Origin of the sequence: Streptomyces albiaxialis (genome assembly GCF_039530985.1) — a bacterium.
GTDB lineage: Bacteria > Actinomycetota > Actinomycetes > Streptomycetales > Streptomycetaceae > Streptomyces > Streptomyces albiaxialis.
The window spans coordinates 555767-609882 of the sequence record NZ_BAAAPE010000001.1; the positions used below are offsets into that span (position 1 = coordinate 555767).

Annotated in this window: 53 protein-coding genes, 1 tRNA gene, 1 pseudogene and 1 riboswitch (1 of these 56 cut by a window edge); of the genes and pseudogenes, 24 read left to right on the top strand and 31 right to left on the bottom strand. The window is 73.1% G+C overall.

Annotated elements, in window-relative coordinates; all coding sequences use genetic code 11:
- Window positions 1-49: 49 nt before the first annotated feature.
- The 3 genes from ABD343_RS02540 to thrC form a co-directional block, all read right to left on the bottom strand.
- Window positions 50-253, bottom strand: coding sequence for a cold-shock protein (locus tag ABD343_RS02540; protein WP_016472377.1), 204 nt, complete (start codon window positions 251-253; stop codon window positions 50-52).
- 407 nt (window positions 254-660) lie between these two features.
- Window positions 661-936, bottom strand: coding sequence for a MoaD/ThiS family protein (locus ABD343_RS02545; protein WP_344523452.1), 276 nt, complete (start codon window positions 934-936; stop codon window positions 661-663).
- A 44-nt stretch (window positions 937-980) separates the two neighbouring features.
- The gene (gene thrC, locus ABD343_RS02550; protein ID WP_344523454.1) at window positions 981-2288 is read right to left on the bottom strand and encodes a threonine synthase; all 1308 of its coding nucleotides are present in this window, start codon (window positions 2286-2288) and stop codon (window positions 981-983) included.
- 17 nt (window positions 2289-2305) lie between these two features.
- A riboswitch (SAM riboswitch) is annotated at window positions 2306-2448 on the bottom strand.
- Window positions 2449-2603: 155 nt separating this feature from the next.
- On the opposite strand from thrC, the gene ABD343_RS02555 reads away from it, so the two are divergent.
- A complete protein-coding gene (locus ABD343_RS02555) occupies window positions 2604-3548 on the top strand; it encodes a glucosyl-3-phosphoglycerate synthase (protein WP_344523456.1) in 945 nt (314 codons plus the stop codon).
- Between the two features lie 29 nt (window positions 3549-3577).
- Complete coding sequence (locus ABD343_RS02560; protein ID WP_344523458.1) at window positions 3578-5038, top strand: alpha,alpha-trehalose-phosphate synthase (UDP-forming); 1461 nt, start codon at window positions 3578-3580, stop codon at window positions 5036-5038.
- On the opposite strand, the gene otsB is transcribed toward ABD343_RS02560, so the two are convergent.
- Window positions 5027-5875, bottom strand: coding sequence for a trehalose-phosphatase (gene otsB / locus ABD343_RS02565; RefSeq protein ID WP_344523460.1), 849 nt, complete (start codon window positions 5873-5875; stop codon window positions 5027-5029). The genes ABD343_RS02560 and otsB overlap by 12 nt on opposite strands.
- A 92-nt stretch (window positions 5876-5967) precedes the next feature.
- Window positions 5968-7170 carry a YbfB/YjiJ family MFS transporter gene (locus ABD343_RS02570; protein ID WP_344523462.1) on the bottom strand — a complete coding sequence of 401 codons (1203 nt, stop codon included), beginning with the start codon at window positions 7168-7170 and terminating at the stop codon, window positions 5968-5970.
- A 97-nt stretch (window positions 7171-7267) separates the two neighbouring features.
- Here ABD343_RS02570 and ABD343_RS02575 point away from each other — a divergent pair, with 97 nt between their 5' ends.
- Window positions 7268-8299 carry a GlxA family transcriptional regulator gene (locus tag ABD343_RS02575; RefSeq protein ID WP_425578095.1) on the top strand — a complete coding sequence of 344 codons (1032 nt, stop codon included), beginning with the start codon at window positions 7268-7270 and terminating at the stop codon, window positions 8297-8299.
- On the opposite strand, the gene ABD343_RS02580 is transcribed toward ABD343_RS02575, so the two are convergent.
- Window positions 8250-8492 (bottom strand): DUF3263 domain-containing protein, encoded by a 243-nt coding sequence (locus tag ABD343_RS02580; RefSeq protein ID WP_344523466.1) that lies wholly within the window; start codon window positions 8490-8492, stop codon window positions 8250-8252. The genes ABD343_RS02575 and ABD343_RS02580 overlap by 50 nt on opposite strands.
- Before the next feature lie 19 nt (window positions 8493-8511).
- Window positions 8512-9789 (bottom strand): extracellular solute-binding protein, encoded by a 1278-nt coding sequence (locus tag ABD343_RS02585; RefSeq protein WP_344524355.1) that lies wholly within the window; start codon window positions 9787-9789, stop codon window positions 8512-8514.
- A 278-nt stretch (window positions 9790-10067) separates the two neighbouring features.
- Here ABD343_RS02585 and ABD343_RS02590 point away from each other — a divergent pair, with 278 nt between their 5' ends.
- From ABD343_RS02590 to ABD343_RS02600, 3 genes are all read left to right on the top strand, one after another.
- Window positions 10068-11066 carry an ROK family protein gene (locus tag ABD343_RS02590; protein WP_344523468.1) on the top strand — a complete coding sequence of 333 codons (999 nt, stop codon included), beginning with the start codon at window positions 10068-10070 and terminating at the stop codon, window positions 11064-11066.
- Window positions 11063-12214: an N-acetylglucosamine-6-phosphate deacetylase gene (gene nagA / locus ABD343_RS02595; RefSeq protein WP_344523470.1), complete on the top strand. Its 1152-nt coding sequence runs from the start codon at window positions 11063-11065 to the stop codon at window positions 12212-12214. The genes ABD343_RS02590 and nagA overlap by 4 nt, the downstream gene beginning before the upstream one ends.
- Window positions 12215-12480: 266 nt before the next feature.
- Window positions 12481-13422, top strand: coding sequence for a 1-phosphofructokinase family hexose kinase (locus ABD343_RS02600; protein WP_344524357.1), 942 nt, complete (start codon window positions 12481-12483; stop codon window positions 13420-13422).
- A gap of 24 nt (window positions 13423-13446) precedes the next feature.
- On the opposite strand, the gene ABD343_RS02605 is transcribed toward ABD343_RS02600, so the two are convergent.
- Together ABD343_RS02605 and ABD343_RS02610 are read right to left on the bottom strand one after the other, a co-directional pair.
- Window positions 13447-14412: a carbohydrate-binding protein gene (locus ABD343_RS02605; protein ID WP_344523472.1), complete on the bottom strand. Its 966-nt coding sequence runs from the start codon at window positions 14410-14412 to the stop codon at window positions 13447-13449.
- A 167-nt stretch (window positions 14413-14579) separates the two neighbouring features.
- On the bottom strand, window positions 14580-16571 hold the full coding sequence (locus tag ABD343_RS02610; protein WP_344523474.1) for a sensor domain-containing diguanylate cyclase: 1992 nt from the start codon (window positions 16569-16571) through the stop codon (window positions 14580-14582).
- A gap of 386 nt (window positions 16572-16957) precedes the next feature.
- Here ABD343_RS02610 and ABD343_RS02615 point away from each other — a divergent pair, with 386 nt between their 5' ends.
- Window positions 16958-17500 carry a flavin reductase family protein gene (locus ABD343_RS02615; protein ID WP_344524359.1) on the top strand — a complete coding sequence of 181 codons (543 nt, stop codon included), beginning with the start codon at window positions 16958-16960 and terminating at the stop codon, window positions 17498-17500.
- On the opposite strand, the gene ABD343_RS02620 is transcribed toward ABD343_RS02615, so the two are convergent.
- Complete coding sequence (locus tag ABD343_RS02620; protein ID WP_344523476.1) at window positions 17482-18246, bottom strand: type 1 glutamine amidotransferase; 765 nt, start codon at window positions 18244-18246, stop codon at window positions 17482-17484. The genes ABD343_RS02615 and ABD343_RS02620 overlap by 19 nt on opposite strands.
- A 155-nt stretch (window positions 18247-18401) precedes the next feature.
- Window positions 18402-18830 (bottom strand): alternative ribosome rescue aminoacyl-tRNA hydrolase ArfB, encoded by a 429-nt coding sequence (gene arfB, locus ABD343_RS02625; RefSeq protein WP_344523478.1) that lies wholly within the window; start codon window positions 18828-18830, stop codon window positions 18402-18404.
- A gap of 206 nt (window positions 18831-19036) precedes the next feature.
- Here arfB and ABD343_RS02630 point away from each other — a divergent pair, with 206 nt between their 5' ends.
- The 3 genes from ABD343_RS02630 (at window position 19037) to ABD343_RS02640 (ending at window position 20630) form a co-directional block, all read left to right on the top strand.
- Entirely contained in the window at window positions 19037-19612 is a 576-nt protein-coding gene (locus ABD343_RS02630; protein WP_344523480.1) for a TerD family protein, read from the top strand.
- Between the two features lie 110 nt (window positions 19613-19722).
- Window positions 19723-20220: a hypothetical protein gene (locus ABD343_RS02635; RefSeq protein ID WP_344523482.1), complete on the top strand. Its 498-nt coding sequence runs from the start codon at window positions 19723-19725 to the stop codon at window positions 20218-20220.
- Between the two features lie 131 nt (window positions 20221-20351).
- Complete coding sequence (locus ABD343_RS02640; protein ID WP_344523484.1) at window positions 20352-20630, top strand: DUF2630 family protein; 279 nt, start codon at window positions 20352-20354, stop codon at window positions 20628-20630.
- A 38-nt stretch (window positions 20631-20668) separates the two neighbouring features.
- Here ABD343_RS02640 and ABD343_RS02645 read toward each other — a convergent pair.
- Window positions 20669-21892, bottom strand: a pseudogene (locus tag ABD343_RS02645) (glycoside hydrolase family 27 protein); the annotation flags it as partial.
- Window positions 21893-22004: 112 nt separating this feature from the next.
- Complete coding sequence (locus tag ABD343_RS02650) at window positions 22005-22715, bottom strand: pentapeptide repeat-containing protein (protein ID WP_344523486.1); 711 nt, start codon at window positions 22713-22715, stop codon at window positions 22005-22007.
- 130 nt (window positions 22716-22845) lie between these two features.
- Between ABD343_RS02650 and ABD343_RS02655 the strand changes: the two genes are divergently transcribed.
- The 3 genes from ABD343_RS02655 to ABD343_RS02665 all read left to right on the top strand — a co-directional run bounded on the left by ABD343_RS02655 (window position 22846) and on the right by ABD343_RS02665 (window position 25311).
- Entirely contained in the window at window positions 22846-23835 is a 990-nt protein-coding gene (locus ABD343_RS02655) for a zinc-binding dehydrogenase (protein WP_344523488.1), read from the top strand.
- Window positions 23836-23903: 68 nt separating this feature from the next.
- Window positions 23904-24680, top strand: coding sequence for an endolytic transglycosylase MltG (gene mltG, locus ABD343_RS02660; protein WP_344523490.1), 777 nt, complete (start codon window positions 23904-23906; stop codon window positions 24678-24680).
- A gap of 61 nt (window positions 24681-24741) precedes the next feature.
- Window positions 24742-25311, top strand: a complete 570-nt coding sequence (locus ABD343_RS02665) for a TIGR03086 family metal-binding protein (protein WP_344523492.1) — start codon at window positions 24742-24744, stop codon at window positions 25309-25311.
- Between the two features lie 118 nt (window positions 25312-25429).
- Here ABD343_RS02665 and ABD343_RS02670 read toward each other — a convergent pair whose 3' ends face one another.
- Both ABD343_RS02670 and ABD343_RS02675 read right to left on the bottom strand, forming a co-directional pair.
- Entirely contained in the window at window positions 25430-25633 is a 204-nt protein-coding gene (locus ABD343_RS02670) for a hypothetical protein (protein ID WP_344523494.1), read from the bottom strand.
- 368 nt (window positions 25634-26001) lie between these two features.
- Window positions 26002-26075 (bottom strand) — tRNA-Thr (locus ABD343_RS02675).
- Between the two features lie 214 nt (window positions 26076-26289).
- On the opposite strand from ABD343_RS02675, the gene ABD343_RS02680 reads away from it, so the two are divergent.
- The 3 genes from ABD343_RS02680 to ABD343_RS02690 all read left to right on the top strand — a co-directional run bounded on the left by ABD343_RS02680 (window position 26290) and on the right by ABD343_RS02690 (window position 28815).
- Window positions 26290-27411 (top strand): ABC transporter ATP-binding protein, encoded by a 1122-nt coding sequence (locus ABD343_RS02680; RefSeq protein WP_344523496.1) that lies wholly within the window; start codon window positions 26290-26292, stop codon window positions 27409-27411.
- A 184-nt stretch (window positions 27412-27595) separates the two neighbouring features.
- On the top strand, window positions 27596-28012 hold the full coding sequence (locus tag ABD343_RS02685) for a hypothetical protein (RefSeq protein WP_344523498.1): 417 nt from the start codon (window positions 27596-27598) through the stop codon (window positions 28010-28012).
- An 83-nt stretch (window positions 28013-28095) separates the two neighbouring features.
- Window positions 28096-28815, top strand: a complete 720-nt coding sequence (locus ABD343_RS02690; protein ID WP_344523500.1) for a nucleotidyltransferase family protein — start codon at window positions 28096-28098, stop codon at window positions 28813-28815.
- Between the two features lie 107 nt (window positions 28816-28922).
- On the opposite strand, the gene ABD343_RS02695 is transcribed toward ABD343_RS02690, so the two are convergent.
- The 7 genes from ABD343_RS02695 to ABD343_RS02725 form a co-directional block, all read right to left on the bottom strand.
- Window positions 28923-30734, bottom strand: coding sequence for a DoxX family protein (locus ABD343_RS02695; RefSeq protein ID WP_344523502.1), 1812 nt, complete (start codon window positions 30732-30734; stop codon window positions 28923-28925).
- Between the two features lie 105 nt (window positions 30735-30839).
- The gene (gene rlmB, locus ABD343_RS02700) at window positions 30840-31787 is read right to left on the bottom strand and encodes a 23S rRNA (guanosine(2251)-2'-O)-methyltransferase RlmB (protein ID WP_344523504.1); all 948 of its coding nucleotides are present in this window, start codon (window positions 31785-31787) and stop codon (window positions 30840-30842) included.
- Window positions 31788-31875: 88 nt separating this feature from the next.
- The gene (gene cysS, locus ABD343_RS02705) at window positions 31876-33279 is read right to left on the bottom strand and encodes a cysteine--tRNA ligase (RefSeq protein ID WP_344523506.1); all 1404 of its coding nucleotides are present in this window, start codon (window positions 33277-33279) and stop codon (window positions 31876-31878) included.
- Between the two features lie 79 nt (window positions 33280-33358).
- Complete coding sequence (locus ABD343_RS02710; protein WP_344523508.1) at window positions 33359-33760, bottom strand: PPOX class F420-dependent oxidoreductase; 402 nt, start codon at window positions 33758-33760, stop codon at window positions 33359-33361.
- Window positions 33761-33803: 43 nt separating this feature from the next.
- The gene (gene ispF, locus ABD343_RS02715; RefSeq protein WP_344523510.1) at window positions 33804-34337 is read right to left on the bottom strand and encodes a 2-C-methyl-D-erythritol 2,4-cyclodiphosphate synthase; all 534 of its coding nucleotides are present in this window, start codon (window positions 34335-34337) and stop codon (window positions 33804-33806) included.
- Window positions 34327-35106, bottom strand: a complete 780-nt coding sequence (gene ispD / locus ABD343_RS02720; RefSeq protein WP_344523512.1) for a 2-C-methyl-D-erythritol 4-phosphate cytidylyltransferase — start codon at window positions 35104-35106, stop codon at window positions 34327-34329. The genes ispF and ispD overlap by 11 nt, the downstream gene beginning before the upstream one ends.
- 233 nt (window positions 35107-35339) lie before the next feature.
- Window positions 35340-35822: a CarD family transcriptional regulator gene (locus ABD343_RS02725; protein ID WP_016472332.1), complete on the bottom strand. Its 483-nt coding sequence runs from the start codon at window positions 35820-35822 to the stop codon at window positions 35340-35342.
- 581 nt (window positions 35823-36403) lie between these two features.
- Here ABD343_RS02725 and ABD343_RS02730 point away from each other — a divergent pair.
- A complete protein-coding gene (locus ABD343_RS02730) occupies window positions 36404-37138 on the top strand; it encodes a DUF461 domain-containing protein (RefSeq protein ID WP_344523513.1) in 735 nt (244 codons plus the stop codon).
- A gap of 123 nt (window positions 37139-37261) precedes the next feature.
- Here the strand turns inward: ABD343_RS02730 and phoP are convergent, their stop codons facing one another.
- Both phoP and phoR read right to left on the bottom strand, forming a co-directional pair.
- Window positions 37262-37942, bottom strand: a complete 681-nt coding sequence (gene phoP, locus ABD343_RS02735; protein ID WP_344523514.1) for a two-component system response regulator PhoP — start codon at window positions 37940-37942, stop codon at window positions 37262-37264.
- Window positions 37939-39246: a two-component system sensor histidine kinase PhoR gene (phoR, locus tag ABD343_RS02740; RefSeq protein ID WP_344523516.1), complete on the bottom strand. Its 1308-nt coding sequence runs from the start codon at window positions 39244-39246 to the stop codon at window positions 37939-37941. Before phoR ends, phoP begins: the two co-directional genes overlap by 4 nt.
- 269 nt (window positions 39247-39515) lie before the next feature.
- On the opposite strand from phoR, the gene phoU reads away from it, so the two are divergent.
- Together phoU and ABD343_RS02750 are read left to right on the top strand one after the other, a co-directional pair.
- On the top strand, window positions 39516-40214 hold the full coding sequence (gene phoU / locus ABD343_RS02745) for a phosphate signaling complex protein PhoU (RefSeq protein ID WP_344523518.1): 699 nt from the start codon (window positions 39516-39518) through the stop codon (window positions 40212-40214).
- 133 nt (window positions 40215-40347) lie between these two features.
- Window positions 40348-40533 (top strand): hypothetical protein, encoded by a 186-nt coding sequence (locus ABD343_RS02750; RefSeq protein ID WP_344523520.1) that lies wholly within the window; start codon window positions 40348-40350, stop codon window positions 40531-40533.
- Between the two features lie 157 nt (window positions 40534-40690).
- On the opposite strand, the gene ABD343_RS02755 is transcribed toward ABD343_RS02750, so the two are convergent.
- Window positions 40691-41965, bottom strand: a complete 1275-nt coding sequence (locus ABD343_RS02755) for a sensor histidine kinase (protein ID WP_344523522.1) — start codon at window positions 41963-41965, stop codon at window positions 40691-40693.
- 87 nt (window positions 41966-42052) lie between these two features.
- Between ABD343_RS02755 and ABD343_RS02760 the strand changes: the two genes are divergently transcribed.
- Complete coding sequence (locus ABD343_RS02760) at window positions 42053-42508, top strand: nuclear transport factor 2 family protein (RefSeq protein ID WP_344523524.1); 456 nt, start codon at window positions 42053-42055, stop codon at window positions 42506-42508.
- 128 nt (window positions 42509-42636) lie between these two features.
- Window positions 42637-42885, top strand: coding sequence for an SCO4226 family nickel-binding protein (locus ABD343_RS02765; RefSeq protein WP_344523526.1), 249 nt, complete (start codon window positions 42637-42639; stop codon window positions 42883-42885).
- A gap of 99 nt (window positions 42886-42984) precedes the next feature.
- Here ABD343_RS02765 and ABD343_RS02770 read toward each other — a convergent pair whose 3' ends face one another.
- Entirely contained in the window at window positions 42985-43743 is a 759-nt protein-coding gene (locus tag ABD343_RS02770; protein ID WP_344523528.1) for a phosphoglyceromutase, read from the bottom strand.
- Window positions 43744-43846: 103 nt separating this feature from the next.
- Here ABD343_RS02770 and ABD343_RS02775 point away from each other — a divergent pair, with 103 nt between their 5' ends.
- Complete coding sequence (locus tag ABD343_RS02775; RefSeq protein ID WP_344523530.1) at window positions 43847-45238, top strand: MFS transporter; 1392 nt, start codon at window positions 43847-43849, stop codon at window positions 45236-45238.
- Here the strand turns inward: ABD343_RS02775 and ABD343_RS02780 are convergent.
- Both ABD343_RS02780 and ABD343_RS02785 read right to left on the bottom strand, forming a co-directional pair.
- Window positions 45200-46957, bottom strand: a complete 1758-nt coding sequence (locus ABD343_RS02780) for a helix-turn-helix domain-containing protein (RefSeq protein WP_344523532.1) — start codon at window positions 46955-46957, stop codon at window positions 45200-45202. The genes ABD343_RS02775 and ABD343_RS02780 overlap by 39 nt on opposite strands.
- 10 nt (window positions 46958-46967) lie before the next feature.
- A complete protein-coding gene (locus tag ABD343_RS02785; protein WP_344523534.1) occupies window positions 46968-47837 on the bottom strand; it encodes a 3-hydroxybutyrate dehydrogenase in 870 nt (289 codons plus the stop codon).
- A 215-nt stretch (window positions 47838-48052) separates the two neighbouring features.
- Between ABD343_RS02785 and ABD343_RS02790 the strand changes: the two genes are divergently transcribed.
- Complete coding sequence (locus ABD343_RS02790) at window positions 48053-49045, top strand: extracellular catalytic domain type 1 short-chain-length polyhydroxyalkanoate depolymerase (protein ID WP_344523536.1); 993 nt, start codon at window positions 48053-48055, stop codon at window positions 49043-49045.
- A gap of 112 nt (window positions 49046-49157) precedes the next feature.
- On the top strand, window positions 49158-50477 hold the full coding sequence (locus ABD343_RS02795) for an MDR family MFS transporter (protein WP_344523538.1): 1320 nt from the start codon (window positions 49158-49160) through the stop codon (window positions 50475-50477).
- Here ABD343_RS02795 and ABD343_RS02800 read toward each other — a convergent pair.
- From ABD343_RS02800 to mshA, 3 genes are all read right to left on the bottom strand, one after another.
- Window positions 50437-52056, bottom strand: a complete 1620-nt coding sequence (locus ABD343_RS02800) for a hypothetical protein (RefSeq protein ID WP_344523540.1) — start codon at window positions 52054-52056, stop codon at window positions 50437-50439. The two genes, ABD343_RS02795 and ABD343_RS02800, sit on opposite strands and share 41 nt — an antisense overlap.
- 319 nt (window positions 52057-52375) lie before the next feature.
- Complete coding sequence (locus ABD343_RS02805; RefSeq protein ID WP_344524361.1) at window positions 52376-52900, bottom strand: type III secretion system chaperone family protein; 525 nt, start codon at window positions 52898-52900, stop codon at window positions 52376-52378.
- Window positions 52893-54116, bottom strand: the 3' portion of a protein-coding gene (gene mshA / locus ABD343_RS02810; protein WP_344523542.1) for a D-inositol-3-phosphate glycosyltransferase. Its footprint extends 144 nt past the window's final position; 1224 of the gene's 1368 nt are visible here — the last part of the coding sequence; the start codon falls outside the window, past its right edge — the gene reads right to left on this strand; it ends in the stop codon at window positions 52893-52895. The genes ABD343_RS02805 and mshA overlap by 8 nt, the downstream gene beginning before the upstream one ends.

Below are 54116 nucleotides of genomic sequence, written 5' to 3' on the forward strand. Positions count from 1 at the left end.
CCGTCCGGGGTGCGGCCCCTCCTCTCAGTTCGCGCAGTCCGGTCGGCGCTCAGCCGGTCACGCGGACCATGTCCGCCTGCGGCCCCTTCTGACCCTGCGAGATCTCGAACTCGACCCGCTGCCCTTCATCCAGGGTGCGGTAACCGTCCATCTGAATCGCGCTGTAGTGGACGAACACGTCCGCACCACCGTCGACCGCGATGAAGCCGTACCCCTTCTCCGCGTTGAACCACTTGACGGTGCCCTGAGCCATTCCTAACTCCCCTATTACTGGCCCTTGCACGAGCCCGCACCTCGCGAACCCGGGTCAGACCTCACCCCCAAACCGGGACCAATCCGGAGGGGGCGTGCGCCGGAACGCGTCGACCGCCGCTGAATGTATCTGCACGGACGCCCTCCGCAACAGGTCAATCGGACGAGAATTCTGGGCACGGCCGATCGGATAAATCTCCTCAACCGCGGGGAAAGCAGGGCAAGTCGGGCCGGGCATAGGGGACCTACACGACAATTAGCACCCCGATTTCGGGCACAACTTGTCGCGTTCTCATATGCGTTCGGCAAACGCGCGGGAGGGACTCCCGTCACTCTACCGCCTTCCGAAACGCGGAATCGCCCACTCCGCCTGTCGGCGAAGGGGCGATTCCGTGTGGATTCGATCTTTCAGCCGCCGGCGACCGCCGGAATGATCGAAATGCCCGCGCCGTCCGGCGTCGGCGTCTCCAGGCCCTGCTCGAAGCGCACGTCGTCGTCGTTCACGTACACGTTCACGAAGCGGCGGAGCTTGCCCGTGTCGTCGAGCACGCGGGCGCCGATACCGGCGTGGTTCTTCTCCAGGTCGGCCAGGACCTCGCTGAGGGTCGCGCCCTCGGCGCTCACCTCGGCCTGCCCGCCGGTGTAGGTGCGGAGGATGGTGGGGATGCGGACGTTCACGCTCATGCTTCTTCTTCCTCTCTGGGGGCGGGGCCCGGACGCTCGGGCGCTCAGGCGAGCCCGGCGTCGCGGAACGCGTCGAGGCTGGGGCGGATGACGGCCGTGGGCCGCGAGGTCGGCGCCACGGCGTCCAGCGTCTTGAGCCCGTCGCCCGTGTTCAGCACGACCGTGGTGAGCGAGGGGTCGATCGCGCCGGACTCGATCAGCTTGCGGGTGACGCCCAGCGTGACCCCGCCCGCGGTCTCCGCGAAGACGCCCTCGGTGCGGGCCAGCAGCTTCATCGCGTCGACGATCTGCTCGTCGTTCACATCGTCCACCGCGCCGCCGGTGCGGCGGCAGATGTCGATGACGTACGGCCCGTCCGCCGGGTCGCCGATGGCGAGGGACTTGGCGATGGTGTCCGGCTTCTTGACGGGGCGGACCGCGTCGGTCCCGTCCTTGTACGCGCGCGAGACCGGCGAGCAGCCCTCGGCCTGCGCGGCGAAGATCTGGAACGGCTTGTCCTCGACCAGGCCCAGCCTCACCAGCTCGCGCAGCCCCTTGTCGATCTTCACGAGCTGGCAGCCCGAGGCGACCGGGATCACGATCTGGTCGGGCAGCTCCCAGCCGAGCTGCTCGCAGATCTCGTACGCCAGGGTCTTGGACCCCTCCGCGTAGAACGGACGCAGATTGACGTTGGTGAAGCCCCAGCCCTCGCCGAGCGGGTCGCCGATCAGCTCGGAGCAGAAGCGGTTCACGTCGTCGTAGGTGCCGTCGATGGCGACCAGCTCGCCCCCGTAGACCGCGGCCATGACGACCTTGGACTGCTCCAGGCCGTCCGGGATGAAGACGCAGGAGCGCAGGCCCGCGCGGGCCGCGGCGGCGCCGACGGCACCGGCCAGATTGCCGGTGGAGGAGCAGGAGAGCGTGGTGAAGCCGAAGGCGCGGGCGGCCTCCAGCGCGATGGCGACCGGGCGGTCCTTGAAGGAGTGCGTCGGATTGCCGGAGTCGTCCTTCACGTACAGCCCGCCGGTGACGCCCAGCTCGGCCGCGAGGCGGTCGGCCTGGACGAGCGGGGTGAGGCCCGGGTTCAGGTTCGGCTTCGCCGCCACGTCGGAGGGGACGGGGAGCAGCGGGGCGTACCGCCACATGTTCGCCGGGCCCGCCGCGATACGGGCGCGGAGCGCCTCGGGGTCGCCGCCCGGCAGCTCGTAGGCCACCTCCAGCGGCCCGAAACACTCCAGGCACACGAAGCTGGGGCCGAGCGGGGTGCGGGTGCCGCACTCACGGCAGGAGAGCGCGACGGCGGGACCGAGATCGTACGCGGAGGTGGTGGCGGCGGAGGTGCCGGTGGTGCTTTCCACTGCTTGCACAGCCATGGAGGCGAGGCCCTTTCTCCTCATCTTCCCCGTGGCGGATCTCGTCACGGGCCGGAATTGGCACCGTCCCCACGCGGGGCCTCGCCGGACGAATGGCGTGGCTCGCGGGATGGTTGCCGGGGCTTCAACGGGCCGTTCCCTCTGCCCCTCTGGATGAGCTGCTATGGCGCTGGCCCGCAGGCCAGGCATTTGTCACATCTCACGTGCGAACCCCGGCATGCGAGGTTCACGCGCGTTGTTCAAGACTGTAACCGACACCTCTGACACTTGAGATAGTCGTCCGAACCGCGAGATGGATCACAGGAAGGCGCGCCCGTGCTCGACGAAGTGGGCCACTGGCTGCGGCGCCGCTCTTGGAACGCCGCCGACCGGCCGCTCGACCAGCTCCTCGCCGCCAAGCGCCGCACCGGCACCACGGTCAGCGTGGTCCTGCCCGCGCTGGACGAGGAGGAGACGGTCGGCCGCATCGTCTCCGTCATCCGCCGCGACCTGTCCGCGCTCGTCGACGAGCTGGTGGTGATGGACTCCGGCTCGACCGACCGTACCGCCGAGGTCGCCGCGGCGGCGGGCGCCAAGGTGATCCACCGCGACGAGGTGCTGCCCCGGCTGCCGCCCAGCCCCGGCAAGGGCGAGGTCCTGTGGCGCTCGCTGCTGGCCACGCACGGCGACGTCGTCTGCTTCGTCGACGCCGACCTGCGCGAGTTCTCCGCGTCCTTCGTCTCCGGCATCGTCGGCCCGCTGCTCACCGACCCGGACGTCGCGTTCGTGAAGGCCATGTACGACCGCCCGCTGGACGGTCTCCCGGCGGGCGGGGGCCGGGTGACGGAGCTGGTGGCCCGCCCGCTGCTGAACCTGCACTGGCCGCGCCTGGCCGGCGTCGTCCAGCCGCTGGGCGGGGAGTACGCGGCGCGGCGCTCGCTGCTGGAGCGCCTGCCCTTCCCCGTGGGGTACGGGGTGGAGCTGGCCCTGCTCATCGACGCGCTGGAGACCGCGGGCCTCGACGCGCTCGCCCAGGTCGACGTCGGCGTGCGCCACCACCGCCACCAGGACGGCCAGGCCCTGGGCCGCATGGCCGCGGCGATCTACGCGACGGCGGAGCGGCGGCTGCCCCGGGGCAGCGGCCGGGGCCTGACCCCGCTCATCCAGTTCGACCGGGACGCCTCCGGCGCGTTCGTGCCGAGGGACCACGTCCTGGTGACCGAGGAGCGCCCGCCGATGCGCACCGTTCCGGAGTACGCGCCGCGCGGCACATACGTTTGAGCGCGAGGGCCGACGGCTAAGCTCCGCGCATGGCCGCTGGCGCATCTTCCCAGGTACTTGTGGCGTCCAACCGGGGCCCCGTCGCGTATGCCCTCGGGGCCGACGGCGGGCTCACCCCCCGGCGCGGCGGCGGCGGACTCGTCTCCGGTCTCTCGGCGATCGGGCCCGGCGCGGGGGCCGTATGGGTCTGCGCGGCGCTCGGCGAGGGCGACCGGGAGGCGGCCCGGCGGGCCGGGCAGCGGCTGACCCCCGAGGACACGGGCGGCCAGGCCGTACGGATGCTGGACATCGCACCCGAGGTCTTCGAGGCCGCGTACCACGGGGTGGCCAACTCGGTGCTGTGGTTCGTCCACCACATGCTGTACGAGACGCCGCTGGAGCCCTCCTTCGACGCGGAGTTCGCCCGGGAGTGGGCGGACTACGAGGCGTACAACACCGCGTTCGCCGACGCGCTCGCCGAGGAGGCGGGGCACGGCGCGGCGGTGCTGGTGCAGGACTACCACCTCACGCTCGTCCCCCGGCTGCTCCGCGAGCGGCGGCCCGACCTGCGCATCGGCCACTTCTCGCACACGCCCTGGGCGCCGCCGGACTACTACAGGATGCTGCCCGACGACGTGGCCGGGGAGGTGCTGCGCGGGATCCTCGGCGCCGACCGGGCGGCGTTCCTGACCCTGCGCTGGGCGGAGGCGTTCGCGGACTGCTGCGCGCGGGTGCTGGGCGCGGAGGTGCGGCGGGAGCCCTTCCGCGTGATCCACGAGGAAGGTACGACCGCGATCGGCGTGCACGGGCTCGGGGCCGACGCGGACTTCCTGCGCGAGCGCGCGCACCGCGCGGACGTGGCCGGGCGGATGGAGCAGTTGCGCGAGCAGATCGGGCACGGCCCGGACGGAGCGGCCCGCAGGACGGTCGTCCGGGTGGACCGCACCGAGCTGTCGAAGAACATCGTGCGCGGCCTGCACGCGTACCGGCGGCTGCTCGCCGACCGGCCCGAGTGGCGCGAGCGCGTCGTGCACCTCGCGTTCGCCTACCCCTCGCGCCAGGACCTGAGGGTCTACCGCGCCTACACGGAGGAGGTCGCGCGCGTCGCGGAGGGGATCAACGAGGAGTTCGGCGTCCCGGGCTGGACGCCCGTCCTCCTGCACGTCGAGGACGACTTCGCGCGCTCCCTCGCGGCGTACCGCCTCGCGGACGTCGCGCTGGTCAATCCGATCCGCGACGGGATGAACCTCGTCGCGAAGGAGGTCCCCGTCGTCTCCGACGAGGGCTGCGCCCTGGTCCTCTCGCGCGAGGCGGGCGCGTACGAGGAGCTGCGCGAGGACGCGTTCGAGGTCAACCCGTACGACGTGCGGGGCACGGCCGAGGCGCTGCACGCGGGGCTCACGCTGGAGCGGTCCGCGCGCGCCGAGCGCACGAAGCGGCTCGCGACGGCGGCCACCGCGCTGCCGCCCGCCCAGTGGTTCCTGGACCAGCTCGACGCGCTACGCGCCTGACAGCTCCTCCGCCAGCTCCTCCAGGAAGGCGACGACGCCCTCGGGGCCCGGCACCAGCACATCCGCCCGGGCGGCCAGTTCGGGCACCGACTCGCCCGTGCCGGTGGCCGAGCTGCACACCAGCAGGCCGGGCACGCCCTCGCCCCGCAGCTCCTCGACCGCCCCGTAGGCGGCCAGGTCGCCCAGGTCGTCGCCCGCGTACGCGACGGCCCGCGCCGTCTTCTCCCGTACGAACTCCCTGAGCGCGGCGCCCTTGTCGGCGCCCGGCGGGCGGAGTTCGAGCACCATGCGGCCGGGCTCGACGATCAGCCCGTGGCGGGCGGCGAGCGCGGCGAGGGGCTCGCGGAGGAGGGCGAGGGCGCCGTCGGGGTCGGCCGTGCGCCGGGTGTGGACGGCGAGGGCCCGGCCCTTGTCCTCGGTCCAGGTGCCCTCGGGCGCGCCCAGCTCCGCGAGGAGCGGCGGGAGTCCGGCCCGTACGGCCGCGACGCCGGGCGGCGGGGGCGCGGCGTGCACCTCGCCGGTGGCGGCGTCCCAGCGCTCGGCGCCGTACGCGCCGAGCACGGTGAGGTGTCCGAGCCCCTCGACGGCGGCGAACCCGCCGTACGCGACGGCCTCCTCGGCGGGGCGCCCGGTGATCACGGCGACGGCCCGCAGCCGCGGCGCGAGCCGCGCGAGCGCGGGCACGGCCCCCGGGTGGGCCCGCGCCTTCGCCGGGTCCGGCACGATGGGCGCCAGCGTCCCGTCGAAGTCGAGCGCGAGCACCGCGTGTTCGGGGACGCGGAGCAACGCGTCCAGCCCTTCTCTCCCGGCACCCGTCAGAGGCTCAGCGAATGGCATGCCTGAAGCCTAGAGGGACGACCGTGAAGGGGCAGGCCCCTGAGCTCGGGCGGTCTGCGGCCGTGCCCCGCTCGCGCAGTTCCCCGCGCCCCTCACGGGGCACGTCCGACGGGGCACACCTCGGCTTCTCTCTCCCGGGTGGAGCGCTCGGTTCGGGGGCGTACCGCCAGGGAGAGGGTGCCCAGAGCCGCCGTCACGGCGAGGGCGAGGCGCAGGCCGTACGTGTCGGCGGCGAGCCCGAGCACGGCGGGCCCCGCCAGCGTGCCCAGGCCGAGGAAGAAGACCGTGGCGCTGAAGCCCGTCGAGGGCTGGTCGGGAAAGACACGGTGGCTCCATACCGCCAGCAGGCCGGAGCCCGCCATGAAGCACGGCCCGTACAGCACCGCGGAGAGGAGCAGCGCGGGCGGCGAGCCCGGCGCTGCCGCCAGCAGCGCGGTCGCCACGGCCATCCCCGCGAACAACACGGTGTGCACGCGGCGCAGCCCGAACCGCCCGATGGCGCCACCCGTCAGCACGCCCGCGACCCCCGCGAGCCCCATCGCCGTCCAGAACACCGGGACGGCGGCCACGCTCCCCCCGGCGCTCGCCTCCACCGCCTCCACCGCGAACGCCCAGTAGACGGCCCCGACGAGCCCGTACAGCACCGCCGTCAGATGCACCGGCACGGCGCCGGGCCGCAGGAACCAGCGCGGGCCCGGCCATGAGCGGACGGGGGCGGTCCGCGCGGCGCCGTGCGGACCGCTCGGCAGGACGCGGGCGTTCCAGAGCGTGGCGGCCAGGGCCGCCGCCCCGAAGAGCGTCCACACCGGCCGCCAGCCCGTGCCGTGCCCGATCAGCGCGAGCGGGCCGGAGACGGCGACGGCGCACGCCGTACCGGTGGCGATGGCGCCCGCCACGGCCTGCTGACGCGCACGCGGCACCAGCCGGTCGACGGCGTCCGAGTACGGCGCCCAGGCCCAGCCGGGGCTGCTCCCGGCCAGCACCAGCCCGCCGACCAGCCAGGCCGTGCTGTCCGCCGACGCGACGACCAGGCTGCCCGTCGCCGCGCACAGGCCGCCGGTCACCACCAGCGGCCGGGGGCCGAGCCGGGCGACGAGGGCGCCGACCACGAGCAGCGCGGCGAGGTAACCGGCGTAGCTCGCGCTGCCGATCAGCCCTACGTCCGTGACGGACAGCCCGAAGTCGGCGCGGAACTCGGGGAGGAAGAGCCCGTAGCCGTAGCGGGCGAAGCCGAAGGAGACCCCGATGGCGGCCATCCCGGCGCCGGTGAGCTGGAACGTCCTCGTACGTCGCATGGGCCCACCCTGTGCGCGGGGCGCCCCGCGCACCATTGGCGTAAAAGACAGGGCCCCGTAGATTTACGCCATGAGCCCCGCCATGAGCAGCCCCGCCATGAGCCCCGCGCCCCCGGACCGTGTCCGCGTCACCGTCCCCGTCCTGGAGCACACGGCCCTCTTCGAACTGGCCGTCCCCTGCGCCGTCTTCGAGGAGCCGCGTTACGCGCTCACGCTCTGCGGCACGGCCCCGGACGGCGGCGGCCACCTCGCGCGGGGCCTCCGGCTGGAGACGGAGCGCGGGCTGGAGGCGGTCGCCGAGGCGGACCTGGTCGTGGTCCCGGCCTGCGTCATGGGCGACCACGTCTCGCGGCCCGAGCTGCTGGAGGCCCTGCGCGCGGCGTACGCGCGGGGCGCGCGGATCGCCTCCCTGTGCTCGGGGGCGTTCGTCCTGGCGGAGGCGGGTCTGCTGGACGGGCGTACGGCGGCGACGCACTGGATGTACGCGGACGAGCTGCGTCGCCGGTTCCCCTCGGTCCGGGTCGACGAACACTCCCTCTACGTCGACGACGGCCAGGTCCTCACCAGCGCGGGCACCGCCGCCGCGATCGACCTGTGCCTGCACCTCGTCCGGCGCGACTTCGGCGCCGCCGCTGCCGCCGAGGTGGCCCGCCGCCTGGTGGTGGCCCCGCACCGGGAGGGCGACCAGGCGCAGTACGTGCCGGCGCCGCCGGTTCCCGTCCGGTCCGAGGACGCGCTGGCGCCCGTCCTCGACTGGGCGCTGGCGCGGCTGCACGAGCCGCTCGCGATCGGGGACCTGGCGGCGCGGGCGGGCATGAGCACCCGTTCCTTCGGCCGTCACTTCGCGGGGGAGACGGGCACGACTCCGCTGAAGTGGCTCAACCGGCAGCGCCTCGCGCGCGCCCGCGAGCTGCTGGAGTCCACCGAGCTGCCCGTGGAGTCGGTGGCGGCGCGCAGCGGTCTGGGCACGGCCGACGGGCTGCGCCAGCACTTCCGCCGGGAGCTGGGCACCACCCCGGCGGCCTACCGCCGTACGTTCCGCGCCCCCGAGGCCCGGGCGAGGTCTGCCGCGTCCGGGCCTAGCGCGTCCGGTCCCGGCGTTCCTGGCGGCGGCGGCGCAGGCGGTTGACGGTGACCGGGTCGTGGGCGAGGGCGCGGGGGTCGTCGAGGAGGGCGTTGAGGAGCTGGTAATACCTCGTCGGCGAGATACCCAGCCGTTCCCGTATGGCCCGCTCCTTGGTGCCGGGCGCGGACCAGCCCACCCGTTCCAGCGCGAGTATCGCCTCGTCCTGGTCGGACAGCCCCTGCCCCTGCTCGCTCATGCTCTCCAACGTACCGGGCCTACTCCGAGCGCTCCTCCGACTCCGCGGAGCGCTGGATGGCCCCGAGGACGGCGGCGGGGTCGCCGCCGGGCTCGACGGCCTTGCCGATGTTCTTCTTGATGTCGGCGCTGGTCCCGGCCCAGGAGACCTTGCCCGCGGGGTAGAACTCGGCGTCCGGGAGCTGGTCCAGGAAGCGCCACAGCTCCTTGTGCCTGCGGTCGCCCCGCATCCGCTCGGTGGCCGAGGTGGTGACCGGCATCAGGTCGTAGCGGTCGGCGAAGGCGTAGTGGTTCTTCTCGCGGTAGACGTAGTCGAGGAACTTGCGGCACTCCAGCCGGTGGCCGTTCTGCTTGAAGGCCATCATCCAGTCGGCGACGCCGAGCGTGGCCTCGGAGGGTCCGCCCTTGCCGGGGATACGGCCGGTGCCGTACGAGATCTTGCCGCGGTCGGCCTGCTGCATCAGCGTGGGGTGGCCGTTGAGCATGCCGACGTCGCCCTCGCTGAAGGCGTCGAAGAGGGTCTGCCGGTCGATGCGTCCTGGCTTGCCGCCGGTGAGGCCGGGCTTGACCAGGTTGTCGCGGATCCAGGCGAAGGTGTCGATGTTCGCCGCGGAGTTGATCGTGTAGTTGCCGACGGTGTCGGTGTAGCCGCCGCCCCCGCCGAGCATCCAGATCAGCGTCTCGGCCGGTGCCTCCTCGCGCCCGAGCGGCAGCCCGTACGGGTACTTCACGCCCGCGTCCTTGAGCTTCCGCGCGGCGGCCTTGAGGGCCTTCCAGCTCTGCGGCGGGTCGTCGGGGTCGAGCCCGGCCTTCGCGAAGAGGTCCTTGTTGTAGAAGAGCAGCCGGGTGCTGGAGACGAACGGCAGCCCGTACTGGACGCGCCGCACCTCGCCCGCCTCGGCGAGGCCGGTGAGGAAGTCGGCCTGGACGGGGATCGAGAGCAGCTCGTTGGCCTTGTAGAGCTTGCCCTCCGCCGCGTAGTCGGCGTACGCGCCGATCTGGGCGAGGTCCGGCGCCTCGCCCGCCTTGACCATCTCGGCGACCTTCCGGTCCACCTCCGACCAGCTATGGACGGCGACGTCGACGCGGACGCCGGGGTGCTTCTCGGTGAAGGACGCCGCGAGGTCCTTCCAGTACTTCTCGGAGCTGTTCTCCCCGGAGTCCCCGTAGTCGGCGGCGACGAGCTTGAGGGTCACCTCGTCGGAGCCGGGACCTGAGTCGCATCCTGCCGCCGTCATCCCGACGGCACCGGCCGCGCCCGTGGCGGCGGCCAGGCTCAGGAATCGCCGTCGTTCCATCATTCCGATACCCCTCAAACCCCTGCCGTGGCCTGGTGTCTCCCTGCCACGGGTCGTGCTGATCGTGCTGAGCGCCCGTAAATGTTCGATGTACGTTCACTTGCGCACTGTTGCGCGGTGTCGCGCGCCGAGTCTCTCTTGTGTGCCCTCATAGGTCTACACCAGTGTGCGCATCGCCACGGAATCCGTCATTCCTCCCCCGCACACGGGCACACCGCGGGAAAGATCCCCTGAAGTGGACTAGACCTATTCTGTCCTCTCGCGGGACACTGCTACGTGTGAGTACCTCTGACTACGCCGCCGTCCCGTACGCCGCTGTCCCGTACGTGGTCGCCCTGGACGTGGGCGGCACCGGAATGAAGGCCGCCCTGATCGGCGCGGACAACGAGTTGCTACACGAGGCGCGCCGCCCCACCGAACGCGAGCGCGGCCCGGAGGCGGTGGTCGAGGGCGTCCTCGCCTTCGCGGCCGAGCTGCGCGCCCTCGGCGTCGAGCGGTACGGGACGGAGCCCCTGGCCGCGGGCGTCGCCGTGCCCGGCACCATCGACGAGGCGAACGGCATCGCCGTCTTCTCCGCCAACCTCGGCTGGCGCGACGTGCCGTTCCGCGCGCTGCTGCGCGAGCGGTTCGCCGACGGCCGCCCCGCCGGCATGCCCCCGCTGCCCGTCGCCCTCGGGCACGACGTCCGTACGGGCGGCCTCGCCGAGGGCCGGATCGGCGCGGGCGAGGGCGTCGACCGCTACCTCTTCGTGCCGCTCGGCACCGGCATCGCCGGGGCCATCGGCATCGACGGCAAGGTCGAGCCCGGCGCGCACGGCGCCGCGGGCGAGATCGGCCACATCGTCGTACGCCCCGACGGGCCGCCCTGCGGCTGCGGGCAGCGCGGCTGCCTGGAGCGGCTGGCCTCCGCCTCCGCCGTCGGCCTCGCCTGGGCCGAGGCGTGCGGCGACCCGCAGGCCACGGCCGCCGACGCGGCGAAGGCCGTCGAGTCGGGGGACCCGCGCGCGCTCGCCGTCTGGCGCGACGCCGTCGACGCGCTCGCCACCGGCCTCGTCACGGGACTCACCCTGCTGGACCCCCGCACACTGATCATCGGCGGTGGCCTGGCCGAGGCAGGCGACACCCTCTTCGTTCCGCTCCGGGAGGCGGTCCGCGAGAAGGTCACGTTCCAGCCCCTCCCGGCCATCGTGCCCGCGGCCCTCGGGGACGCCGCGGGCTGCCTGGGCGCGGGTCTCCTCGCCTGGGATCTTCACTCCGCGGAGGTTGCGAGCCGATGACCAAGCGAACGGTGCTGACCGGGGCACGTGTGGTGCTGCCGGAAGGCGTGCGGGAGGACGGCAGACTCGTCGTCGAGGGCGCCACCCTCGCCGAGGACGCCGTCGGCGCCGGCGCGCCGGACACGAGCCTCGACCTGTCGGGCCACTGGATCGTGCCCGGCTTCGTGGACATGCACATCCACGGCGGCGGCGGGGCCTCCTTCTCCGCGGGCACGGCCGAGGAGGCCATGACCGCCATCCGCACCCACCGCGAGCACGGCACGACCACCCTGGTCGCCTCCACCGTCACCGGCGACCTCGACGACCTGTGCCGCCAGGCGGCGGCGCTCGGCGAACTGGCCGAGCAGGGCGAGCTGGCGGGCGTCCACTTCGAGGGCCCGTTCATCTCCTGCGAGCGGCGCGGCGCGCACGACCCCGCGCTACTGCGGGACCCCGACCCGGCGGACGTGCGCAAGCTGCTCGACGCGGCGCGCGGCACCGCGAAGATGATGACGCTGGCGCCCGAGCGCCCCGGCGGCCTGGAGTCCGTACGGCTGCTCGCCGAGAGCGGCGTCATCGCGGCCGTCGGCCACACCGACACGGACTACGACGGCACGCTGGAGGCCATCGAGGCGGGCGCCACGGTCGCCACGCACCTCTTCAACGCGATGCCGCCGCTCGGCCACCGCGCGCCGGGCCCGATCCCCGCCCTGCTGGAGGACGAGCGGGTCACCGTCGAGCTGATCAACGACGGCACCCATCTGCACCCCTCCGTGCTGGAGCTGGCGTTCGGCAGCGCGGGCGCGGGGCGCGTCGCGCTGATCACCGACGCGATGGGCGCCGCGGGCATGGAGGACGGCCGCTACCCGCTCGGACCGCTGGAGGTCGAGGTCAAGGACGGCGTGGCCCGCCTCATCGAGGGCGGCTCCATCGCGGGCTCGACCCTCACGCTCGACTCCGCGTTCCGCCGCTCCGTCGTCGTCGACGGAATTCCGGTCCCGGACGTCGTCCGGGCCATCTCCGCCAACCCGGCCCGCCTCCTCGGCGTCGACGACAAGGTGGGCTCCCTGGAGCCGGGCAAGTACGCGGACCTCGTCGTCCTGGACGAGGACTTCGCCCTGGCGGGCGTCATGCGGAGGGGTGAGTGGGTGGTCAGACCCCCGCTCTGACGTTCCGATTGCGCGCGCAGTTCCCCGCGCTCCTGACGGGTGCTCCGAGGAGTGCCCTCAAGGGGCGCGGGGAACTGCGCGACCAGCCACGGCGCAAGCCGCAGACTGCGACGCTCGGCGCGGGGCAGCCCCTGAGCAGCCCCGATGCCGGGCACGGGCAAGTCGGGGCACGGACTAGAAGCGGCGCCGCACCCCTGGCATGATCGCTCACGCGTTCGCGCAAGAGCGCACACAAGGTCGTCGCGGAGAAGGCGGTGCGCAGCACGATGTTCCTGACGGTCACGCTCAATGCCGCGCTCGACCTGACGTACCGCGTCCGGCGGCTGGAGCCCCACGCGTCGCACCGGATACGCGAGGTCACCGAGCGCCCCGGCGGCAAGGGCCTCAACGTGGCCCGCGTGCTGGCCGCGCTCGGGCACGGGGCGACCGTCACCGGGTTCGTCGGCGGCGGCACGGGCGAGGAGCTGCGCGGCCACCTCGCCGGGGAGCCCGGGGTGCGGGACGCGCTCGTCCCCGTCTCCGGCACCACCCGCCGCACGGTCGGCGTCGTCGACGAGACGACCGGCGACACCACGCAGTTCAACGAGCCGGGGCCGCACGTCTCGCCCGCCGAGTGGACCGCCTTCCTCGGCGCCTACCGCGAGCTGCTGCGCGAGGACGTCCGCGCCGTCGCGCTCTGCGGCAGCCTGCCGCCCGGCGTGCCCGTGGGCGCGTACGCGGCGCTCGTGCGCGAGGCCCGCGCCGCCGGGGTGCCCGCGCTGCTCGACACCAGCGGCGAGCCGCTGCGCCGGGGCCTCGCCGCGCGCCCCGAGCTGATCAAGCCGAACGCCCAGGAGCTGGCCGACATCACCGGCACCACCGATCCGCTGCGCGCGGCCCGCGGGGCCCAGCGGCGCGGCGCCCGTTCGGTGGCGGCCTCGCTCGGCGCCGACGGGATGCTGCTGGTCACCCCCGACGGCCTCTGGCACGCCGACCCGGTCGAGCGGCTGGCGGGCAACCCCACGGGCGCGGGCGACTCCGCCGTGGCCGCGCTGCTGTCGGGGCTCGCCGAGGGGCTGGCGTGGCGGGACATGCTGGCCCGCGCCGTCGCGCTGTCGGCCGCGACCGTACGGGCGCCCGCCGCGGGCGAGTTCGACGCCGACACGTACGCGCGGCTGCTCCCCCTCGTCCGGATCAGCGAGCCGGAGGAGCCGGACGTCCCGGCATGAGCGGGGACGGGGGAAGGGCGGGTCTCAGCTCTTGACCCAGCCCTCCTTGAGCCAGAACTGGTCGAGGTTGAAGTTGCACTTGTTGCCGTCGCCGCAGGAGATCTGGACGCGGTTCTTGCCCTTCTTCAGGTCGACCCACGCGAAGGTCTTGGTCCAGCCCGCCTCCCAGTCGCCCTTCTTGGCGCCCGAGAAGTTCTTCATGCTGACGGGCCGGGGGATCTTCTCCCCGTTGATCGTCAGCGTCGAGTTGGCGTCCTCGCCCGGGACCCCGTAGCGCACGAAGACCGTGTACTTGCCGGGCTTCGGGATGTTCTTCATCGTCCAGGTGACCGAGGCGCCGGGCTGGTTCATGCCGCCGACGTACGTGCCGCCCTTGCCCTGCGCCTTGGCGACGTCCTTGGCGGGCGCGGCCCCGCCCGCGAGCGTCGCGCCCGCCGCGTCCTTGCGGGGCGGCAGCCCGGCGGGCGGCGCGGGCTTGTCCCTGGCCTTGTCCTTGGCGTCGTCCTGACCGCCCTTGTCCTTCTGCTCCTGGCCGCCGGGCTTCTCCTGGGCCTGCGCGGCCTTGCCGTCGTCGTTGAAGACGATGGCCGCGCCGATGCCCGCGACGACCGCCGCGACGACCGCGATGGCGCCGATCAGCAGGCCGTTCCTGTTCCGCCTGACGCCGCGCCCCGGGCCGCCGGGTCCCGCGCCCTGGCCGCCCTGCCGCGCCGCCGCACGCCCGCCGGGCATGGTCTCGGGTGCCGCGTAGTGCGCGTTGGGCTGCTGCTGCGGGGGGACCGTCGGGGGCTGTGCCGGCGGCTGGTACGTCTGCGCCTGCGCGCCTCCGTACTGCCGCTCGCCGACCGCGCGGACCTGGTTGTACGAACGACGCGGGACGCCGGGCTGCTGGGCCGTCGTGCCCGCGCTGCCCTCCTGCCGGTACAGGTAGGCGAACGGGTCCTCGTCGCCCTCCGGCGCCGCACCCGTGCCGTTGTTCTCGGCGGTCATCCCCTTCACTCCCTACTGCGTCAGGTATCCGGCGAGCCTACCTCCCCCGGACTACCCGGACGCCTGCCCCAGAATGATCCACAAACCATCCACACGTGGCCGCAGGGGCCCAACGCGGCACTCATCGCGAGTTCACCTGGAGGCTAACCGTCCCGGGGCCGCCGTCCTCACCCCGCCCGCCGCTGCCCCTTGGACCGGGAGCGCTTCTCGACGTACATCCGCTGGTCGGCGGATTGCAGGATCTCCTCGGCCGTCATGCCGCAGGCCGCCCAGCCGATGCCGAAGCTCGCGCCGACCCGCACCGAGCGGTTGTCGACGCGGATCGGCGGAATGATCGCGTTCCGCAGCCGGACGGCGAGGTCCTGGGCCTCGGAGGGGCCGAGCCCGTCGGCGAGGACCACGAACTCGTCGCCGCCCATCCGCGCCACCGTGTCGTTGTCCCGCACGCCGCCGGAGAGGCGGCGGGCGACCTCGACGAGGACCGCGTCGCCGCTGTGGTGCCCGAACCGGTCGTTGATCGACTTGAAGCCGTCCAGGTCGCAGAAGAGGACGGCGAGCCCCTTCTCCCCGGGCCCGTCGCCCTCCGGCGGCCTGGCGTGCACATGGTGCGGGTCCGGCCTGCCGCCGGGCCCGCCCGGCGCCCCGGGGATGCCGGGGCCGCCCACGGTGAACGGCAGCGCTCCGGGCCGGGCGGGGCCGCCGAACTCCTCGGGCACCTCGACCCGGGGCGGGGAGCCGTCCGGGGCGAAACCGTCCGCGGCGTATCCGTCGTACCCCTCATAGCCCTCGTACCCCTCGTACGCGCCCTGGGGCGCGTGGGTGCCGTACGCGCCGGGGGCGCCAGGGGTGCCGGGGGCGCCGTGCGCGTGGGCGTTCGGGTCCTGGGGCTGCCAGGTGCCCTCGTAGTTCTCCGAGCCGTCGTACGGCACCTCGGGCCCGTACCCCCGGGCGGCCTCGAAGGCGCCGAGGCCGGGCGTGCGGTCGTGGGTGCCCCAGCCGTGCCGGGGGTCGGCGGCGCCCAGCTCGTGATTGCCCGCGGCCTCCAGGCGCGCGACGTCCGAGACGGCGGGGCCGCCGCGGCCCGGCTGGGCGCACAGCCGGCTGTTGAGCCGGGCGCGCAGCTCGGCGCTGTTGGGCAGGCCGGTGAGCGAGTCGTGGCTGGCGCGGTGCGCGAGCTGCAGCTCGTGCCGCTTGCGCTCCTCGATGTCCTCGACGTGGGTCAGCAGATACCGCGGCCCGTCCGCCGCGTCGGCCACGACCGAGTTGCGCAGCGACACCCAGACGTACGAGCCGTCGCGCCGCGCGAGGCGCAGCTCGGCCCGGCCGCCCTCGGCGGAGGTCCGCAGCAGGGTGCCGATGTCCTCGGGGTGGACCAGGTCGGAGAAGGAGTAGCGCCGCATGGCCGTGGCGGGGCGGCCCAGCAGGCGGCACAGCGCGTCGTTGATCCGCAGCAGCCGCCCGTGCTGGTCGCCGCCCATCTCGGCGACGGCCATGCCGCTCGGCGCGTACTCGAACGCCTGCCGGAAGCTCTCCTCGCTCGCGCGCAGCGCCTGCTGCTCGCGCTCCAGCCGGACCAGGGCCCGCTGCATGTTCGAGCGCAGGCGCGCGTTGCTGATCGCGATGGCGGCCTGCGACGCGTACATCTGCAAGGCCTCGCAGCCCCAGGCGCCGGGCCTGCGGCCGTTGCGCGGCTTGTCGACGGACAGGACGCCGAGCAGCTCGCCGTCCGAGGCGTAGAGCGGGGCGAAGAGGCGGTCCATGGGGTGCCAGCCGTCGTTGTGCTGCGGCACGATGCCCGTCGCGTGCCACTGCGGGACGTCGTCGTCGTCCAGCACCCAGCCCTCGGTGTACGGGATGAAGCGGAGCGAGCCCCACTGCTCGCCCATCGTCAGCCGGCGCTCCCAGGAGGCGCGGGAGCCGACGCGGCCCGCCATCATCGCCTCGGCCGCCGGGCTGCCCGCGACGGCGGCGACGACGAGATCGCCGTCGGCCCGCACCAGGTTCACCGCCGCGATCTCGAAGCCCAGCCCCTCGACCACGCCGTCCGCCACGGTCTGGAGCGTGTCGGCCAGGCTACGGGCAGTATTGAGCTGCGCCACGACATGGTGCAACATACGCAGACTGGCGAGGCGGACATAGGGCTCCGACTCGGTTTCCATCGCCCTCCCCCTGAGCCTTGTACGTCATCTCCAGGTGCTCGCGGGACTTCCTGACGTCGCGGTCCGACTGCCACGGCCACTGAATCACAGCGAGCTGTTCACCCGGTACACAGGGTCAACAATTAATGCCCTCTGTGACTCAAGTCACAACAGTGTGCTACTGGTTGACTGCGCCGCGCGGTCGACAATCGAGACCGGAAGCGGAGAATCCGGTCGTAACGCCCTCGTCTCCCCGCCCGATTCCCATCCGATTTGCGCCCGTTTCGCGCCGGTTTCGCCCGCAGAACGGCCGCTGGTCCTAGGCCCGGTCTGGTCCCCGGGCCCGATGCGGGGCCCGCGCGGAGATCGTTAGCGTGAGTCACGTGTCCCACCCAGTGCAGCAGCAGATGACGGCCCACGTACCCCACCAGATGCCCCATGCTGGAGGAGTGAGCGACGAGGAGTTCCGGGCCGCCATGGCACGGCTGGCGGCGGGGGTGGTGCTCGTCACCGCCCACGACCCCGACGAGGGCGCGCGGGGCGAGGACGTCGGCATGACCGCCACGGCCTTCATGTCCGTCTCCCTCGACCCGCCCCTGGTGATGGTGAGTCTCCGCGACGAGTCCCGCATGGACGAGCTGCTCGGCCGCCAGGACCACTGGGCCGTCTCCCTGCTGACCGAGGGACAACGACAAGCCGCCGGTCGCTTCGCTATGAAGGGGCGGCTCAGCGACCGGCTCCTCTTCCAGGACCTGCCGCACTCGCGCGGCACGGTCTCGGGCGCCCCCCTGGTCGACGGCGCGCTCGCCGCCGTCGAGTGCCGGACGGAGCAGCGGGTGCGCGCCGGTGACCACACCCTGGTCATCGGCCGCGTCCTCGCCACCACCCTCACCGGGGGCGAGGGCGGCCCCCTCCTCTACTACCAGGGGCGTTACCGCAACCTGGGCTGACCGCCGCCCGCGGCGCGCTCCCGTACGAGCGTGCGGAAGTGCCCCAGCGAGCGCTCGGCCAGGGGCCGCAGCGCCGGGGCGACGGTACGGGCGTCCCGCCGGAGCACCGCGACCGCGTCGGGCCCCAGGGCCCCGGTCGCCTCGGCGGCGAAGGAGGGCTCGGCGAGCCAGTCCTCCTGCAGCTCCGGCGTGACCTCCAGGTGGAACTGCAGCCCCCACGCGACGGGCCCGGCGCGGAACGCCTGGCACGCCGTCGACTCCGTACGGGCCAGCACCCGCGTCCCCTCGTCGGGGACGACGCGGTCGCCGTGCCAGTGCAGCACCCCGGGGGCGTCGGCCAGCGGCCCGACGACCGGGTCGTCGCGGTCCACGTCCCGCAGCGGCGCCCAGCCGATCTCGGGCCCCTGGCCCAGCTCGGCACCGGGGCGCACGGCGAGCCCCCGCGCGCGGGCCAGGAGCTGCGCGCCCAGGCACACCCCCAGGGTCGGCACGCCCTCCCGCAGCGCCTCGGCCAGCAGCGCGCGCTCCCGCTCCAGCGCGGGGTACGCGGCGAGGTCGTCGGCGTTCATGGGGCCGCCCATCACGACGAGGCCCGCGAGCCCGGAGACGGGCGGCAGATCGGCGGGGTCCTCCTCCAGCAGGTTCCGTACGACGATCTCGGGGCCGCCGTCCTGGAGCGCGTCCAGGATCATTCCGGGCTTCTCGACGTCGACGTGCTGGAGGATCAGGACGGTGCGCGCGGGCATGGGGCGGTTCTCCGGGAGGTGCGGGAGGAGTGAGGGCCGAACAATTATGCGAGGTGGGGCGGGGTGCACCCCGCGCGGGGCGGGCCCCTGCCGGGCCGGGCCGGGCTATAGGACGGCGCCCGGCCGCGTCGGTCCGGCGGCCTCAGTCCGGCCCGTCAGTCCCAGCCGCCGCCCGAGCGGCCGCGCTTCACGTCTCCCCGGCGCTTCTTCTCGCGCAGCCGGCGCTCGTTGATCGCGCGCGGCATCCTCTTCTTGCGGCGGGGCGGCGGGGGCGGAGCCGTCGCCTCCGCGAGCAGGGCCGCCATCCGCACGGCGGCCGTCTCCCGGTTCCGCCACTGGGAACGGTGCTCGCTCGCCCGTACGACGAGGACGCCGTCCGTCAGGCGTCCCGCGAGCCGCTCCAGGGCGCGCGCCTTCCACACCTCGGGCAGCGCCTCGGTCTTCGCGAGGTCGAAGCGCAGCTCCGCCTGGCTGTCGCTGGTGTTCACATGCTGGCCGCCCGGGCCCGAGGAACGAGAAAAACGCCACACCAGTTCGGCCTCCGGCAGGGAGACCGCACCGCGAATGACATAGGGACCGGACATGCGTCCATGGTCGCGGCCCGCTCCGCCCGCGTCATCCCCTTTTCCGGGCCTCCGAGCGGGTGTCGCGACAGGGAAACGTAAAGAAGGCAAAGAAACCTGGAACCTGCCCATCCCCCGGCTGCGTTGTGGAAGGTGTGAGGTCGCGGGCTCGCGAACCTCGCGCCCACGACCACCGACCTCAAGATCACGACAGAAGGGCTCCTCCCATGGCTGTAAGCCTGTCCAAGGGCGGCAACGTCTCGCTCACCAAGGAGGCACCGGGCCTGACCGCCGTCACGGTCGGCCTCGGCTGGGACGTCCGCACCACCACCGGCACGGACTTCGACCTCGACGCGAGCGCCATCGCGGTGACCGCCGAGGGCAAGGTCTATTCGGACCAGCACTTCATCTTCTTCAACAACAAGGCGACGCCGGACCAGTCCATCGTCCACACCGGTGACAACGTCACGGGTGAGGGCGAGGGCGACGACGAGCAGATCAAGGTCAATCTCGCGGCCCTGCCCGCCGAGATCGACAAGATCGTCTTCCCGGTCTCGATCTACGACGCGGAGTCCCGCAGCCAGAACTTCGGCCAGGTGCGCAACGCGTTCATCCGCATCGTGAACCAGGCGGGCGAGGCCGAGATCGCGCGTTACGACCTGTCGGAGGACGCCGCCACCGAGACCGCCATGGTCTTCGGCGAGCTGTACCGGAACGGGGCGGAGTGGAAGTTCCGCGCCGTCGGCCAGGGGTACGCCTCGGGCCTCGTCGGCATCGCCCAGGACTTCGGCGTCAACGTCTGAGGTCCGGTTCCGCTTCTGCGGGCGGCGTCCGCGCCGTGACCGAGGCGGGGTGGTGCTCTTGGGGGAGCACCACCCCGCTCGCGCGTCCAGGCGCGTGACACCATCGGCCCGTGCTCGACATCGGCTACTCGCTCTCCCGCCGCTTCCCCGACCCGCCCCAGACGGACTACCGCACGGCGGACGTCCGGGCGCTGCGCCACGACCTGTTCTGCGGGGACGTCTATCTCGCCGACACCGAGGCCGACCGCGAGCTGTCCACAGCATGGGGATGGGTGCCCGTCCTCGACTTCGCATGGGCGCTGTGCGACATCGCCGAGGAGCTGGACCGCGACCCCCTCGGCGCCCGCTCCCCCGGCCCGCACCGGGCCGAGCTGGACTTCACCGAGTCGGCGGAGCGGCTGCGCTTCACGCGCCGGTTCGGCTGGGTGGACATCACCGCCGACTGGACCGCGGCCGATGAGGGGCCGCTCGCCTTCTCCCACACGGAGCTGCGCCGGGAGGCCCGCGACTTCCTCCGCGACCTGCTCGCGGACCTCACCGACCTGCACGAGGGCCTCGACGCCAATCCGGCGGTCTGGGACCTGATGGCCCGCTTCCCGCGCGTATAGCCGTACGTACGGCCGCGCAGCCGTACGTACGGCCGCATAGCCGCGCGTACGGGCCGGACGCCTTCCGGCGTGCGGGTCCGCGCCCGCCTTCCTACGCTGGAGGGCGAACCGCACGAAGGTGGTGGGACCCCATGGGCCAGCCCCCCGACGAGCAGCGCGAGCGGCGTGCCGAGGGCGAGATCCTCGCGCGCGTGAAGCAGCTCGTGGCCGACGAGCACCGGCTGCGCGAGCAGCTCGCCCAGGGCAGCGTGACCGGCGAGGAGGAGCGCGAGGCCCTGTCCGGGCTGGAGCGCGAGCTGGACCAGTGCTGGGACCTGCTCCGCCAGCGCCGCGCCAAGCACGAGGCTGGTGGGAACCCCGCCGAGGCCTCCGTACGCCCTTCCTCGGAGGTCGAGGGCTACCTGTCCTGAGCCCCGCCCTGGTCCCCGCTCCCGTCCCCGTCTCCGGGGGCGGACACCCGGACCAGGACCGTCCCGTGGGCCGGGACCTGGGCCGATATCTCGCCCTCCGACGTCCCGTCCTCGTGCTTCCACAGGTCACGGACCTCGTACGAGCCCGCGTCCGGGAGGCCGACGGCCTTCGCGGTGGTGGAGACGGTCTGCTCCTCGCCCGTCTCGTTGAAGAGCGCGACGGCGCGGCTGCCGTCCTTCATCTCCTTGCTGACGACCCAGCGGCCGCCCTCCTCCGAGACGACGGACCCCTGCTTGCCGAGCGGGTCCTGGTCGACGGCGATGACCTCCTCGTTCCCGAGGATCTCCAGCGTCTCGTCGCCCGCCTTGCGCAGGTCGGAGCCGATGAGCAGCGGCGCGGCCATGATCGCCCACATCGAGAAGTGCGTGCGGTACTCGGTGTCCGTCATGCCGCCGTTGCCGACCTCCAGCATGTCCGGGTCGTTCCAGCGGCCCGGGCCCGCGTACGGCGCGAGCGGCAGGTTCTGCTTCATGATGCCGAGCATGCTGTCCCAGTTGTCGGCGATGTCGCCGGTGGTGCGCCACAGGTGCCCGACGTCCCCGGCCCACTCCCAGGGCTTGTTCTCGCCCCACTCGCAGATGCTGTAGACGATGGGGCGGCCGGTCTTCTCCAGGGCCTCGCGCATCGTCTCGTAGCGCTGCCGGGCGGGGACGCCCTGGTTGTTGCAGTTGTCGTACTTGAGGTAGTCGACGCCCCAGTCCGCGAACTGCTGGGCGTCGCTCTCCTCGTGGCCGAGCGCGCCGGGCATCCCCGGCTCGGTGTTGCACGTCCATGTCCCGGCGCTCGTGTAGATGCCGAGCTTGAGGCCCTTGGAGTGGACGTAGTCGGCGACGGCCGCGATCCCGTTCGGGAAGCGCTCCTTGTTCGGGACGAGCTTGCCCTCGGCGTCGCGGCCGGGCTCGGCCCAGCAGTCGTCGAGGTTCACGTACTCGTAGCCCTTGTCCTTCAGGCCCTTCTCGACGAACAGGTCGGCGATGCCCTTGACCATGTCCTCGTTGAACTCGGGGCCGCAGTGCGTGGAGTTCCAGTTGTTGAACCCCATGGGCGGGGTCTTGGCGAGACCGTCACCGGGGGTGGGGGCGGGTGCGGGTGCAGGGGCCACGGCCGTTGCCGGGTCCGGTGCCGGTGCCGCGTGCGCGGGGGCCGTCAGCCCGAGGGCGCACAACAGGGTGACGGTGAACGTGCCCAAGGCTCTCTTCATCCGTTCCTCCAACCTCGCTCGTACGCGCATTGGACATGAACGCAACAAGTCCCCCGCGAGGTCACCGTACGACTGTGTTCGCACGTGTGGAACCCTGCTGACAATTGTTGGCTTACGTGCGCCTACGCACCGGCTGCTCCACCCGCACCCCGATCTGCGCCGCGAACGCGGGCGCCAGGTCCATGAGCTGGGCCGGACTGATCACCGCGCCCGCCAGCCGGTCCACGCCCGTCGCGATGTCCAGCTCCGTGACGCCGCGCAGGTCCACGTCCTTGAGCGTGACCCGCCCGAACTCCGCCCGCCGCAGCACGCAGTCGACGAACGTCACCCGCTCCAGCGCCGCCCCGCCGAAGTCCGGCTCGACGAGCACGCATCCCTCGAACGTGACGTCCGTGAGCCTCGACTGACGCAGGTTCAGGAAGTCGGCCTTCCCGCCCCGCACCAGCACCCGGTTCAGCCGGGCCCCGTGCAACTGCGTGCCGCCCAGCCGCGCGTCCCGCAGCTCCACGTCCCGCAGCTCGGCCCCCGCCAGCCGCGTGCCGACACCCCACACGCCGTCCAGCACCGAGTCGATCACCCGGGCCTTCTCCAGCCCCGCCCCGTCGAGCCCGCACCGGAGGATCCCGCAGTCGAGGAACGTCGCCCCTGAGGCCTCCGCGCCGCCCAGGTCGAGATCCTCGAAGCCCACCCCGTCGTAATCCCCGTCGGGCTCCAGCCCTCCGCCGTCCCGCCCCTCGTACGGCCGCAACTCGGGCAGCCGGACCTCCGGCCGCCTCGCTTCCCGTACGCCCGCCGCTCGCCCTGCGCCACTCGCCTTCGCCATGCGTCCATGCTGCCCGGCGCCACTGACAATCCCGGGGCCGTCCCGCGGCCGGAAAAGCCTTGACTTGAACGTAACTTCAAGTAGCAGACTCGCGAGCGTCGCCGCCCGCGCCGATCACGAGGAGCCCCCCATGCACGCCGCCCGACTGCACGCCTTCGGCCCCGCCGGGAACCTCACGTACGAGGAGGTCCCCGACCCCGCGCCCGGCCCCGGCCAGGTCCGGATCGCCGTGGAGGCCGCCGGCGTCCACCTCATCGACGCCACCCTCCGCGCGGGGCGGCGGCTCGGCCCCCTCCCGCTCCCCGAGCTGCCGACGATCCCCGGCCGCGAGGTCGCGGGCACCGTCGACGCGCTCGGCGAGGGCACCGACCCGGGCTGGCTCGGCCGCCGCGTCACCGTCCACCTGGGCCAGGCCCCGGGCGGCTACGCGGAGCTGGCCGTCGCCGACGCCGCCGCGCTCCACCCCGTACCGGACGCGCTCTCCGCGCCCGCCGCCGTCGCCATGATCGGCACGGGCCGTACGGTCATGGGCGTCCTCCGCCAGGCCCGTATCGCGCCCGAGGACACGGTCCTGGTCCTCGCCGCCGCGGGCGGCATGGGCGCGCTCCTGGCGCAGTACGCCAAACACCGCGGCGCCTTCGTCGTCGGCGCCGCGGGCGGCGAGGCCAAGACCGCCCTCGTCCGCGAGCTCGACGTCGACCTCGCCGTCGACTACGCCCGCGAGGGCTGGGCGGAGCGCGTACGGGCCGAGCTGGGCGGCGACCGTCCCGTCACCCAGCTCTTCGACAGCCCCGGCGGCGCCCTGGCCCGTACGGCGCTCGACCTGCTCGCGCCCGGCGGCGTCCACCACGCCTACGGCGGCTCGTCGTCCCTGGTCTCCGACGACACGACCCCCGCCCTCACCGACGAGGAGCTGAGCGCCCGCGGCATCACCGTCCAGGCCCTGCCCGCGGCCGCGGTCCAGGAGCACAAGCGCGCGCTGGAGGAGGAGTCCCTGGCGCTCGCGGCGAAGGGCATTCTGGTGCCGCTCGTCAGCACGTTCCGCCTCGCGGACACGGCGGAGGCCCACGCGGCACTGGAGTCCCGGGCGACGACGGGCAAGGTGGTCCTCGTCCCCTGAGCCGCCCGTAACCGGAACTCGGGGTCCCGGCCCACGCGGGGCCACCCCGAGGGCCTACGGTTCCCTCTATGACCACGAGGCGGAAGCGTTGGCCCATCGGCGTGGCCCTGCTGTGCGTACTGGCCCTGGCCGCGGGAGCGGCCGTATTCCTGCTGCTCAGGCAGCACGAGGAGGACACGGCGACCCTGGAGATCCCGGAGGGCTGGCGCGCGTACCAGGTGTACGCGGCCGTCGACCAGGCGCTCGACGTCCCCAAGGGAACGACCCGCAAGGCCGCCGAGCGCGCCGCGCGCAAGGGCACCCTGCGACTGCCGCCCGAGGCCAAGCAGAACCCGGAGGGCTACCTCGCCGCCGGCACGTACGCGCTCAAGGACCGCACCCCCACGAGCCTGCTCGCCACCATGGTCCGTACGTACGACAAGCGCCTGGCACGTGACGGCATCGACGACTACGGGACGCTCACGACCGCCAGCATCGTGCAGGCCGAGGCCGACAACCCGACGGACATGGGCAAGGTCGCCCGCGTCGTCGCCAACCGCCGCGCCCAGGGCATGCCCCTCCAGATGGACTCCACCATCAACTACGCCCTGAAGCGCTCCACCCTCGACACCACCCACGAGGACACCCGCCTCGACTCCCCGTACAACACGTACCGCCACAAGGGCCTCCCCCCGACCCCCATCAACACCCCCGGCCTCCACGCCCGCCGCGCCGCGGCGAAGCCGCCCCAGGGCGACTGGCTGTACTTCGTCACCGTCGCCCCCGGCGACACCCGCTTCACGGCGGACTACGAGCAGCACAAGAAGTGGGTCGAGGAGTTCAACGAGAACCAGCGGCAGCAGTAGGTGCAGGGGTAGGGGCAGGGCTGACGCGAACAAACAGCCGGTCTGAGGCAGGCTGGAAGACATGACACACGAAGTCATCAGGGCCTTCGACGCGGCCTTCTCCCTCTTCGACCGTACGGTCCACCAGGTGCGCGACGACCAGTGGACCGCGATGACCGCCTGCGCGGACTGGAACGCCCGCGACCTGGTGAACCACCTGGTCAGCGAGCACCTCTGGGCCCCGCACCTGCTCCGTAAGGAAACCCTCGCCGAGGTCGGCACCCGTTACGACGGCGACGTCACCGGCGACGACCCGACGCGCGCGTGGGAGGAGGCGAGCGCGGCCTCCCACGAGGCGTTCCACGCCCCGCACGCCCTGGAGGGCGAGGTCCACGTGACGGGCGGGACCATCCCCGCCACGGACTACGCCTGGCAGATGACGACGGACCTCGCCGTCCACGCCTGGGACCTCAGCCACGCCACGGGCACCAAGGTCCACCTCCAGGACTCCCTCGCCGACCCCCTCTACGAAAAGGCCCGCGCCTTCGTCTCCCCCACGGGCCAGCCGGGCCTCTTCGACGCCCCGGTCACACCCCCGCCGGACGCCGACGCCCACGCCCGCCTCCTGACACTGCTGGGCAGGCAGCCGTAGCGGAACGCCGGAACGCCGGTAGCGGAACAGGGGAGGGCCCCGCCCGGAAACCGATTCCCGGGCGGGGCCTTCGGAGGCTGGGCCTCAGTGAGGCCGGTGCCTCAGTGAGGCTGCGGCCTCAGTTGCTGCAGGAGCCCTTCCCCAGGATGCCGATCCCGCAGAGCAGGTTCACCCCGATGCCCGTCGGCCCGTCGTCGACGACGCTGACCGGACGGTGCTTGACAACGTCCTCCGGGGTGTCGGCGGCCAGGGCTGCGCCGGCGCTGGAGAAGATTGCCGCCGTCACGACGGCGGCGCTGACAATGCCGGTACGGATACGCATTGCGCCTCCAAGAGAAGAGTGCACTGACCCTTAAACGATCACCGCCCCTCCCCCGCCCCGCCATCACAACTAGGCCGTCCGGGGGACACCGGCCCACGCGACCACCACCGTCAATCGGCGCAGAGACGTCCACCGCGGCGCCCACGTCGTCAAGCCGGGCCGGCCAAGTGGATGAGGTTGCGGTGGTCCTGCACAGACACGAACCGCGTCCAGCCGTGCAGGCCATCACCCCGAGCGGCGCCCTCACCCTGCAACGAGGCATACGCCCTCATCCGCCAGCCCCACGCCATGTACGCCGCCGCCGTACGCCACGAAAAAGGCCCCGTCCCGCACCCGGGACGGGGCCTCTCACCTGCTGATACGAACCGAGCCGCCTGTCGGATTCGAACCGACGACCTTCTGTTTACAAGACAGATGCTCTAACCAGCTGAGCTAAGGCGGCGAGCCACGCGCGCGGGGTGGCGTGCTCGTGCAGTGTACCCACCCCCGTGCGGGGCCCCGCGAGGTGGTTTCGGGGGCTCGCGGGCGGTGGGCGTGAGCGGAGGTACTGACAAAACCGCTGTGCGGGGGTTAGCGTCACGGCAGGTCCACAGGGTGGACCACTCCCTTTACGACGGATCGTCCGGCACGTACCTGCCGGTGAAGGAGAAGAGAACATGGCCACGGTCACCTATGACCAGGCGACCCGGGTGTACCCCGGCGCCGACAAGCCCGCCGTCGACAAGCTCGACATCGAGATCGAGGACGGCGAGTTCCTCGTCCTCGTCGGCCCCTCCGGCTGCGGAAAGTCCACCTCGCTGCGGATGCTCGCGGGACTCGAGGATGTGAACGAGGGCAACATTCGGATCGGTGACCGGGACGTCACGCACCTTCCGCCGAAGGACCGGGACATCGCGATGGTGTTCCAGAACTACGCGCTGTACCCGCACATGTCCGTGGCCGACAACATGGGCTTCGCGCTCAAGATCGCGGGCGTGCCGAAGGCCGAGATCCGGCAGAAGGTCGAGGACGCGGCGAAGATCCTGGACCTGACCGACTACCTGGGCCGTAAGCCCAAGGCTCTCTCCGGCGGTCAGCGCCAGCGTGTCGCGATGGGCCGCGCGATCGTCCGCGAGCCGCAGGTCTTCCTCATGGACGAGCCGCTGTCGAACCTCGACGCGAAGCTCCGCGTCCAGACCCGTACGCAGATCGCGGGCCTCCAGCGCCGCCTCGGCATCACCACCGTGTACGTCACGCACGACCAGGTCGAGGCCATGACGATGGGCGACCGCGTGGCCGTCCTCAAGGACGGTCTGCTCCAGCAGGTCGACACCCCGCGCCACATGTACGACCGCCCGGCGAACCTCTTCGTGGCCGGCTTCATCGGCTCCCCCGCCATGAACCTGGTGGAGGTCCCGATCACCGACGGCGGCGTCAAGTTCGGCAACAGCGTCGTTCCCGTCGAGCGCGAGGCCCTGAGCGCGGCCTCCGACAAGGGCGACACGACCGTCACGGTCGGCGTCCGCCCCGAGCACTTCGACCTGGCGAACGGCGACGGGTCGTCGGCGCTCTCCAAGGACGAGCCGGCCGGTGTCGCCGTCACGGTGAACGTCGTGGAGGAACTCGGCGCCGACGGTTACGTCTACGGCACCGCGGACATCGGCGGCGAGACCCGCGACCTGGTCGTCCGCGTCTCCGGGCGGAACGTGCCGGAGAAGGGCTCCACCGTCCACGTCGTCCCGCGCGGCGGCGAGACCCACGTGTTCTCGACCTCCTCCGGCGAGCGTCTCTCCGACTGATCAGCACCACCGGAGACAGACCGGACACAGACCGAAGACAGGCAGTGCGGCGGGCCCCTCGGCCCGCCGCACTCCTGTTTCCGGCCCCCTTTTACGAGCGCACGCCCGAACAACCCAAAATTCCCGTCCCTCGATACGGTGACAAAATGTCGCCAAATCACTACCCCTCGCTACGATCGCGGGCGTGAACCACGCAGCCCGCCGAATCGGCCGATCCCTCGCCCTCGTACTCCCGGTCGTCCTCGTTCTCTCCGGGACCCTCGCCGTCACCCGCGTCCCCTGGGCCACCTCGCCCAGCGACTCGCAGGTGCTCACCGCGTCCGCCGAGAAGGCGTCGACGCAGGCGAAGTCCCGCGCACCGCAGGACGTGCTCCGCGACCGGCTCGTCGCCGAGCTCCAGGAGGAGAACCCCTCCGCCGCGCTCACCAGCCTCCAGAAGGAGATGTCGCGCAAGCCGTCCCTCGCGAAGCACTGCGCGTCCATCGCGCGGGCGCTGGGCAGGGCCGCGGTGAAGAAGTACGGCGCCGCGCACCGCGCGCACCGTTACTCGCGCCCGGTCTGCGACACCTCGTTCGCCTACGGGGTCGCCCAGATGAACTGAGAGGGCGACTGCGTCCCCTCACCCCGCATCACGCACCCCGCATCACACACCACGCACCACACCCCGCGCATAGGCTGCGGCTCATGACCGCGCATCCGACCCAAGCCGTGATCCTCGCCGGTGGCCAGGGATCACGGCTTCGGCCGTACACCGACGACCGTCCCAAGCCGATGGTCGAGATCCCCGGCACCGGGACACCGATCATCGGCCACCAACTGGCCTGGCTCGCCGCCGAGGGCGTCACCGACGCCGTCGTCTCCTGCGGGCACCTCGCCGAGGTCCTCCAGGAGTGGCTCGCCGGGGCCGAACTGCCGCTCCGCGTCACGACCGTGATCGAGCCCGAGCCCCTGGGGCGCGGCGGCGGACTGAAGTTCGCCGCCCGTTCGCTGCCCCGCGCCGACGAGCCCTGGTACGCGACGAACGGGGACATCTGGACCCGTTTCTCGCTCCGCGAGATGGCCGCGTTCCACGCCGAGCGCGACGCCACCGCGACCCTCGCGCTCGCCCGGCCCCGTATCCCGTGGGGGGCCGTGGAGACCGACGAGTTCGGGCACGTCCTCGACTTCATCGAGGCCCCGCCGTCCCCGTATCTGATCAACGCGGGCGTCTACGTCTTCTCGCCGTCGTTCACCGGCCTGCTGCCCGACTGGGGCGACCACGAGCGCGCCACGTTCCCGCGCCTCGCCCGGGAGCGCCGCCTCGCGGGCTTCCCGCTGCCCCAGGGCTCGTACTGGCGGGCCATCGACACCGCCAAGGACCTGACCGAGGCCGCCCGCGAACTCGCCCAGCACAGGGGCGAATAGCGCCTCCGGCCGAGACACCTCCGGCCGGGACATGCGTGAGGGCTGCCGGGAGACTCTCCCGGCAGCCCTCACGGCGTCCGTACGGCGCGCCGGTCAGCGCGGGGCCGTCACCGGCCCCCCAGCAGGCCGCCCAGCGCGCGGCCGCCGCCACCGCCGCCGCTGTCGCCGCCGCCCGTGGTGCCGCCGCCCGTCGAGGACGTACCGCCGCCGCTGCCCGCCGTGGACGTGCTGCGGGCCGCGCTGCCCGCGTCGGGGCCCGCGGAGCCGCCCGTGGTGGCCTCGGGCTGCGCGGGCTGCTCCTGCGCGGGAGGCGCCGTCTGGCGCTGCGCGGGGCTGGTGGTGGTCTGCTGCTGGCTCGGCGTCGTCTCCGGGCCCGTGGTCGCGCTCTGGCGGTTGCCGGGACGGGTCTCGGGGGACGAGGGGCGGGCCTTGCGGCGCGAGTCGGTGCCCGCGGGGGAGCCCGTCGCCTCGCCGGGTCCCTGGGAGGCCTGGCCCGTGGTGGTGCTCGCGCCGGGCCGCTTGGGCAGCGGGGAGCCGGGGAGCTGGTTGGTGGGCGTCTCGCCCTTCCGCGGCACGGTCGCGACCTGCGAGGAGCGGACCGCGCTGCCGAGCAGCGAGCCGATCAGCAGCGCGCAGCCGACGATGAGCGTGGCCAGCACGGCGCCCCGGCGCAGCACCCGGCGGCGCAGGTCCCAGAGCGGGACGCGGGGGCCGAGCTTGCGCCAGGCGTCGCCCGCGAGGCGCGCGTCGACGGAGTAGACGGGCGCGCCCGCGATGATCAGCGGGCTCCAGGCGGCGAGGTAGATGATGTCCGGCGCGTCGTACACGGGGACCGAGGACCAGCTCACCGTCAGCAGCAGCGCCACCGACAGCAGCGCGCCGAACGAGGCCGCGAGCCGCTGCCAGAGGCCGAACATCGTCAGGACGCCGACGATGACCTGGAGGAACGCCACCGTCAGCCCGGCGCCGACCGGGTGCGCGAGCGCGAAGTCGCGCAGCGGGGAGGCGATGGCCCAGGGGTCGAGGGAGCGCAGCCAGGTGACCATCGAGCCGCGCTCGCCGCCGTCGAAGTAGACGGGGTCGCAGAGCTTGCCCATGCCCGCGTAGACCGTGATGAAGCCGAGGAAGACGCGGAGCGGGAGCAGCACGACGCCGAGGTTCATGCGCCGGTCGGGATAGAAGCCGTGCCGGACGGCGTCGCCGCGGCGGCGCTCCCTCCCGTCGGCCTCCCGGGCCTCCCGGACCTCCCGGGGGTCGATCACGGTCGTGGGCTCGCCGGGGCGGCCGTGGAGGGTCTCGAACTCCCCGGTGTCCTCCGGCTCGTCGAAGGCTCCGCGCGCCGGGCGTACGCCGCTCAGCAGCGGGCGCTCGGCCTCCGAGGGCTGCGGGCCGCGCGGCGGGCCGACGACCGTGGCGGGGCCCGTCGGGGGGCCGCCGCGGTCCGGTCGGCCGCCGGGGTCGGTGACCTGGGGCAGCACCTGGGTGGCCGTCGCGTCGCCTCCGGCCCCGTCGCCCGCCGCCGTGCCGTGCGTCCGCTCGGCCTCGGCCGTACGGACGGCCTGCACCAGCCGCGTCGCGCCCGTGTCGTCGGGCTCGGCCCGGCCGCTCCACACGACGGGCGTACGGCGCCTGCCGCCCGCCGCCGCGCCGGCTCCGGCCGCGCCCGCTCCGGCTCCCGCGGCGGCTCCCGCGGTCGCCACGGCGGGCATGGGCTGCGTCTCCTCGCCCACGTGCGGCCGCGCGGGCCCGGACGGCCCGGAGGCCGCCGCGGAGCCGAGCCGCACCCGGAAGCTCGCGTGATTGACGACCACCTCAGCGGGGTCGGACGGAACCTTGACCGTGCTCAGCACCGGCTCGTCGTCGAAGAAACCGCGCGGGCCCGCGGCGCCAGCGCGGGGTGTTCTGGTGTCCACACTCATCTAACCGAGTGATGGACGTTTAGGACACTGCCTTGACCGTCCCGATCTGTCCGAGACCCGTCAAGATCACCGGGCCGGAACCGCTACCGGAGCGGGGAGCCGCGCTCAACGGCGGCGGCGCGCCGCCTCGTAGAGCACGACCCCGGCGGCCACGCCCGCGTTGAGCGACTCGGCGCCGCCCGGCATCGGGATCCGCACGCGCACGTCGCACGTCTCGCCGACCAGCCGCGACAGGCCCTTGCCCTCGCTGCCGACGACCACGACGAGCGGGCCGTCCAGCGCCGCCAGCTCGTCCAGCTCGACCTCGCCGTCGGCCGCGAGGCCCACGACCGTGAGGCCCGCCTTCTGGTACGCCTCCAGCGCGCGGGTGAGGTTGGTGGCGCGCGCGACGGGCGTACGCGCCGCCGTGCCCGCCGAGGTCTTCCACGCGCCCGCCGTCATCCCGGCCGCGCGGCGCTCGGGGACGACCACGCCGTGGCCGCCGAAGGCGGAGACGGAGCGGACGACGGCGCCCAGGTTGCGCGGGTCGGTGACGCCGTCGAGGGCGACGATCAGCGGGTCCTCGCCCTCGTCGTACGCCGCGGCGGCGAGGTCCTCCGGGTGCGCGTACTCGTACGGCGGGACCTGGAGGACGACGCCCTGGTGGTTGAGCCCGTTGGTCATCCGGTCCAGCTCGGGGCGCGGGGCCTCGACCAGGTGGATGCCGCCGCGCTCGCCCGCGACGCGCACGGCCTCGCGGACGCGCTCGTCGTTGTCGATGAACTGCTGGACGTACAGCGCGTTCGCCGGGACGCCCTCGCGCAGGGCCTCCACGACCGAGTTACGGCCGACGACCAGCTCGGAGGTGCCCTTGGCGCCCTTGCGCTGCGGGCGGCCCTGGGCGCGGCGGGCCTTGGCCTGGGCGGCGCGCTGCTTGGCGTGGCCCTTGCGCATCTCGGCGGGCGGCGTGGGGCCCTTGCCCTCCAGGCCGCGGCGCCGGTTGCCGCCGCTGCCGACCTGCGCGCCCTTCTTCTTGGACACGCTCCGGTTGGAGCGCGGGTTGTTCCCGGCCATCACGGCACCTACCTGTTTCCTGGCGCGCGGTCAGCGCGGTGGTCGAACATCAGACTGTCAACGGTACTGGGCCGCCGTACCGCTCCGCCTACTCGGCGGCCAGCTCCCAGCGGGGCCCGTGCGGGGTGTCCTCGATGGCGAGCCCGGCCTGCTTCAGCTCGTCGCGCAGGGCGTCCGCCATCGCGTAGTCCTTGCGGGCGCGGGCGGCCTGGCGCTGGTCGAGGACGAGCCGGACGAGGGAGTCCACGACGGAGCGCAGTTCCTCGCCGCGCTCCCCCGAGCCGCCCTGCGCCCAGGTCTCGTCCAGCGGGTCGAGGCCGAGGACGCCGAGCATGGCGCGGACCTCGGCGACCGTACGGACGACGTCGTCCTTGCGGTCCTCGGTGAGGGCCGCGTTCCCCTGCCGGACGGTGTTGTGGACGACCGCGAGGGCCTGCGGGACGGCGAAGTCGTCGTCCATGGCCTGCGCGAACGCCTCGGGCACCTCGGACGCGGGGGCGACGTCGCCGACCGTCTCGCCCGCCCGCTGGAGGAAGCCCTCGATGCGCGTGAAGGCTGCCTCGGCCTCGCCGAGGGACTCCGCGCTGTACTCGATCGTGGAGCGGTAGTGCGGGGACGCCAGGTAGTAGCGCAGGACGATGGGGCGCCAGCGGAGGACCATCTCGGAGACGAGCACCGAGTTGCCGAGCGACTTGCTCATCTTCTCGCCGCTCATGGTCACCCACGCGTTGTGCGCCCAGTAGCGCGCGAAGGTGTCCCCGTACGCCTTGGACTGCGCGATCTCGTTCTCGTGGTGCGGGAAGACGAGGTCCACGCCGCCGCCGTGAATGTCGAAGGCGGCGCCCAGGTACTTGTGCGCCATCGCCGAGCACTCCAGGTGCCAGCCGGGGCGCCCGGGGCCCCAGGGCGTCTCCCAGGCGGGCTCGCCCGGCTTGGCGGACTTCCACATCGCGAAGTCGCGCGGGTCCCGCTTGCCGGTCTCGCCCTCGCCCTCGGGCTGGAGGAGGTGGTCGAGGTCCTGATTGGACAGCGCGAGGTAGTCGGGGAAGGAGCGCACGTCGAAATAGACGTTCCCGTCGGCCGCGTAGGCGTGGCCGCGGTCGATGAGGGCGCTCATCATCGTGATCATCTCGGGCACGTGCCCGGTCGCGCGCGGCTCGTAGGTCGGCGGGAGGCAGCCCAGCGCGTCGTAGGCCGCGTTGAACGCGCGCTCGTTCTCGTAACCGATCGCCCACCAGGGGCGGTTCTGCTCGGCCGACTTGGCGATGATCTTGTCTTCGATGTCCGTCACGTTCCGCACGAACGTGACCTCGTAGCCGCGGTGGGCGAACCAGCGGCGCATGACGTCGAAGTTCAGCCCCGAGCGGATGTGGCCGATGTGCGGGGGCGCCTGGACGGTGGCGCCACACAGGTAGATCGAGACGCAGCCCGGCACGAGGGGACTGAAATCACGGATCTGCCGGGCGCTGGTGTCGTACAGGCGAAGAGTCACGGGCCCCAGGGTAGTCGGCGCACGCGCCTGCTCGCGCGCGTGTCCGGGAGAGCCGCGGGAGCGGCTCTCCCGGGCCGGTTCACAGGCGCCCGACGACCTTGCGGACGCCGATACGGACGACGACCCGCTCCGCGTCCTCGGACGAGGCGGGGTTGAACTCGGCGTAGGTCTTCCCCGTGTACTTCCGCGCCAGCTCGTCGATCAGCTCCTGGCCGCCCTCGGTGGTGAGGGTGGCGGTGCCGCGCAGCTCGGCGTACGTGTACGGGTTGTCGGCGGGCTGGACCAGCACCGTGACGCGCGGGTCGCGCCGCAGGTTGCGGGTCTTGCGGCGGTCGACGGTGGTGGAGATGAGGACATCGTCGCCGTCCCGCTTCGCCCAGACCGGGGAGACCTGGGGGCTGCCGTCGGGCTGGATGGTCGCGACCGCCACGAACACCTGGCCGTCGAGGACCTTCTTCAGTTCGTCGGAGAGGACTGCCACGGAGAGCTCCTACTCTTCCTGTTCCTGCGGTGTACGGATTCCGTCACTCCGCACTCTGCCGCACCACGAGCGCGGTCGCGACGGCGGCGAGGCCGTCCCCGCGGCCCGTCAGCCCGAGGCCGTCCGTCGTCGTGCCGGAGACGGAGACGGGGGCGCCGACGGCGGCGGAGAGCGCCTTCTGGGCCTCCTCGCGGCGCTTGCCGATCTTGGGGCGTACGCCGATCACCTGGATGGCGACGTTGCCGATCCCGAACCCGGCGTCGCGCACGATGCGGGCGGCCTCGGCGAGCAGCGTGACGCCCGCGGCGCCGGACCACTCGGGGCGGTCCGTGCCGAAGTGGGCGCCGAGGTCGCCGAGCCCGGCGGCGGAGAAGAGCGCGTCGCAGGCGGCGTGCGCGGCGACGTCGCCGTCGGAGTGCCCGGCGAGGCCGTACCGCTCGCCCTCCCACAGCAGGCCCGCGCACCACAGCGCGCGGCCCTCCTCGAAGGCGTGCACGTCCGTGCCGACGCCGACCAGCGGAATCGTGACCTCAGCGGCCTTGGTGGCCTTAGCCGTCTTAGCGGCCTCAGTAGCCAACGTTCGCCCTCCTGCGCGCGAGAACGGCCTCCGCCAGGACGAGGTCCAGCGGGCGGGTGACCTTGAACGCCTCCTCGTGGCCGGGGACGACCACGACCTCCACGCCGATCCGCTCGACCATGCCGGCGTCGTCCGTGGCCCCCTCGCCCTCGCGCGCGACGCGCGCGTGGGCCTCGGCGAGCACCTTGCGGGCGAAGCCCTGCGGGGTCTGGACGGCGCGCAGCCGGGAACGGTCGGGGGTGCCGGTGACGGGCTCGGCGGCGCCGTCGCCGCGCGGCTCGACCTCCTTGACGGTGTCCGCGACGGGCAGCGCCGGTACGACGGCGGGCGCGCCCTCCCGTACGGCCGTGGCGACGGCGTCCACCGTGTCGGCCGGGACGAGCGGGCGGGCCGCGTCGTGCACCAGGACCGCGTCGATGTCGGCGGGGAGCGCGTCGAGGCCGAGGCGGACGGAGTCCTGCCGGGTCTCGCCGCCGGGGACGACCTCGACGGCCTCCAGCCCGTGCTCGTCGAGCAGGTGGCGGACCTCGGCGGTGCCGTCGGGCGGGCCGACCACGACGACCAGCGCGACGGCGCGGGCGCGCGCCGTGGCGCGGACCGCGTGCACCAGCATCGGGACGCCGCCCAGCTCGCGGAGGGCCTTGGGGGTGCCGGGGCCGAGCCGCACGCCGCGGCCCGCGGCGGGGATCACGACCGCGGTGCGCCCGGGGGCGCCCGCGGGGCCGCCGGACGCTCCGGAAGCGCTGGATTCCGGCGATTCGATTGACATCGGTTGCGCGTTCAGGTTTGTGTCCTCAGCCGAGTTGGGTATGGCCACACCGTGCCGGGCGCGACGCGCCGACCGAACCCTTCCGTGATCACGGTCGAGCTAGCCGCCCGGGCCCGGCACGCCAAGCACCACAGTAGGCACTGGACGAGGCAGGACAAAGAGGGCCGCCCGGCTATGAACATGCCGCGGCGCCCGGTGACGACAGGGTCACCCGGGCACCGCGGCAGTGTGTATCAGGACGCGAGGACCTCGTCGAGAAGTGCCTCGGCCTTGTCCTCGTTCGTGTTCTCCGCGAGGGCCAGCTCGCTCACGAGGATCTGGCGTGCCTTCGCCAGCATGCGCTTCTCGCCCGCCGACAGGCCGCGCTCGCGCTCACGGCGCCACAGGTCGCGCACGACCTCCGCCACCTTGATCACGTCGCCGGACGCGAGCTTCTCAAGATTCGCCTTGTAGCGGCGGGACCAGTTGGTCGGCTCCTCGGCATACGGCGCGCGGAGCACCTCGAAGACCCTGTCCAGCCCGTCCGAACCGACCACGTCGCGCACGCCCACGAACTCCGCATTGTCCGCTGGCACACGAACCGTCAAGTCGCCCTGCGCTACCTTCAGAACCAAGTAGGTCTTGTCCACGCCTTTGATCTGGCGAGTTTCGATGGCCTCGATCAGCGCGGCCCCGTGATGGGGATAGACCACGGTGTCGCCAACCTTGAACGTCATGTGTCAGGTACCCCTTCCGTGGCTATCCAGGGTAACACGAGAACGCCTTCTTCTGAATGGCGTTTTCGCAGGTCAGGGCATATCTCGGGGCTTGACAACGGGCCCCGTATCGTGCATCGGCCGGTCATTGCAAGCGCTTATTCGCAGGTGGGAGCGGGTCTGCGCACACCGGGAAACGCGCCTCTCACGCTCCGGGAAGCCCCCCGACGCGCCGCCCGTTGACCGTTTTGTCCGGCTGTAGCGAGGCTCCACTTCGGCCGTTGTTACGCCTTTCCCAAGAATTGATCAATGGCGTCCCGAGAGCCCCCGAGAGAGTGCCGTAGATGAGCTGTTGATCAATTCTTGAAGCGCGCGCGCATTCCCGGGAATCGCCCGTACGGATGCCTCGCCCGATGCCGGACGGGGCGTATTCAGCGGTGACACGCGGGCGAGTTGGAGGGTCGGGTGCGGGGCACCCACGGGCTGTCGGTAACCTGAGCGCGCACGAAACGCCCATCCGTACGCGTCCGGCACGTGCGCGACCGCGCTCCACCGCGATCACCGGTGCCGCCGCCCAAGCTCGCCTAGGAGTTGCCGCCGCCGTGAGCAGCAGCCTTCGACGCGGCACCCTCGCCGCCACCACCCTCGCGCTCGCCGTCGCCACGCTGACCGCCTGTGGTGCGGGGAACGACGCCCAGACGCTGGAGATCAAGCCCGACAACGCCGCCAAGACGGTCGGCGACATCAAGATCCAGAACGTCAACATCGTCACCGAGGCGGAGGGCTCCGGTCCCGCCACGGTGACCGGCCGGATCTTCAACGACGGCGCCAAGGACCAGACCCTCAAGGCCGTGACCGTCGGCTCGGCGGGCCGCGCCGAGCTGAGCCCCGCCAAGGGCGAGAAGACGCTCACCGTGCCCGCGGGCGGCTCCCTGGCGCTGGGCGGCAAGCAGAACGCCGCCGCGCTGCTCACCGACTCCAAGGCGGCCGGTGTCCGCGACGGCAACGCGCACGCGGTCGTCTTCGACCTCAGCACCACCGGCGCCGTGAAGATGCGCGCCACGGTCGTGCCCGCGAAGCACGGCTACGACAAGGTCGGCCCCAGCGCCGGCCCCTCGATCCCCGAGGGCACCGGCTCGCCGTCCGAGTCCGCCTCCCCCGGCGCCGGTGAAGAGGGCCAGGGCGGCGAGGGCGTCCGCGAGGGCGAGCGGGACCCGAACGCCTCCCCCGACGAGAAGGGCCGCGACGGCGCGCACGCGTCCGCCTCGCCGGGCGCCCAGTCCTCCGAGCGGGCCGACACGTCCTCTCCCTCGCAGGGCGCGCACGCCGGCCACTGAGCCCCCGGGCACGCCCGTACCCCATACGGATACGACGGAGCGCCGTCCCCCCTCCCCGGGGTGGCGGCGCTCCGTCGTGCGCGTACGGGCGTACGCGCTCGGGCGTACGCGTACGGTCGCGGCTTACGGCTCGAACTTGTAGCCCAGCCCCCGGACCGTCACCAGGTAGCGCGGGGCGCCCGGGTCGGGCTCGATCTTGGCGCGGAGGCGCTTGACGTGGACGTCGAGGGTCTTGGTGTCGCCCACGTAGTCCGCGCCCCAGACGCGGTCGATGAGCTGCATACGGGTCAGCACGCGGCCCGCGTTGCGCAGCAGCATCTCCAGCAGGTCGAACTCCTTGAGCGGCAGATCGACCTTGCCGCCGCCGACGGTGACCACGTGCCGGTCCACGTCCATCCGGACGGGCCCCGCCTCCAGGGCCGCCGGGGTGACCTCCTCCGGCTCGCCGCGCCGGCGCAGCACGGCCCGTACGCGCGCGACCAGCTCACGCGAGGAGAAGGGCTTGGTCACATAGTCGTCGGCTCCTATTTCCAGCCCGACGACCTTGTCGATCTCGCTGTCCTTGGCGGTCACCATGATCACCGGGACGTTGGAGCGGCCGCGGAGCTGGCGGCACACCTCCGTGCCGGGCAGCCCCGGCAGCATCAGGTCGAGCAGCACGAGGTCGGCCCCGTTCCGCTCGAACTCGTCGAGCCCATCCGGACCCGTGGCCGCCACGGCGACCTCGAAACCTTCCTTGCGCAGCATGTACGACAGTGCGTCGCTGAACGATTCCTCGTCCTCGACGACGAGCACTCGGGTCACGGCCGGACCTCCGGGGCAGACAGGGGTTCGTCTGTTTCTTCGGATTCGAAATGGGGCCGCTCCTCGTCTTCGAAGGCGGCAGGTTCCTTGAGTGCGCCTGACAGGCGGTTCCGGCCCTGCCGGTCCGCCTCGGCCTTCTCCCGGGCGCTGCCTGCCTCCGGCAGTCGCAGGGTGAAGGTGGAGCCCTGGCCCTCGGCGCTCCAGACGGTGACCTCCCCGCCGTGCGAGGCGGCCACGTGCTTGACGATGGAGAGACCGAGGCCGGTCCCTCCCGTGGCCCGGGAGCGGGCCGGATCGACGCGGTAGAACCGCTCGAAGATCCGCTCCTTGTCCCTCTCCGAGATGCCGATGCCCTGGTCGGTCACGGCGATCTCGATGAGGTCGCCGCCGGGCGCCGCTATCCGGCGTCCGGCGACCCCGACCCGGGTGCGGGCCGGTGAGTAGTTGACCGCGTTCTCGACGAGGTTGCCGAGCGCGGCGGCGAGCTGGCCGCGGTTGCCCCAGACGTGCAGCTTCTCGGTGCCTCCGGCGCCCAGCGTGATCTGCTTGCTGTCGGCGGCCTGGCGGCTGCGCTCGATCGCCTCGGTCACCAGTTCGTCGACGCGGACGGACTCGGAGTCCTCCAGCGGGTCGTCGTTCTGCACCCGGGAGAGGTCGATCAGCTCCTGGACGAGGCTGGTCAGCCGCGTCGCCTCGTTCTGCATCCGGCCCGCGAAGCGCTGCACGGCCTCCGGGTCGTCGGCGGCGTCCATGACCGCCTCGGAGAGCAGTGAGAGGGCGCCGACGGGGGTCTTCAGCTCATGGCTCACATTGGCGACGAAATCGCGGCGTACGGCCTCGATCCTGCGGGCCTCCGTCAGGTCCTCCACCAGGAGGAGCACCAGGCGGGAGCCGAGCGGAGCCACGCGTGCGGAGACCGCGAGGGCATCACCCCTTCCCGTGCCGCGCCGGGGGAGGTCCAGCTCGACCTGGCGTATCTCCCCGTCGCGGCGGGTGTCGCGCGCCATCTGGAGCATCGGCTCGACGGCGAGCCTGCCGCCGCGCACCAGCCCCAGTGCGTACGCCGCCGAGCTGGCCTTGACCACCGCGTCGCTCTCGTCCAGCACCACCGCGGAGGAGCGCAGCACGGAAAGGACGGTGTCGACGCCGGGGGGCAGAGCGGGGCCGCTGCTCGCGGTGTGCAGCGAGGTCCGCGTGGGGCGGGCCTGCTCGCGCTCACTCCAGCGGAACGCCAGCATCGCGATCACGCCGGTGCAGAGCCCGGCTATCGCTGCCGCTGCGGCGACCGCCGCGTTCACGTCCATACATCCAGGTTATGCGCCTTCGGGGACAGCTCCCCAGCCCTCCCTGGGCTGACGCGGAGAGCTGTCGCCCAGTGTTAACCCGGAGGGGGCCTCGGGTTCACCGTGGATGCCGGAGCCGGTCGCATTTCGGGCGGACCGTGGGAGCGTAGGGCGGGAGCCCGGTGTGACGATCACAGTTGTCCTGGGGTGCGGTACCCCGGGAACGCGGTGACTGCAGCACTATCAGGAACTCAGGAATCCAGGAATCCAGGAACGAAAGAAGGACAGCTATGCGGGACGCGTACCACGAGGAGCTGGACTCGATCGGGGACAGCCTGGTCGAGATGGCCCGGCTCGTCGGCTCCGCCATCGGCCGCGCCACCACGGCGATGCTGGACGCGGACCTGAAGCTCGCCGAGAGCGTCATCGCCGCCGACGAGAAGGTGGACGACCTCCAGCGCGACCTGGAGACCCGGGCGATACAGCTCCTGGCCCGCCAGCAGCCGGTGGCCACGGACCTGCGGATCGTGGTGACCTCGCTGCGGATGAGCGCGGACCTCGAACGCTCCGGCGACCTGGCGCAGCACGTCGCCAAGGTGGCCAGGCTCCGCTTCCCCGAGTCGCCGGTGCCGCGCGACCTCCAGGCGACGCTGCTGGAGATGGGGCAGCTCGCGCAGCGTCTGATGGCGAAGGCGGCCGAGGTCATCATCACCAAGGACGTCGACCTGGCGATGCAGCTCGAACAGGACGACGACGCGATGGACCTGCTGCACCGCACGCTCTTCCAGCACCTGATGGACGACCGCTGGAAGCACGGCATCGAGACGGCCGTCGACGTGACGCTGCTGGGCCGCTACTACGAGCGGTTCGCGGACCACGCGGTCTCGGTGGCCCGCCGCGTGGTCTACCTCGTCACCGGCGACTACGCGGACGAGATCGACCCGGCGCTCGCGAACAACGACGGGACGGCGCCCGTCGAGTCGGCGTAGCGCCCGTACGCGCCCCCGGCGGTTTCCGGGCGGCGCGTGCTTCCACGCGCCCTTGATGCGCCCGTGGTCGGGGGGCGTGCAATGGCGGTGCCCGCGCCTGACTCATGGAGGCCAGGAGGCCAAGGAGGGAACCATGGCTGACTCCCGGAAGCCTGCCCCGACCACTCCGCAGTCGCTCCGCTCGTCCGGACCGCCCCCGTCCCCCACGCCCCCTCAGCGGCAGGTGCTCCCCCTGCTCGGGGCGTGCGGGTGCGGCCCGGGGTGCGGGTGCGGATGCCAGTCCGGAGGCCCTTGCCAGTGCGGCGGCTGCTGCGGCTGAGCGGCTGACCGTCCCAGGGGAATCCGTACTGCTTCCAGCCCCCCACGGGGCCTCGCGGGGCCCTGGCCGGTTCGACGGGCCAGGGCCCCGCGACGTGGGGGCGCGACGTGGGGGGGGGCGGCGCGTGCCTCGTGCGCTGCGGCGCGTTCCTCGTGCGCTAGGGAGCGCGCAGGGGCCAGGGCAGGCGGGCGAGCAGGGTGAACGCGCCCTGATCGATGCCGTGGTGCAGCGTGCCCTCCTCCAGTTCGAGGCGCTCGTGCAGGCCGGTCAGTCCCGCGCCCGCGCCGGGGATGCCCGCGACGGGGACATCTTCGGGGAGCGGATTGCTGACCCGCAGCGTCAGCCCGTTCCCCGGGCTACCGGTGAGGCGGACGGTGACCTCGCTGCCCGGCGCGTGCTTACGGGCGTTGGTCAGCCCCTCCTGGACGACGCGGTACGCCGTGCGCTGGAGCTGCGGGCGCGGCGGCGCCGCGTCCTCGGGCAGCGCGTCCTCGTAACGCACCCGCTGGCCCGCCTCCCGCGCCTCGCTGACCAGGGCCGCGATGCCGGAGAGCCCCGGCTGCGGGCGGGTGGCGCCGCCGGTGCCGACGGTCGCGCCGGACGCCGGGCCGCTCGTGTCGTCCTCCTCGTCGGCCCGCAGCACGTGCAGGACCTCGCGCAGCTCGTCGAGCGCCTGGTGCGCGTTGTCCCTGATCACCCCGGCGCTCTCGGCGATCTCCGCCTCGTCCAGCGCCGCGCCGCCGCCCGCCGCCGTCTGCTTGGTGCGGTACGCGAGCGCGCCCGCGTGCACCGACAGCAGGGAGATCCGGTGCGCGAGCACGTCGTGCATCTCCCGCGCGATGGCGCGGCGCTCCGCGCGGCGCGCGTCCACGAGGCGTCGCGCGTGGTCCGCGCGCTCCCGCTCGGCGTCCTGCCGCAGCCGCAGCACGAGCCGGCGGCGGGCCCGCGCGGCGCGGCCCCAGGCGAAGAAGACCAGGTAGTACGCGAGGGCGAAGGCGCCGACGGGCCAGCCGCCCTCGTTCGGCACCGTGTAGAGCAACAGATACGGGGCGACGGTCGCGAGGTAGGCCGCCAGCACCAGCACGGCGCGGCGCCAGGGCAGCCGCATCGCAGTGTTGAGGATGACCACGGACAGCGCGCCGAAGGCGCTGTCCGTCAGCGCGCCGGCCGGTACGGCCAGCAGCGCCACGGCCAGCGGGTGACTGCGGCGCCACCACAGCGCGAGGCAGAGCGCGCCGCCCAGCCAGGGGTCGAGCACGACCAGCCAGTGCGGCAGGTACGTGTGGTCCTGGAGGAGCGCGGTCATGCCCATCCACCAGCCGACGGCCCAGAGGAACAGGATCCCGTCGACCAGCCAGTCGCGGGCCGTACGCCGCGGCCGCCCGCCCCCGGCACCGCCGTCGACCAGCTCACCGGGCAGGAAGAAACTCACGTCCTGAGCGTAGGGCGAAAGCGGCCTCCGGTCGTCTTACGTGCCGGGTAATCGACACCTCCGGGAGCACGGGGCAGGCTGATCCCCATGAACACGACCGCGGACTCCGCCACCGCCGCCGACACCGCCACCACCGACGCTGCCGCCGCCACCCGGGCCACCGTCCAGAAGTTCTTCGAGCTGCGCATCGCCGGTGACACCGAGGGGCTCACCGCGCTCTTCGCCGACGAGGTCGACTGGCTGCTCGCCGAGAACCCCGTGGTGCCCTGGATACGCCCCCGCTCGACCGGCGCCGAGTGCGCCGCGCAGGCCGACGACATGGCCGAGTACACCGTGCCGGAGGACGCCCGCGCCTCCGTCGACACCCTCCTCGTCGACGGCCACGACGCCGTCATCCTGGGCCACCTCTCGGGAACGGTCCGCGCGACCGGCAAGACCTTCGAGGGCCCCTACGCCCTCCGCCTCACTGTCGAGAACGGCCGCATCACCCGCCACCACCTCTACGAGAACAGCCTCTCGATCGCGGCGGCCTGCACCCCCTGAGCCGAGCCTCCGCCGGGCTGGGGTCGCCGCCGGGGCCGGGACAGGCGCACGATGGAGGTGTCGGGGCCGCGAGCTGAATGAGCGGTTCCGCACGCCCCGGACCCGAGTCCGGAAGGAGGCGCGGCACCATGTCGCAGTTCATGGACGTCCACCACGGGATGAAGGGCATCACGGCCGACCAGCTCCGCGAGGCGCACCGGGCCGACCTCGCCCTGGAGAAGGAAGAAGGCGTCCACTTCGAGAAGGCCTGGGCGGACCCGCGGTCCGGCACGGTCTACTGCCTCTCCGAGGCCCCCTCCGCCGAGGCGGTCCAGCGCGTCCACGAACGCGCGGGCCACCGGGCCGACGAGATCCACCCGGTCCCCTTCACCGTGTGAGACGAGTTCACCGTGTGACACGGGACCCGTGACACGAGCCCCCGCCGGAGAATCACCGACGGGGGCCCTGTCGCGTCTGTTCGCGTCTGTGCGCTACGGCTACTTCCTGCCCTGGTTCTTCACGGCCTCGATCGCGGCCTTCGCGGCGGCCGGGTCGAGGTAGGTGCCGCCCTTCTTGACCGGGTGGAAGTCGGCGTCCAGCTCGTAGGCGAGGGGGATGCCGGTGGGGATGTTGAGGCCCGAGATCTCCTCGTCGGAGATGCCGTCGAGGTGCTTGACCAGGCCGCGGAGCGAGTTGCCGTGGGCGGCGACCAGGACGGTGCGGCCCGCGAGGAGGTCCGGGATGATGCCGTCGTACCAGTACGGCAGCATGCGGACGACGACGTCCTTGAGGCACTCGGTGCGGGGGCGCAGCTCGCTGGGGATGCCCGCGTAGCGCGGGTCGCCGGCCTGGGAGAACTCGGCGTCGTCCGCCAGCTCCGGCGGCGGCGTGTCGTACGAGCGGCGCCAGAGCATGAACTGCTCCTCGCCGAACTCGTCGCGGATCTGCGCCTTGTCCTTGCCCTGGAGCGCCCCGTAGTGCCGCTCGTTCAGCCGCCAGGAGCGGTGGACCGGGATCCAGTGGCGGTCGGCGGACTCCAGGGAGAGCTGCGCGGTGCGGATCGCGCGCTTCTGCACCGAGGTGTGGACGACGTCGGGCAGCAGGCCGGCGTCCTTCATCAGCTCTCCGCCGCGGACCGCCTCCTTCTCGCCCTTCTCGGTGAGGTTCACGTCCACCCAGCCGGTGAACAGGTTCTTCGCGTTCCACTCGCTCTCGCCGTGGCGGAGGAGGATCAGCTTGTACGGTGCGTCGGCCATGCCTTCGAGCGTACTGGGTGTGGTGCGCGCCGGTGTCCGGGCCACCCGCTGTGGTCCCCGCACACATGGGTGGGGCGCGGATTCCTTTCTACGGTGCCGCGGTATGACCTCCTCCCCCTCCGCCTCCGCGGAGTCCCGCTCGCTGCGCCGCGTCGTCGCCGCCAGCCTCGTCGGCACCACGATCGAGTGGTACGACTTCTTCCTCTACGGCTCGGCCGCGGCCCTGGTCTTCAACAAGCTGTTCTTCCCCGATTCCGACCCGCTCGTCGGCACCCTGCTGTCGTTCCTGACCTACGCGGTGGGCTTCGCGGCCCGCCCGGTCGGCGCGCTCGTCTTCGGGCACTACGGCGACCGGATCGGCCGGAAGAAGCTGCTGGTGGTCAGCCTGCTGATGATGGGCGGCGCGACGTTCGCGATCGGCCTGCTGCCGACCCACGCGACGGTCGGCGGGCTCGCGCCCGTCCTGCTGACGACGCTGCGCCTCGTGCAGGGCTTCGCGCTGGGCGGCGAGTGGGGTGGGGCCGTGCTGCTGGTCTCCGAGCACGGGGACGCGCGGCGGCGCGGGTTCTGGGCCTCGTGGCCGCAGACGGGCGCGCCCGCCGGGCAGTTGCTGGCGACGGCCGTACTGGCGGTGCTGACGGCGCTGCTGTCGGACGCGGCGTTCGAGAGCTGGGGCTGGCGCGTGCCGTTCCTGCTCTCCGGCGTGCTGGTGCTGCTCGGGCTGTGGATACGGCTGGCCGTGGACGAGTCCCCGGTCTTCAAGGCGGCGCGGGCCCGTGAGGAGGCCCGGAAGAGGGAGCAGACGGATGCCGCCGAGGAGATGCCGCTGCTGGCCGTGCTGCGCCACCACTGGCGCGACGTGCTGATCGCGATGGGCGCGCGGATGGCGGAGAACATCAGCTTCTACGTGCTGACCGCGTTCATCCTCGTCTACGCCACCGACCACCTCGACCTCTCCCAGCAGACCGCGCTCAACGCCGTCCTCATCGCCTCCGCCGTGCACTTCGCGGTCATCCCGATGTGGGGCGCGCTCTCCGACCGGGTGGGGCGGCGGCCCGTCTATCTGCTGGGGGCCGTGGGCGTCGGGGCGTGGATCTTCCCGTACTTCGCGCTGCTCGACTCCCGCAGCTTCGGGTCGATGGTGCTCGCGACGACCGTCGGGCTGGTGCTGCACGGGGCGATGTACGCGCCGCAGGCGGCGTTCTTCTCGGAGCTGTTCGCGACGCGGATGCGGTACTCGGGCGCGTCGATCGGGGCGCAGTTCTCGTCCGTCGCGGCGGGCGCGCCCGCGCCGATGATCGCCACCGCGCTGCTCGCCGAGTACGACGGCCCGGCGATGGTCGGCGTCTACGTGATCGCCGCCGCGCTGCTGACCGTTCTCGCCGTGGCGTGCGCGAAGGAGACCCGCTTCCGGGACCTGGACTCGGTGGGCGCCGACGAGCCCGTCCACGCGCCCTCAGTGGACGAGCGTCCCCGAAAGGCGGTGCAGCCGTAGCGCGAGCTGGATCTCCAGCGCGCGGGCAGGGGACTGCCAGTCGTCGCCCAGCAGCCTGGCCACCCGGTCGAGCCGCTGGGCGACGGTGTTCACGTGGACGTGCAGCAGGTCCTTGGCCCGTACGGGGCTCATGGCGCTGGTGAAGTAGGCGTCCAGGGTGGCGACCAGCTCGGTGCCGCGCCGCGCGTCGTAGTCGAGGACGGGGCCGATGGTGCGGCGCACGAAGCCGCCGACGTCGCGCCCCTCGGTGAGCAGCATGCCGAGGAACCCCAGGTCGTCGGCGGCGGCGCCCTCGCCCGTACGGCCGAGGCGGACCAGCGCCTCCAGGCAGCGCAGCGCCTCCGGGTACGCGGCGGCCACCGCGCCCGGCCCGTCGGCGGGCGCGGCGACGGGGGCCGAGGCGCCGACGGTGACGGGCGCGGCGAGGGCCGTGCCGAGCTGGACGGCGGTCTGACGGGCGAGCCGCGACACCTCGTCGGGCGATTCCAGGGGCAGCAGCAGGACCGTGCCGCCGTCGCGGGCCGCGGCCAGGCCATGCCGGGTGGCGGCCAGGTGGGAGGCGGCGGACCAGAGGCGCTGGCGGTCGGCGGGCTCGGCCGCGTCGAGCCGGGCGGCGAGAACGGTGTGCGGGACGTCGAGGTCGGCGCCGACTCGGGAGGCCCGTTCGCGCAGCAGCCGGGGGTCGCGCTTGGAGGCGTCGAGCAGGTCGTCGAGCAGCTCGCCCCGTACGCGGTGCTCGGCCTCGCCGGCGGAGCGGCGGGCGAGCTGGAGGAGCGAGGTGACCATCGCGGCGCGCTCCAGGGTGCGCTGGTCGACGGGGGCGAGCGCGGCGTGGCCGTGCAGGACGAGGGCGCCGAGGAGTTCGCCGCTCGCGGAGACGGCCGCGATCCAGGTGTCGCCCTCGCGCACGGCGTGCCCGTCGCGCCGGGAGCGCTCGACGGGCCCGGCCCAGGCGGCGCCCGGCTCCTCCGTGAACTCCACGTGTCCGCCCAGCACTTCCGCGAGCGCCGTGGCGACCTCCGCCACGCCGCCGCCGCGCAGCACCAGCTCGGTGAGGCGGTCGTGCACGTCCCCGGCGCGCTCGATGGTCTCGTTGGCGGCGCGGAGCTGGGTGAGGGCCTGCCGGGTCTCGGTGAGCAGGCGCGCGTTGTCGATGGCGACGGCGGCGTGCGCCGCGAACGAGCGCAGCAGCGCGATCTGTTCGGGCTCGAAGACCCGTGCCCTGCGGTCGGCCGCGTAGAGCACGCCGATGACCTCGCGCCCGCGCAGCAGCAGCGGGACGCCGAGGATCGCGATCAGGCCCTCCTCGCCGACGGCGGTGTCGATGGGGTCCGTGTGCTGGAAGCGGGCGTCGCGCGGGTAGTCGTCGCTGACGTACGGGCGGGCGGTCTGCGCGACGAGGCCGCCCAGCCCCTCGCCCATGCCGAGCCGGAGCTGCTGGAAGCGGGCGGAGACGGAGCCGTCGGTGACCCGCATGTACGTGTCTCCGCGCCCGGGGTCGGTGAGCGTCATGTACGCGACCTCGGTACGCAGCAGGGAGCGGGCGCGGCGCACGATCGCCCGCAGCACGTCGTCCAGCTCGCGCAGCCCCGCGAGGTCGTGCACGGTCTCGAAGAGCGCCGTCAGCTCGGCCTCCCGGCGCCGCGTGCCCTCCAGCTCGGCGAGGAGCGTTTGGCAGCGGGGGCACCCGGGGTGTGCGGTGCGTACGGGGTCGTCCATGGTCAAAGGATCAGTGCGCGGTCCAGGCGCCGTCGAGGGGCAGGGAGGCGCCGGTGACGAACGACGCCTCGGGCGCGCACAGGTACGCGACCGCCTCCGCGACCTCCTCGGGCTCCAGCAGCCGCTTCAGGGCCGAGTCCGCGAGCATCACCTCGGAGACCACGCGCTCGGGCGTGATGCCGTGCGCCGCCGCCTGGTCGGCGATCTGCCGCTCGACCAGGGGCGTACGGACGTAGCCGGGGCTCACGCAGTTCGAGGTCACGCCGTGCGGGGCGCCCTCCAGCGCGGTCACCTTGGAGAGGCCCTCCAGCCCGTGCTTGGCCGCGACATACGCCGCCTTGTACGCGGAGGCCCGCAGGCCGTGGACGGAGGAGAGGTGGACGACGCGGCCCCAGCCCCGCGCGTACATCCCCGGCAGCGCGCCCCTGGTCGCCCGGAACGGGGCCTCCAGCATCAGCGTGAGCATGGCCCGGAAGGCGTCTGGCGGGAACTCCTCCAGGGGGCGCACGAGTTGCGTCCCGGCGCCGTTGACCAGCACGTCGGTGCCGTCGGCCACGCGCTCGACGGCGTCGAGCCCGTCGGGCGCGGCGAGGTCGAGGGGGAACGGCTCGATCGCGCCCGTGGCCGTATCCGTATCCGTGCCCGTGCCCGTATGCGTGTCCGTATGCGTGTCCGTGGAGTCCGTCAGCTCCTTCAGGCCGCGCTCGTCGCGGTCGACGGCGCGGACCGTGGCGCCCGCGGCGGCGAGACGCAGCGCGCAGGCGCGGCCGATGCCGCCGGCGGCCCCGGTGACCAGCGCGGTACGGCCGGTGAGGTCGAGGCGGACGGAGCGGGGGACGGCGGCGGGGGCAGGCGCGGGGGCGGGCGCGTCAGGCGTCATGCGGCCAACCTAGGCAGCGCGGTGGCGGCCCCCGATGTGCCCGGCGGCCACTCTTCAGCCCGCGGGGGTGTGCCCAGGGGACACGCGTGCGCCCGCAATGTGGTGACCGCACGCCCACGCGCGAACAGTCGTGGCGCGACGGCCCGTTCGGCCGCCCCGGCGCGCGGCTCTACGGTACGGCGATCCCTCCACCCCCACACCGGAAGGAGCGCCCCATGAGAGCCGTACCGCGCACGACGGCCCTGCTGCTGGCCGCCCTCGCCCTGGCCGCGACCGGCGGCACCACGGTCAGCGCCGCCCCCGCCCCCGCCCCGAAGGGCACCCCCAAGGCCGCCGCCCTCGAACGCGTCCCCGACTTCGGCGCGAACCCGGGCGCCCTCTCGATGTACCGCTACGTACCGGACGGGCTCTCCGAGAACCGCCCGGTCGTGGTCGTCCTGCACGGCTGCACGCAGAACGCGGCGACGTACTTCGACGGGGCGGGCTGGAAGAAGTTCGCCGACGAGCGCGGCTTCGCCGTCGTCGCGCCGCAGCAGGAGACGGCGAACAACATGAACAAGTGCTTCAACTGGTTCCAGTCCGGCGACACCGCGCGCGGCCGGGGCGAGGCCGCGTCGGTCCAGCGGATGGTCGAGCACACCACGCAGGCCCTGAAGTCCGACACGTCCCGCGTCTACGTGACCGGCCTGTCGGCGGGCGGCGGCATGACGTCCGCGCTGCTCGCCTCGTACCCGGACACGTACGCGGGCGGCGCGGTCGTGGCGGGCATCCCGCACGGCTGCGCGACCTCGGTCGTCACCGCGTTCACCTGCATGAACCCCGGCGTCGGCAAGACCCCGGGTGCCTGGGGCGACCTCGTACGGAAGGCGCACCCGGGGTACGAGGGGCGGCGTCCCACGGTCTCCGTCTGGCACGGCACGGCCGACACCACCGTCGTGCCCGCCAACGCCACCGAGTCGGTCGACCAGTGGACCGACGTCCTCGGCGCCGACCAGAAGCCCGACGCGACGCACGACCTCCCGGCGGGCACCACCCAGTCCGACCACCGGGACGCGAACGGCACCACGGTCGTCCGCGACTACCGCGTCCAGGGCATGCCCCACGGCACCCCGGTCGCCCCGTCCGAGGGCTGCGGCAAGGCGGGAGCCCACTTCCCCGACACCCTCTGTTCCACGGCGTACATCACCCGGGACTGGGGTCTCGCATGATGGATTGACGGCAGCCGTCAATCCAATGGCGTTCCCCCTGGTGCGTGCGTAATTTACGCAGCGGATGTCCACCGCTTACGTTCCTTGATCCACGGCGTCCCAGGGGGAGCACATGGCCACCGCGCACCTGTCCTTCAGCGGGCTCAGACAGAGCCTGGCGGAGAGCGTGGGCGGGTTGCCGCGCGCGTTCTGGTGGCTGTGGACGAGCACGCTCATCAACCGGCTGGGCGCCTTCGTCGCGACGTTCCTGGCGCTCTATCTGACCGTCGAGCGCGGCTACTCCGCCTCGTACGCGGGGCTCGTCGGCGCGCTGTACGGAGCGGGCGGCGTGGTCTCCTCGATCGGGGCCGGGGTGCTGACCGACCGGCTGGGGCGGCGGCCCACGCTGCTGCTCGCGCAGCTCTCGACGGCCGCCTCGGTGGCGGCGCTGAGCCTGATGACGCACCCGGTGGCGATCGCCGCCGTGGCGGGGCTCGTCGGGATGTCCACCAACGCCTCGCGGCCCGCCGTGCAGGCGATGATCGCGGACATGGTCCCGCCCGAGGACCGGGTGCGGGCCTTCGCGCTCAACTACTGGGCGATCAACCTGGGCTTCGCGATCTCCTCCACGTCCGCGGGGCTGATCGCGCAGTACAGCTACCACCTGCTCTTCTTCACCGAGTCGGCGATGGTGCTGGCCTGCGCGATCCTCGTCTACGTCAAGCTGCCGGAGTCGCGCCCGGAGCGCTCCGCCGTGCCGCGGGCGGGCGAGGCGCGGGACGACGGGCAGGTGTCGATGGGGACCGTGCTGCGCGACGGCCGGTTCATGACGGTCGTCGGGCTGAGCCTGCTGGTCGCCTCGCTGATCCAGCAGGGCTTCGTCGCGCTCCCCGTCGCCATGGGCCAGCAGGGCTTCTCCAGCAGCGACTTCGGCATGGCCATCGCCGTGAACGGGCTGCTGATCGTCGTCGTCCAGCTCCCGATCACCCGGTTCATCGAGAAGCGCGAGCCGGGCGGGGTGCTGGTGGTCTCCTCGCTGCTGGTCGGCTTCGGCTTCGGGCTCAACGCGTTCGCGGGGACGGTGCCGTTCTTCGTCTTCGCCGTCGTCGTCTGGACGGTCGGCGAAGTGATCAACACCCCGACGCAGATGGGCCTGGTCGTGCGGCTCTCGCCGGTGCACGGCAGGGGGCGCTACCAGGGCATGTACAGCATGTCCTGGGCGGCGGCGAACCTCAGCGCCCCGCTGGCGGGCGGCTATGTGATCGACCGGTTCGGCGCGGACGTGCTGTGGGCGGCCAGCGCCGTGGTCGGCGTGATCGCCGCCGTCGGGTACGCGCTGCTGCTGCGGCGGCTCGGGACCGGGGAGGAGACCGCCCCGGTGGCCGCCGCCCCCTCCCCGGCTCCCGCCGAGGTCACAGAGCCCGCTGCGCCTCGTACAGATTCCGTGGCCTGACGCCGCCCGGGTCGCCGTACGCCTCGGCGCGCGTCCGCAACTCGCCCGCGAAGTCCGGCTCGTCGATCTGGTCGAACTCGCGGACCTCGCTGATGCCGACGGTCGCGCTGTACGGCGCGATCTCGTCGATCTTCACGCAGCCCGCGCGCTCGTTCGTGACGGTCACGTTCCAGTGGGCGAACCGCGCGCCGTAGAGCGGGCCCGCGGAGGCGTCGCCGCCGTGCCGTCCGTCGTTGCGGACGGTGATCTCCGTACGGACGTTCGCGAAGGGCATGCCGCGGTGCGTGTCGAAGGTGCCGGTCTCCATCGTGCCGCGCGACCAGACGTTGTGGCTGCTGAGCCCCTCCACGTTGATGCCGTGCAACTGGGCGCCGGGCGGCGCGGGGACGGTGCGGCGGTCGATGCGGAAGTCCTCGACCAGGTTGTCGTGCGAGCCCTCCCGGCAGAAGTACGGGTGGTGGCTGCCCCGCCCCGACACGCGGGTGCCGCGCAGGGTGCAGGCGGAGGCGGCGACGAGCCCGAAGCCGTTGTCGGCGTTGACGACGCGCACGTCCTCGACGCGGCAGTCGTACGCGCACTGCAGGACGACGCCGTTGTACCCCTTGTCGAGCAGGTGCGGCGACTGCTCCGTCTCGTCGAAGGCGACCGTCAGGCCGGTGACGCCCGACCGCTCCACCGGGCGTACGAGGGTGGTCAGTTCGGGCCGCCACTCCGGGCGCGCGTCGAGCGGGAGGGGGCGCTCCAGCCGCACCTCGCTCCCCCGCACCTCCTCGACGCGGACGGGCCACTCGTACGGGACGTAGCTGACGAGTTTCGTCTTGTCGGACCAGGAGTAGCCGGCGGCGCCGGGGACGTCGCCCGCCATGTGCCGGAGCAGGGTGTGTCCCTCGTCGTCGGAGAGGCGCAGCAGGACGAGCCCGCCGGGGCGGAGGGCGCCGGGGTCGGTCACGCGTACGGTCCAGTCGCCGCGCCTGCCCCCTTCGAGTGCGGTGAGGCTCTCCCACTCGTCGCGCGCGTTCCCGGTCCACCCCTCGAACGGCCAGTCCTCCGCCCGTATCGCGGCGGTGAGGCTCTTCCAGCGCGCGTCGGGGCAGACCCACACGAGCCCGCCCGCCCAGGACCAGGACGACTTGTCGCCGCCGTACCGGCTGCCGTACGGGCCGATGAGTTCGGTGAGGCTGCGGGTGGGGCGGAGCGTCGTACGGCCGCTGCCCGCGCCGCGCAGGGTGACGCCGCTGTGGGCGATCCGTACGACGTCCCCGATCTCGTACGTGCCCGCTTCCAGCGCGACGGTGCCGCCGCCGGCCTCTCCGGCCTCCCTGAGCGCGCGATTGATCGCGGGCGCGGCGTCGCCCTTGCCGGGGTGGCGCACGACGGTGGCCCTGCCGGGCGTCCCGGGTTCCGCGCGGGCGCCCGCGCGGGCGACGTAGGGGATCTGGGGGTGGGTGTACGGCTGTGCCGTGAACTCTTTCCAGAGGGCCGAGCGGGTGGAGGCCTGCGCCGTACCGGTGAGGGTCACGCCGGTTGCGGCGGTCGCGGCTATGGCGGTGCCGAGTGCTTGTCTGCGCGTGAGTGCCATGAGTTCGCCTTTCATGTATATGAACTGCGTTCATGTGCCGGTCAGTTGCCGCGCAGCATCCCACGCGGGGCGCAACCACACCAGAGCTTGCCCCTTCTGGGCTGCGCGGGGCCCATGACGTCGGGCTTGCCCCTCCAGGGGCGCGGGGAACTGCGCGCCCAGCCACGACGCCGCCGCAGCCCGCAATGCACGTGGCGGGGCAGCCCGAACCCGGCCCTGTGGTGCGCGCACCCGGCGAAGTGGGCTGCGCTTGCCAGCCCTGCGCCTTCGCGCAGACCTCCCAAGCCCAGCAGGGCGAAGGGAGAAGCGGGGCGCTCGCTCAGGAGTGCGGGGGAGAAGAAGGCTCGGTCAGGTGGGTGAACGCGGCGAGGTTCCGCGTGGATTCTCCGCGCGAGGTGCGCCACGCGTACTCCCTCTTGATGGAGGACGCGAAGCCCATCTCCAGGAGGGTGTTGAAGGAGCCGTCGGCGTTCTCCAGGACGCTGCCCAGGAGCCGGTCCACCTCGTCGGGCGTGACCGCCGCGAGCGGGAGACGGGCGGCGAGATAGATGTCGCCCATGCGGTCGACCGCGTAACTCACCCCGTACATCCGGGTGTTCCGCTCCAGCAGCCAGCGATGCACCGCGGCATGGTTCTCGTCGGGGTTGCGGACCACGAAGGCGTTGACCGAGAGGGAGTGCGCGCCGACCGACAGGGAGCAGGTCGTGGAGAGCTTGCGGGTGCCCGGCAGCGTCACGACGTACGTGCCCTCGGAGGGGTGCTCCCACTCCAGCCCGGCGTCCTCCAGCGTCCGCTCGATCGCCTCGCACGCCCCGGCGTACGCCGGGTCCTTCCCGTCAGCCATGGAGCCCATGGAGCGATCGTAGGCGACCGCGCCGCTCGTGCATCGCGGCGGCGTACACCTCCGCGGTCGCGGAGGCGGCGGCGCCCCAGCCGAAGCCCTGCGCGTGCCGGGCCGCGGCCTCGCCGAGCCGGGGCGCGAGGTGCGGGTCGGCGGCGAAGCGGCGCAGCGCCCGCGCGTACTCGGCGGGGTCGTGACCGGCGACGAGATAGCCGCTGACCCCGTCCCGGACGGCGACGGGCAGGCCGCCCACCGCCGCCGCGACGACGGGCGTGCCGCAGGCCTGCGCCTCGGCGGCGACGAGGCCGAAGGACTCGCTGTAGGAGGGCATGACCAGGACGGACGCCGCGCGGTACCAGTCGGCGAGCTGCTCCTGGCCGACCGGCGGGCGGAAGCTGACGAGGTCGGCGATGCCGAGCTTCGCGGCGAGCTTCTGGAGCCCCTCCGGCTTGGCGAGGCCGCTGCCGCTGGGGCCGCCGACGACGGGGACGACGAGGCGGGAGCGGAGTCGGGGGTCCTCGTCGACGAGCAGTGCGACGGCGCGCAGCAGCACGTCGGGCGCCTTCAGCGGCTGGATGCGCCCGGCGAAGAGCGGGATCAGCGCGTCCTGGGGCAGCCCGAGGCGGTGGCGCGCGGCGGCGCGGCCGTCGGCCTCGCAGAAGCGGTCGAGGTTGACGCCGGGGTGCACGACGGCCGTGCCGGACGGGTCGGCGCCGTAGTGGAAGGCCAGCTCGCCGGCCTCCTCGTCCGTGTTGGCGATGAGCCGGTCGGCGGCGCGCACGATCTGCGTCTCGCCGATGACGCGCGCGGCGGGCTCGGGGGTGTCGCCCTCGGCGAGCGCCGCGTTCTTGACCTTGGCCATGGTGTGCATCGCGTGGACGAGCGGCACGCCCCAGCGCTCGGCGGCGAGCCAGCCGACGTGCCCGGAGAGCCAGTAGTGGGAGTGGACCAGGTCGTAGTACCCCGGGCGGTGGCCCGCCCAGACCTGCATGACGCCGTGCGTGAACGCGCAGAGCTGCGCGGGCAGTTCCTCCTTGGCCAGGCCCTCGTACGGCCCCGCGTCGATGTGGCGGACGAGGACGCCGGGCGCCAGTTCGACGCAGGGGTCGAGGGCGCCGGTGGTGGCGCGGGTGAAGATCTCGACCTCGGTGCCCTGCGCGGCGAGCTGCCGGGCCAGCTCCACGATGTAGACGTTCATGCCGCCCGCGTCGCCGGTGCC

What these genes read in the sequence shown, in the direction of transcription:
- ABD343_RS02540 (WP_016472377.1), bottom strand. Translation starts at nt 253, where the DNA reads ATGGCTCAGGGCACCGTCAAGTGGTTCAACGCGGAGAAGGGGTACGGC.
- ABD343_RS02545 (WP_344523452.1), bottom strand. Translation starts at nt 936, where the DNA reads ATGAGCGTGAACGTCCGCATCCCCACCATCCTCCGCACCTACACCGGC.
- thrC (WP_344523454.1), bottom strand. Translation starts at nt 2,288, where the DNA reads ATGGCTGTGCAAGCAGTGGAAAGCACCACCGGCACCTCCGCCGCCACC.
- ABD343_RS02560 (WP_344523458.1), top strand. Translation starts at nt 3,578, where the DNA reads ATGGCCGCTGGCGCATCTTCCCAGGTACTTGTGGCGTCCAACCGGGGC.
- otsB (WP_344523460.1), bottom strand. Translation starts at nt 5,875, where the DNA reads ATGCCATTCGCTGAGCCTCTGACGGGTGCCGGGAGAGAAGGGCTGGAC.
- ABD343_RS02570 (WP_344523462.1), bottom strand. Translation starts at nt 7,170, where the DNA reads ATGCGACGTACGAGGACGTTCCAGCTCACCGGCGCCGGGATGGCCGCC.
- ABD343_RS02575 (WP_425578095.1), top strand. Translation starts at nt 7,268, where the DNA reads ATGAGCCCCGCGCCCCCGGACCGTGTCCGCGTCACCGTCCCCGTCCTG.
- ABD343_RS02580 (WP_344523466.1), bottom strand. Translation starts at nt 8,492, where the DNA reads ATGAGCGAGCAGGGGCAGGGGCTGTCCGACCAGGACGAGGCGATACTC.
- ABD343_RS02585 (WP_344524355.1), bottom strand. Translation starts at nt 9,789, where the DNA reads ATGGAACGACGGCGATTCCTGAGCCTGGCCGCCGCCACGGGCGCGGCC.
- nagA (WP_344523470.1), top strand. Translation starts at nt 11,063, where the DNA reads ATGACCAAGCGAACGGTGCTGACCGGGGCACGTGTGGTGCTGCCGGAA.
- ABD343_RS02600 (WP_344524357.1), top strand. Translation starts at nt 12,481, where the DNA reads ATGTTCCTGACGGTCACGCTCAATGCCGCGCTCGACCTGACGTACCGC.
- ABD343_RS02605 (WP_344523472.1), bottom strand. Translation starts at nt 14,412, where the DNA reads ATGACCGCCGAGAACAACGGCACGGGTGCGGCGCCGGAGGGCGACGAG.
- ABD343_RS02610 (WP_344523474.1), bottom strand. Translation starts at nt 16,571, where the DNA reads ATGGAAACCGAGTCGGAGCCCTATGTCCGCCTCGCCAGTCTGCGTATG.
- ABD343_RS02615 (WP_344524359.1), top strand. Translation starts at nt 16,958, where the DNA reads ATGACGGCCCACGTACCCCACCAGATGCCCCATGCTGGAGGAGTGAGC.
- ABD343_RS02620 (WP_344523476.1), bottom strand. Translation starts at nt 18,246, where the DNA reads ATGCCCGCGCGCACCGTCCTGATCCTCCAGCACGTCGACGTCGAGAAG.
- arfB (WP_344523478.1), bottom strand. Translation starts at nt 18,830, where the DNA reads ATGTCCGGTCCCTATGTCATTCGCGGTGCGGTCTCCCTGCCGGAGGCC.
- ABD343_RS02630 (WP_344523480.1), top strand. Translation starts at nt 19,037, where the DNA reads ATGGCTGTAAGCCTGTCCAAGGGCGGCAACGTCTCGCTCACCAAGGAG.
- ABD343_RS02640 (WP_344523484.1), top strand. Translation starts at nt 20,352, where the DNA reads ATGGGCCAGCCCCCCGACGAGCAGCGCGAGCGGCGTGCCGAGGGCGAG.
- ABD343_RS02650 (WP_344523486.1), bottom strand. Translation starts at nt 22,715, where the DNA reads ATGGCGAAGGCGAGTGGCGCAGGGCGAGCGGCGGGCGTACGGGAAGCG.
- ABD343_RS02655 (WP_344523488.1), top strand. Translation starts at nt 22,846, where the DNA reads ATGCACGCCGCCCGACTGCACGCCTTCGGCCCCGCCGGGAACCTCACG.
- mltG (WP_344523490.1), top strand. Translation starts at nt 23,904, where the DNA reads ATGACCACGAGGCGGAAGCGTTGGCCCATCGGCGTGGCCCTGCTGTGC.
- ABD343_RS02665 (WP_344523492.1), top strand. Translation starts at nt 24,742, where the DNA reads ATGACACACGAAGTCATCAGGGCCTTCGACGCGGCCTTCTCCCTCTTC.
- ABD343_RS02670 (WP_344523494.1), bottom strand. Translation starts at nt 25,633, where the DNA reads ATGCGTATCCGTACCGGCATTGTCAGCGCCGCCGTCGTGACGGCGGCA.
- ABD343_RS02680 (WP_344523496.1), top strand. Translation starts at nt 26,290, where the DNA reads ATGGCCACGGTCACCTATGACCAGGCGACCCGGGTGTACCCCGGCGCC.
- ABD343_RS02690 (WP_344523500.1), top strand. Translation starts at nt 28,096, where the DNA reads ATGACCGCGCATCCGACCCAAGCCGTGATCCTCGCCGGTGGCCAGGGA.
- ABD343_RS02695 (WP_344523502.1), bottom strand. Translation starts at nt 30,734, where the DNA reads ATGAGTGTGGACACCAGAACACCCCGCGCTGGCGCCGCGGGCCCGCGC.
- rlmB (WP_344523504.1), bottom strand. Translation starts at nt 31,787, where the DNA reads ATGGCCGGGAACAACCCGCGCTCCAACCGGAGCGTGTCCAAGAAGAAG.
- ispD (WP_344523512.1), bottom strand. Translation starts at nt 35,106, where the DNA reads ATGTCAATCGAATCGCCGGAATCCAGCGCTTCCGGAGCGTCCGGCGGC.
- ABD343_RS02725 (WP_016472332.1), bottom strand. Translation starts at nt 35,822, where the DNA reads ATGACGTTCAAGGTTGGCGACACCGTGGTCTATCCCCATCACGGGGCC.
- phoR (WP_344523516.1), bottom strand. Translation starts at nt 39,246, where the DNA reads ATGGACGTGAACGCGGCGGTCGCCGCAGCGGCAGCGATAGCCGGGCTC.
- phoU (WP_344523518.1), top strand. Translation starts at nt 39,516, where the DNA reads ATGCGGGACGCGTACCACGAGGAGCTGGACTCGATCGGGGACAGCCTG.
- ABD343_RS02750 (WP_344523520.1), top strand. Translation starts at nt 40,348, where the DNA reads ATGGCTGACTCCCGGAAGCCTGCCCCGACCACTCCGCAGTCGCTCCGC.
- ABD343_RS02760 (WP_344523524.1), top strand. Translation starts at nt 42,053, where the DNA reads ATGAACACGACCGCGGACTCCGCCACCGCCGCCGACACCGCCACCACC.
- ABD343_RS02765 (WP_344523526.1), top strand. Translation starts at nt 42,637, where the DNA reads ATGTCGCAGTTCATGGACGTCCACCACGGGATGAAGGGCATCACGGCC.
- ABD343_RS02770 (WP_344523528.1), bottom strand. Translation starts at nt 43,743, where the DNA reads ATGGCCGACGCACCGTACAAGCTGATCCTCCTCCGCCACGGCGAGAGC.
- ABD343_RS02775 (WP_344523530.1), top strand. Translation starts at nt 43,847, where the DNA reads ATGACCTCCTCCCCCTCCGCCTCCGCGGAGTCCCGCTCGCTGCGCCGC.
- ABD343_RS02780 (WP_344523532.1), bottom strand. Translation starts at nt 46,957, where the DNA reads ATGGACGACCCCGTACGCACCGCACACCCCGGGTGCCCCCGCTGCCAA.
- ABD343_RS02785 (WP_344523534.1), bottom strand. Translation starts at nt 47,837, where the DNA reads ATGACGCCTGACGCGCCCGCCCCCGCGCCTGCCCCCGCCGCCGTCCCC.
- ABD343_RS02790 (WP_344523536.1), top strand. Translation starts at nt 48,053, where the DNA reads ATGAGAGCCGTACCGCGCACGACGGCCCTGCTGCTGGCCGCCCTCGCC.
- ABD343_RS02795 (WP_344523538.1), top strand. Translation starts at nt 49,158, where the DNA reads ATGGCCACCGCGCACCTGTCCTTCAGCGGGCTCAGACAGAGCCTGGCG.
- ABD343_RS02800 (WP_344523540.1), bottom strand. Translation starts at nt 52,056, where the DNA reads ATGGCACTCACGCGCAGACAAGCACTCGGCACCGCCATAGCCGCGACC.
- ABD343_RS02805 (WP_344524361.1), bottom strand. Translation starts at nt 52,900, where the DNA reads ATGGCTGACGGGAAGGACCCGGCGTACGCCGGGGCGTGCGAGGCGATC.